This window comes from Gordonia sp. 34D (genome assembly GCF_056682775.1).
The window spans coordinates 746,746-804,416 of record NZ_CM155293.1 but is presented as its reverse complement, the minus strand read 5'-3'; the positions used below and the strand labels follow the sequence as shown (position 1 = coordinate 804,416).

Sequence of the window (57,671 nt, the reverse complement as noted above, 5' to 3'; positions counted from 1 at the left end):
GAGCGCACCGTGGACGTCCTCGTCCGACTCTGCGGGACCAAAAGTGCCGTCGGCAACGTCGGCGGCGAGTTGATCCAATCCCACCTGCATCGCCGCGGCATCGGATTCGGTGAGCAAACCGGCTTTGGCAAGAACTCGGGCATGTGCCTTGGATGCCTGAACGTCGTAGGGTGCCAGCGCCCAGTCGAAGTGCGTCGACTTGCTCAACGCGGCCATCGCCGCAGCGGGACCGTCAGCGAATCGTCCGCCCCACAGTGCGCCCTCATTGGTGCCCTCGTGATCGTTTCCGGTCGCTGGTGCGTTGTTGTTCTCGGCAGTCGCCATGTCGGCACGTGCTCCTCATGAGTTCGCGGGTGGGGTCGGTAAGTTAACGCAGGGCCTGGGTTAGACCAGTCCTTCAATTCTGGCAGCAAGGTCGGCACCGGACAGCGGTCGCCTCGCCAAGACGAAGATGGTGTCGTCGCCTGCGATTGTGCCAACGACCCCGGGCAGTCGTGCCCGATCCAGGGCGCTGGCGAGATATCCGGCGGCCCCGGGCGGGGTGCGCAGAACGGCGACGTCGCCCGAAGAGTCCGTTGATACGAGCAGTTCGGACACGAGGCGTGCGACTCGGTCGGTGCCGCCTGACACGCCAAGCATGGGGCTGCCGTCTTCCGGCACCACGTACACGCCTACCCCACCGTCGGCGGCGCGTAACTTCACGGCACCGAGTTCTTCGAGGTCTCGCGAGATCGTGGCCTGGGTGGCGTCGATACCGATCTGCGCCAGCCGTTGCTGCAGTTCTACCTGGCTCCGAATGGTTTCGGCGGCCAGGATTTCGACGATGCGCGAATGCCTACCCGCACGCGTTGCCGCGAGGCGTTCGGGTTCGCGTTCCGAGTTGGGAGCGGTCACGGTCGGTCCATGAGCCACGCAAGCAGCGCCTTTTGCGCGTGCAACCGGTTTTCCGCTTCGTCAAAGACGACGCTTGCCGGACCATCGATGACCTCATCGGTAATTTCCTCACCCCGGTGGGCGGGGAGGCAGTGCAGCACAATCGCATCGTCGGCAGCGTGGGCGAGGAGTTCGGTGTTGATCTGGTACGGCCGGAACGGTCCGACCCGGTCGAGTCCGTCTTCCTCCTGGCCCATCGACACCCAAGTGTCGGTGACGAGGACGTCAGCGCCCGTCGCGGCAGCGATCGGGTCAGTGATGAGTTCGACGCTGCCACCGGTTTCTGCGGCGCGACGGTTACTTGCCTCGACCACGGCCGGATCCGGTTGGAAGTCGCTGGGACCGCTGACCCGAACGTGCATACCCGCGGTAACGCCACCGAGCATCAGCGAGTGCGCCATATTGTTAGCGGCATCGCCGAAGTACGTCATGGTGAGGCCTGCGGCACTCCCCTTGCGTTCGATGATGGTCTGCAGATCAGCCAGGATCTGGCAGGGGTGGAAGGTGTCCGACAACGCGTTGACCACGGGAACGGTCGCGTATTCGGCGACAGCTTCCAATCGGTCTTGGCCGAATGTGCGCCACACGATGGCATCGACAAACCGCGACAGCACGCGGCCAGTGTCGGCAAACGATTCGTCGCGACCCATCTGAGTGTTGGCACCGTCGACCACGACTGCGTGGCCACCGAGTTGGCTGATGCCGACCTCAAACGAGAAGCGGGTGCGCGTCGAGTTCTTGTCGAAGATGACGCCGACGGCGCGCGGGCCCTCCAGGGGACGGAACGCGAACCGATCACGCTTCATCTCGGCGGCGAGCGCGAGGACCTCGGCCTGCTCGGCGGGGGTCAGGTCATCGTCGCGCAGAAAGTGCCGAACGGTGCCAGCGGTAGGTGCAGTCATGATTCAGGCCTTTCCGGTCTGTTCGTCGGTGGCCGCATCCAGGATGGCGGGCAGGTCGGCGACAAATTGCGCGCCTTGTTCTTCGGTCAGGATCAGCGGCGGCGCAATCCGGAGCACGTTGGGTGCGGGTGCATTAATTAGGTAGCCGGCAGTGCGGGCGGCCTTCTCTGCAGCACCGGAGATGTCGGAGTTCAGCACGATGCCCAGCAGCAGTCCCTCGCCTCGGACCCCTGCGACCTGCGGATGCCCGAGCGCTTCGATACCGTCGGCGATCGTTTTACCCACCTGATCGACGTGTGCCAGCAGATCCTGCTCGTCGATGTACTTCAGGACAGCGAGGGCGGCGGCCGCACACGCGGGGTTGCCGCCGAATGTGGTGCCGTGATCGCCGGGTCCAAACAGGTCTGCGGCCGGACCGGTGGCGATGCACGCCCCGATCGGCATGCCACCGCCGAGTCCCTTGGCGAGGGTCATGACATCAGGCACGATCCCAGCCCGCTGGTGCGCGAACATCCAACCGGTGCGGCCGATACCGGTCTGCACCTCGTCGAGGATCAGTAACGCACCGTGCTCCGCGGTAATTCGACGTGCCTCGGCCAGGTATTCCGGCGGTGGAACGACGACGCCCCGCTCCCCTTGAATGGGTTCGAGGATAACGGCGGCCGTCTGCCCGGTGACGGCGGCCTCGAGGGCAGCGATGTCGCCGAAGGGAACAAAGTCGACTCCGGCGGGCATCGGCTCAAATGGCGCACGCTTGCCCGGTTGCCCAGTCATCGCAAGCGATCCCATGGTGCGACCGTGGAATCCGCCTTCGGTCGCAATGATCTGTGGCCGACCGGTCCGGCGGGCGAGCTTGAACGCCGCCTCGTTGGCTTCGGTGCCCGAGTTGCACAAAAAGACGCGACCGTCGTGCCCGAAGGCGGCGAGAAGACGCTCGGCCAGTTCCACGACGGGCGGCGAAATGTACAGGTTCGAGACATGCCCGAGGGTCGACAACTGCGCCGTGACGGCCTCAACGATGGCCGGGTTGGCGTGGCCGAGAGCATTGACCGCGATCCCCCCGAGCAGGTCTAGGTATTCGCGCCCGTCAGCGTCGTAGACCATTGCGCCGTTACCGCGAACCAGCGCAATTCCGGGGGTTCCATAATTGTTCATGAGTGCAGCGGACCACCGCTGCTGCAAGGGTGCAGTCATGACTGCCTTCCCGATGATTGGTGAACTGAGTGATGAACTTCTGCTTGCTGACCTTCTGCGCCGCCGGGTTCGTCATCGACGACGGTCGTACCGGACGTGGATGCGGTGAGCAGCGCGGCGAGCACCGAGTGTGGGACTCGACCGTCGATCACATGAGCGGCACCGACACCGTCGCGGACCGCGCGCATGCACGCTTCCATCTTCGGCACCATCCCCGCGTCGAGGCTCGGGAGCAGTGCTTCGGTCTCGTTGGCGGTGATGGTTGAAACCAGTGAGCTTCGATCGGGCCAGTCGGTGTAGAGACCTTCGACATCGGTGAGCATCACCAGGTGTTCAGCACCGAGTGCTCCGGCGACAGCGCCGGCCGCAGTGTCGGCATTGATGTTGTGAACTTGGCCCGCCACGTCGGGTGCAATGGTCGAAACGACGGGGATTCGGCCAGCGGCGATGAGATCGTCGATGGCCGAGGTGTTGACCTCGGAAATGTCGCCAACCAGACCGATGTCGGTGGGCTGCCCATCGACGAGGACGGTCCGCCGGGTGGCGGTCAGCAAGTGGGCGTCTTCGCCGGTGATACCGACCGCGTAGGGCCCGTGCGCGTTAATCAGGCCGACGAGTTCTCGTCCCACCTGACCGAACAGCACCATGCGGACCACGTCCATAACTTCGGGCGTGGTCACGCGGAAACCGCCGCGGAACTCCCCCTCCAGGCCCAACTTGCCGAGCATCGCCGAAATCTGGGGTCCGCCCCCATGGACGACCACCGGATGGATGCCACAGGCACGCAGGAGTGCCATGTCGGCGGCGAAGGCCTTCTTGAGTTCGTCGTCGACCATGGCGTTGCCGCCGTACTTGATGACGACTCGTTTGCCGTGCAAAGCCTGCAGGGCGGGCAGCGATTCGGCGATGATTCCCGCTTTTTCCAGCGGATTCAGGTCGGTCATGACGAGTACGCCGAGTTCTCTTCGACGTAGGCGTGCGACAGGTCGGTGGTCCGGATGGTGGCCTGTGCTTCCCCGAGACCAAGGTCGGCAACGACCTCGATGCGATCGCCCGACAGGTCCACGTCGCGCGCCCCGGGGACACCGGTGCCGTTCTTGGCGATCGGCGATCCGTTGAACGACACGGTGATCAAGTCCGGATTGATCCGGACGCGCGAGGCACCGATAGCGGCGAGGACTCGGCCCCAGTTGGGGTCGGATCCGAACAGTGCCGTCTTGACCAGGGAGTCCCGGCCGACGCCCCGCGCGATCTCCAGCGCATCGTCTTCGGTCACCGCCCCGGTAATGGTGATCTCGATTCGCTTGGTGACGCCTTCGGCGTCGCTCTGCAATTGCCCAGCGAGATCGTCACAGACAGCAAACACCGCGGCGTCGAGCTCTTCCTGCGGTACCTCAATCTGGCTGGCACCGGACGACATGAGCAATACGGTGTCGTTAGTTGAGATGGACCCATCGATGTCGAGGCGGTCGAAGGTACGTGCGGTCGCACGACGCAGCGCGGTATCGAGCGCTTCCGCGCTCACTTTGGCGTCGGTGGTGAGCACCACCAGCATCGTCGCGAGCGACGGTGCCATCATGCCTGCACCCTTGGCCATCCCGCCGACGTTCCAGCCGCCCGTATGGTGCAACGCCACCTGCTTGGGGATGGTGTCGGTGGTCATGATCGCGTAGGCCGCGTCGGTGCCACCTTCAATTCCGCCAGCCATCTCGTGGACGATCTCAGTGACGCCGGCCCGCACCTTGTCCATCGGTAGGCGTTCACCAATCAGGCCGGTGGAGCAGACAGCAACCTCGACGGCGCCAGTTTCGGTACCCCAATTCGACAGGTCTGTCGCGACCGCCTCGGCGGTGGCGTGCGAATCCTGGAAGCCTTCCGGACCGGTGCACGCATTCGCGCCGCCCGAATTGAGGATCACCGCGCGCAGGGCCCGACTTTGGATGACCTGTTGCGTCCAAAGGACAGGCGCGGCTTTGACCTGATTGCGGGTGAATACCCCCGCGGCACCCAGGTCGGGGCCTTCGTTGAAGACCAAGGCGAGGTCGGGGTTGCCATTAGCTTTGATACCCGCAGCCAGTCCGGCTGCCCGGAAGCCGAGGGGCGCGGTTACTCCCTGCTTGCGTGTCATGCGCGAACCAATCAGCCGCTCGAGGTCGTCGCCCTGATGGTTGGTGGGAACAGATTCGGTCACGGTTGTCTGGTCCTTTGCGATGAGGTCCGAAGGCTTACTACTGGTTGGGTCGGTACTTGCTGGGTCACGTGTCACGGGGCCACGCCCACCATCGGCAGGCCTTCAAGTTCGCCCCAACCGAGGGCGAGGTTCATCGACTGAACGGCGGCACCGCCGGTGCCCTTGGTGAGGTTGTCGACCACACCCACGGCCACAAAGGTGCCGGAGCGTTCGTCAACCGAAATGCCGATGGACACCATGTTGGTGCCAATCACGGAACCGGTCTCTGGGAACTCTCCCAACGGGAGCAGGTTCACAAAAGGTTCGTTCGCGTAGGCCTTTTCGTACGCCGCCCGAATTTCGTCAATGGACGCGCTGGTCTTGGCCGAGCACGTTGCGAGGATGCCTCGAGTGGTCGGCACCAGGACCGGAGTAAAGGAGACGGTGACCGGCATAGCCGCCGCAGCGGAGAGCGCCTGGGTGATTTCCGGCGTATGCCGATGCATTCCGCCGACGCCGTAGGCCCGAACCGACCCAATCACTTCGGCGGCCAGCAGGTTGACCTTCGGGGAGCGGCCGGCACCGGAAGTGCCGGACATTGCGACCACGTTGACCGACGGTTCGACGAGGCCCGAAGCCAGTGCAGGCAGCAGGGTCAAGATCGAGACCGTTGGGTAGCAGCCGGGTACCGCGATTCGGCTGGCGCCTTCAAGCTTTTCCCGGTTCCCGGGGAGCTCGGGCATTCCGTAGGGCCAGGTACCGGCATGCGTACCTCCGTAGTACGCCGCCCATTCACTGGAGTCTTCGAGCCGGAAGTCAGCACCGCAGTCGACGATCAACGTGCTCGGCGACAGAGTATTCGCGATGGCGGCCGACTGCCCGTGCGGCAACCCGAGGAAGACCACGTCGTGTCCGGCGAGGACTTCCGGTGTCGTCTCCTCAAGGATGCGATCGGCCAGCGGGAACAAATTCTTGTGATGCTCGATGAGTCGAGTGCCCGCGTTGCCGCCCGCGGTCAGTACACCGATCTCCAGCTCACCGGACGTCAGGCGCGGATGACCGCACAGCAGTCGAAGGATCTCGCCGCCCGCGTAACCGCTCGCGCCGGCTACTGCCACCTTAATACTCATACGATTATTATGCACGATCGCGGAATTTAATGCAGCCAAATATTTGCGGGGTTACGGCCGCAGGGTAAGGATCGTGATTTCCGGCGGCGCTAGAACGCGCACCGGTGGCCCCCAGGCCCCGGTCCCCCGGGTCACGTAGATCGGCACGCCATCAACATCGCCCCACCCGGCGGTTACCGGTTCTTCCAGCGCCACGATGTACGTGTTGGGCCACATCTGTCCATCATGGGTGTGCCCGGACAACTGCAGATCAGCACCGTACTTGGCGGCTTCGAATGCCTGGCTCGGCTGGTGCGCCACAAAGATCACCGGACGGTCGGCGACGCGATCGCCCAAGGCCTTCCCGTAGTCCGGAGCATGCGGTTCCGGAGCCGTCTTGTCGTACACGCCAGCCAGATCGATAACCCCTCCGCCGCGGTGCAATTCCACCCGCTGGTTTCGGAGTGTCTTGATCCCGAGCGTCTCCCAAAAATCGAGCCACGACCCACCGTCGACGACGTAATACTCGTGATTGCCGCTCACGGCGTAGACACCCAACGGTGCCCGCAGCTCCTTGAGCGGCAACAAATCGGGCCCCACGTGCGCCACGGTGCCATCGGTGAGGTCGCCGCCAAGGATCACCAGGTCGGGGTTCTGCGCGTTCACCTTGTCGACAACCTGACGCACAAAGTCCGCGCCACGCGCCGGTCCCGCATGCACGTCGGTCACCAGGGCCACCTTCGCGCCGTCGAACCCGGCGGGCAGATTCTTGATTGTTGCGGTCTCCGTGACGATTCGCGGCGACGAGGCCTCGACAAGGCCGTATCCCACAGCGGCAAGAGATCCGACAACCACGACTGCCGTCGCGACCGCCGTCGTGCGGATGCCGACGTCGCGACCCGCGTTCTTCCCACGCAACCGAGCGATACCCCGTGCGATCAATCGCGCCACGGCGATCAGCAGGGTGCCAAGCATCAGGTAATAGATGACGGCCGCCCAGGTGAAGCCAAGGAAGCCAAGCGGCCGAGCCCACGATGGGTCGAGCGGTCCGCCAACCGCGAATGCCGCCACGGTGGTCGCCGTCAGGGCCGCCAATATGACGTCGGCGGCGACCGCCCAACGACCCGTCAGTCCGGGCAGCCGGATTAATCGACGGTGCAGCCACGTAAAAACGAGGACGCCCGCGACCGCGGTAAAGAGAACGCGAATCAACGCAGTCGCGCCCCGACCGCCTCAGCAGCATGAGCCACGGCCGCCATCTTGGCCTCGGAGCCTTCGTCCTCGGTGAGCGTTCGATCGGCTGCGCGGAAGGTCAACGCGAAGGTCAACGATTTGTTTCCTTCGCCAACCTGTTCCCCGCTGAAAACGTCGAATAGCGCGATTGACTCGAGGAGGTCACCTGCGCCAGCCACCAGGGCGTCTTGCACGTCTTGCGCCGCAACAGTTTCCGCGACCACAACGTTCACGTCCTGAAGGACGGCCGGGAACGGCGAGACTCGCGGCGATGCCAGGTTCTCTTGCAACGGCAACGCGTCAATGTTGATCTCGACCGCGCACAGTCGGGCAGGTAGTCCCATCCGTTCAAGCACTGCCGGATGCAGTTCGCCCGCGTAGCCAACCACGGTGCCGTCAACTTCGAGGCGTGCACAGCGGCCCGGATGCCACGGGAGGTGATCGTCGGACACCAGCGAAATCTCCACGTCGGCCGCACGCCCAATTTGGCGGGCCGCCTCGAACGCGTCGTAAGCGTCGGCCGGACGACCGGCACCTAGCGCACCAGCCGGTTCACGTAGGCCCGTCAACAGGACACCGACATGCAGCGGCTGATCCGGCAGCGAGGCATCGAGGGCCGCCTGTTCCTGCTGCGTAGGTCGACGCGTGACATCGAGTGCGGGCACCGTTGGCCCCTGGTTGCCGCCGAGTACCACCTGACCGATGGTGTACAACGCCAGGTCACGACGTCCGCGGGCAATGTTGCGCGCCGCCATCTCCATGATGCCGGGCAGAAGGGTCGTATTGAGCTGCGGGCGGTCGGACTCCAGCGGGTTCAGCACCGACACGGCGTTGCGGCGCGGATCATTTTCCGGCAGCCCCCAGTCATCGAATACGCCAGCGGGCATAAACGGGTACGGGAGTACTTCCACGAATCCGTCCGTCGCCAAGCCGATGCCAATTGCCCGGCGACGTCGCTGCGCGGCCGTGAGGCCGGTGCCGCCGGTCGCGCGCGGCACGATTGCCGGAATGTCCTCCAGGCCCTCCAAGCGGAGCACTTCTTCCACCAGATCAGCGCGCTGACGCAGGTCCGGTCGCCACGACGGCGGCGTCACCCGCAGAGGTGCGTCACCGACAACCGTGCAACCAACTTCCCGCAGTCGCGCGGCAGTGGTTCCCGCCGGGTATTCGACACCTGCGGTCTCGTCCGGAAGGTTGGGAGCGATCTCGATGACGGGCGCGGAATCACCCTCGACGCGCACGTCAGCCAACGGGCCTGCCACCGCTCCGCCCGCAATCTCGGCGATGAGCGCCGCGGCGCGGTCGGAGGCGACGGCGGTGATTTCGAGATCGACCATCCGCTCGAATCGCTTGGCGGCTTCCGACGACAACTTGTGCCGCTTGCCGGTGCGGAAAACCCGAACCTGGTCGAAATTGGCCGACTCGAGCAGCACGTTTGTGGTGGCGTGGGAAACCTCCGTCGATGCGCCACCCATCACGCCCGCCAGCGCGATCGGGCCCGAGTCATCGGCGATGACAATATCTTCGGGATCGAGCTTGCGGGTCACACCGTCGAGGGTCTCCAGAGTCTCCCCCGCCTGCGCCGCACGGACGCGGACGGTGCCCACAACCTTGTCGGCGTCGAAGGCGTGCAACGGTTGACCGAGCTCAATCATCACGTAGTTGGTGATGTCGACAATCGCTGAGATGGGACGGATCCCCGCGACCATGAGTCGTTTAGCCATCCACCACGGAGATGAGGCAGTCGCGTCGACCCCGGTCAGTAGGCGGGCGGTGTAGCGGGTTGCCTTGCTGTCGTCGTCGATGGCGACGGGCCAGGCGTCGCCCGGGGCGGTCGCGTCGAGCGGAGCGCTTGCCAGGCCGGTGTCGACGAACGGGACCTCGAAGGCGCTGGCGAGCTCGCGGCCCAGGCCGCGCATCGAGAAGGCGTAACCGCGGTCGGGCGTCACATTGATGTCGATGGCGGTGTCGGCAAGGCCAAGGACCTCGTGGGCAGACGCGCCGGGCTCTGCGGTTCCCGGCGTCAGGACCAGGATCCCGGAGTGGTCGTTACCGACGCCCAGTTCGCTCACCGAGCAGATCATGCCGTCGGAAGTCCGCCCATAGGTCTTGCGCGTGGCGATTGCGAAGTCTCCCGGGAGCACCGCACCCGGCAGTGCCACCACCACAAGGTCGCCTTCACCGAAGTTGCGGGCGCCGCACACAATGTCGCGCGGCGCTTCTTCGCCGACGTCGACCTGGCAGAAACGAATGGGCTTCTTAAATTCGGTGAGTTCTTCGATTGTGGCCACGCGGCCAATCACCAGTGGCCCGGTGATCTCGGGGAATGGCTCGACATCTTCGATTTCGAACCCGACGCGGACGAATCCCGCGTCGATCTCTTCGGTCGACGCGGACCAGTCCGGAGTGCCTGCGCGCAGGACCTCGGTCAGCCAGGACTGTGGGAGACGCACTTGTTCACCAACTACTTTCGGAAGATTCTTGTGGGGCCGGGCTAGCGTTTAGAGCGCGGGCCCGAAGGGCAGGGTGAAGCGGATATCGCCTTCCACCATGTCGCGCATGTCAGGCAGGTCGTTGCGGAACTGCAGCGTCCGTTCCAATCCCATCCCGAAGGCAAATCCCGTGTAAACCTCGGGGTCAATGCCGCTGGATCGGAGCACATTCGGGTTGACCATGCCGCAGCCACCCCACTCCACCCAGCCCGCGCCACCCTTCTTACCGGGGAACCACACGTCGACCTCTGCCGACGGTTCGGTAAACGGGAAATAGCTGGCCCGCATACGGGTGGTCGTCTCGGGGCCAAACAAGGCCTTCGCGAGCACTTCGAGGGTGCCCCGGAGGTTGGCCATGGTGAGCCCCTTGTCGACAGCCAGGCCCTCGATCTGATGGAAAACCGGGGTGTGCGTGGCATCGAGTTCGTCGGTCCGGAAGGTCCGGCCGGGGCAAGCAACGTAAATCGGAACGTCCCGAGTGAGCATCGACCGCACCTGGACGGGCGAAGTATGGGTGCGGAGCACCTGGCGGGAGCCTTCGGGCGCAATGTAGAACGTGTCTTGCATCGACCGCGCGGGGTGGTCGGGCAAAAAGTTCAGGGCATCGAAGTTGTGGTGTTCGGTTTCGACCTCGGGGCCTTCGGCGATCTCCCAGCCCATCCCCACGAAGACATCGGCAACTTGGTCGCCGATCACCGTGATGGGATGGCGGGCACCGCGTCCACGGCGGCCAGACGGCAACGTGACATCGATGGACTCGGCGACCAGGACTGCGGCATCACGCTCGGCAGTGAGAATTTCGGTGCGTGCATCCAGCGCCGTCTGGACCTTGCCACGGACTTCATTGACGAGCTTGCCCGCGGCCGATCGTTCTTCCTTAGGCAAACTTCCGAGCGCGCGGCGGGCGAGGGCAATCGGCGAACGATCACCAAAGTAGGCGGTTTTCGCTGCGGCCAGCGACTCGAGGTCGGTGGCACCTTCGAAGGCGGCGATCGCGTCAGCGACAGCGGCATCCAATTCGGCGCTCGTCGGGAATTCGTTGGGAGCAGTGTCGTCAGCCACCGGGCTCGCATCTCCTATTTGCCGTGTTGGGCGGTGAAAAGAACTTGCTGTCAGATTAGTCGAATCGCATTGCTTCCCTGAAATTCTCCCCGGCCTCCACCCGGATCGCCGACGGCACACCACCCGGGCACGCGACCAGGTTTGCCGACCCGCGAGGCCGGTGATCGTCGCCTGAGAACACTGAGCCAACGTGTCGTTCGCATAAGTGACGAGCGTCAGAAAATACCTCGCCCAATGCGATAGCGTCATCGACAACATAATCCGACCGTCGTATTAGACGGCCACCCGGGAGGTCTAGGGATGTCTGCAACGCCAGGAAGCCAAATTGCTGGTTATCGAGTGGTAGAACTACTCGGTTCCGGTGGCATGGGCGATGTTTATGTCGTCGAGAACGAGCAGTTGCAAAGACGCGAAGCGATGAAAGTCATTTCGGTAAGCGGGGCGTCGAATCCGGATTTCCAGCAGCGCTTCAGCAATGAGGCCCGCACCGCGGCTTCGCTGGATCATCCGAGCATCATCACCGTGCACAGCTACGGCGTCGCCGACGGTTTGCCCTGGTTCACGATGAGTTACGTGCGCGGACCGGATTTGGCTTCTACCACTCTGTCGCCAGCCGATGCGGTGTTGGTGCTCGGGCAGGTTGCCGATGGCCTTGACTATGCGCACGCACGCACGGTGATTCATCGGGACATCAAACCGGCGAACATTGTCATCACCCGAAACGATGATGGGTCCATTGCGCGCGCCATCATGTTGGATTTTGGGATTGCGAAGTTGGCCGATTCTCCGCAGTTGACCGCCGTGAATTCCGTGGTCGGCACTGCCGCCTATACCGCACCCGAAATCATCAGCGGTCAACATGCGTCGGCGCTTTCGGATCAGTATTCCCTAGCCTGCACAGCGTACGAGTTGTTCGCTGGCGGTGCGCCCTTCAAAGCAGACACCACCACCGCGTTGATGATGGCGCACATCCAAACCCCACCGCCGATGTTGGGTCAGGCACGACCGGACCTTGCGCCTTTGGGGCCGGTTCTGGCCCGTGCGATGGCGAAGGATCCGGCGGCACGGTTCAGTAATTGTCAGGCATTCACCGACGAGTTGAAGCGCGCATTTGCCCAGACCCAACTCGGGACGGCCACTGCGGTGGCGGTACCGAAGCCGTCGTATCAGACTCCCGCCCCGCAGACTCCCGCCCCGCAGCCTTTTCACCCGCAGTCCGCGCCGACGCCGACACCGCCTCCGTATGGGCGGGGCACCATGACTCCGCCGCCTGTCTCGACACCGCCACCGAGCATGCAGCAACCGGCCATGCAGCAATCGAACCCGTCGCATCCGGGAATGGTTCAGCCGGGTTTCTCGCAACCAGGAATGTCCCAGCCGGGAATGGTCCCACCTGTCGGGGCGGGTATGTACGCGCCAGGCGGCGGGCATCCCCAACAGGGCCCGAGCAACTTCAGTGGCGCGGGTTCGCCTCCACCCGTCGCGGGTGTGGCAGGGCCAGCATGGGTCGGGGGCGCGGTGCCGCCGACTAAAAAGAGCAAGAAGGGTCTTTGGGTTGCCCTGTCTCTGGCCGCAATTGTGTTGCTCGCGGTCGCGGCGACAACTCCGCTCTGGTTGTTTAAGGGCGAATCGGCTCCCGCACCCCTCGCGTTTCCGGAATCCCTGCTCGCTGTGGAATCCGGAACCGCGTGTGCCGTGCAGAACGGGGATCTGTTCTGCTGGGGCGACAACGAGTTCAGCCAGATCGGCGACGGCGGTACCGGCACGCACAACACGCCGGTCAAAGTCCCGGGACTCACCAACGTGACTGCCGTTTCGATCGGCAACTACCGGTCCAAGAACGACGGCTATCCGACCACGGCGTGCGCAATTGCGGACGGCGATGTTTATTGCTGGGGGGCCAACCGCTACGGGCAGGTCGGCGATGGGTCCACGGAGGGGCGCCAGGCTCCGGTGAAAGTCCCGGGACTTGGTAAGTCGACGGCGATTCGTACCGCTGCCGGCACAACGTGCGCGGTCAGCGTCGACAAAGAGCTGTTCTGCTGGGGCAGTGGAGAAGCCGGCATGATCGGCACTGGCAATACGGCGGAGGTCGTGGCGACACCGCAAAAGGTAACGGCATTGAAGAACGTGTCGTACGTCGCTGGTGATGGATCGACCATGTGCGCCATCGCTGGCGACGACAACTCCGCATACTGCTGGGGAGGCAACGACGACGGCCAGATCGGCAATGGCACCACGACGCAAACGAGCACCCCGGTCAAAGTCCAGAACCTGAAGAACGTGACATCGATCTCGGTGGGTGGTTCGTACGACCGCGAGAAGGATCTTTACCACCGTTCCTCCTGCGCCGTCGCTGACGGCAAGGTGTACTGCTGGGGCAACGCTGTCGATGGCCCCGGGAATCGGACCGTCCCGGTGGAGGTTTCGGGGATCGAAGACCCCAAACAGGTTTCGGTGGATGTCCAGGGTGCGTGCGTCGTTGATGGTTCCGCAGCACAATGCTGGGGCAACAACACTTTCGGTCAGCTCGGCAACGGCAACACCGAGGACCAGATGAAGCCGACACCCGTTACCGGACTGACCAACGTCAAGGCCATCACAACCGGGCAAAGCTCCACGTGTGCGATGGACGAGAGCAACGAGGTGTACTGCTGGGGCGCATCGAGTCGCGGCAACATCGGCAATTCATCTGCCGACGCCGAGAAGCAGACAACGCCACTGAAAGTGACCTTCTGATAGCCGTAGTACCTCACGCTGCCGAAAAGTCGACACTGAGAAATCGAGGCGAATGCAGTACGCACCGGGAATGACAATCGGCGGGTATCGGATTATCGACTTGCTTGGATCCGGCGGCATGGGTGATGTCTACGTGGTCGAGAACGAGCACCTGCGCCGCCGCGAGGCGATGAAAGTCATCTCGTTTGCTGGCGCGTCGAATCCCGAGTTTCAGCAACGGTTCGCGATCGAGGCACGAACCTTGGCGGCGCTCGATCACCCGAGCATCATCACTATTCACAACAACGGGGTCGACAATGACCGGCCATGGTTCACCATGAACCTTATTGATGGGCCGAGCCTGGCCGCCGCAGTCCTGACTCCCGCCGAGGTGGTGAATGCGATTGGCCAGATCGCTGACGGTCTCGATTACGCCCACCAGCACGACGTTATCCACCGAGACGTTAAAGCGGCGAATATCACGTTGGCCGGGGAGGGATCCGATTTCCGGGCTGTCCTCCTCGACTTCGGACTAGCCAAACTCGCTGACTCTCCGCGCTTGACTGCCATGAACGCGGTTGTCGGCACCTCGGCATTTACCGCGCCCGAGGTCATCAGCGGGCTTCCCGCCACGGCGGCCTCCGACCAGTATTCACTGGCGTGCACCACGTACGAGGTCCTCACCGGGACAGTGCCATTCCCCGCCGACAACCCCGCGTCCATGATGTTGGCGCATGTGCACCAACCAGTGCCGAATCTCGGCTTCCTTCGTCCAGATTTGGCTGCCTTGGGTCCGGTCCTGGCACGGGCGATGGCGAAATACCCGGCGGACCGCTTCCCGAGTTGCCGGGCCTTCACCGACGAGTGTCAGCGCGCTCTCAACCTCGGTGCTGTCGCACCGGCGGCGCCGTCTCCCGGTATTGGTTGGGCACCACCCGGGCAACTTCCCCAGGTTCCAACACCTGCGCCGCCGACGTCGACGGCTACCACGCTGGGTTGGATCATGGTGTGGCTGGCGGTGTCAGTGATGGTGGTCGTCGCGGTGACGGCTCCGCTGTGGTGGCCCTAGCTTTTCAACCCCGGCTTCTCAACGCCAGCATTTTTTGACCGGCCTTGTCCCCCAACGATTTCTCGCGTGCTGCGCACCGGCCACGCCGCAACCAGTTGATTGACTGACTACAGGGCCCAGCCTTTCGCATCTGAAACCGCACGACCGTATTGTGTGATCCGAACATGTGAGCGTGATTGCCAGCGCAGCTGGCCGCAGCATGGTGACTCTGCTGCAATCGACCGAGGAGAAGCGTGGGAATGGCCAAAGCGCCGGGAACGAAGATTGCCGGGTACCGCGTCGTCGAATTGCTCGGGGCTGGCGGCATGGGCGAGGTCTATGTCGTGGAAAACGAGCAACTGCAGCGTCGCGAAGCGGTCAAACTCATTTCCGTGGGTGCCTCTGCCGAGAACCAAGACTTTCAGCAGCGCTTCAACAATGAGGCGCGCACGATGGCCGCCCTCGATCATCCAAGCATTATCACGATTCACAACTACGGCATCGAGGACGGGCAGCCGTGGTTCTCGATGAGCTACCTCGATGGACCTAACCTGGCCACCGCGCGCCTTACTCCATCCGAGGTTGTCACAGCGATCGGGCAGGTGGCCGACGCCCTCGACTACGCACACGCTTCTTCGGTGGTTCATCGCGACATCAAGCCAGCGAACATTGTGGTCACCCGCCATTCCGACGGTCGGCTCCGTCGAGCGGTGCTGCTCGATTTCGGAATCGCGAAGCTGGCTGATTCACCACAGCTGACCGCGGTCAATTCGATCATCAGCACCGTTACGTACACCGCACCCGAAGTGATCCAGGGGATCGCCGCTGGCCCTGCCTCGGACCAGTACTCCCTCGCGTGCACCGTGTTCGAATTGTTGGCCGGACAGACCCCCTTCAAGGCAGAGACGCCGACGTCTCTGATGATGGCGCACATCCAGGAGCAGCCGCCCGCGCTCGGCACGATTCGGCCCGACCTCAATATGTTGGGCCCGGTATTGACCAAGGCGATGGCCAAGGATCCGGCCGCCCGCTATCCCGATTGTCGGGCCTTTGCCGCCGCCCTCGATGTCGCCCTCAATCAACCGGCAGCGCACCAAACGGCGACGCAGCAGCCAGCGATACCGCCATCGGTCTATCCATCGGGTCCCCAGCCGACGCCGCCGCATACTCCGGGAACCGGCGCGCTCACCCAGTTCGGGGCCACGGTCGCCGCACCGTACCCGGCAACGCTCACTCCGGGGACCACGCCACAGCCTGCTCCCCAGATGCAGCTTCCAAATTCGCCCTTCGCGGGCCAGCAGTTTTCCGGTCAGCAGTACTCGGGTCAGCAGTTCGCCGGTCAGCAGTTCTCGGGTCAGCAGTTCGCTCCGGGGCCGCCGTCGTTCCCCGGCCAGCCGTTCGGTTTCACCGGTGGCCAGTTGACCGCCCGGAAGAAGAGCAAAACACCGTGGATCATTGCTGCCGTTGTCGCCGTGCTGGCGATTGCGGTGGCAGGTACCAGTCCCCTGTGGTGGCCGTCTAGTAGCGATACAGCCACCGTCGAAGCATTCTCAACGCCACAGACGGCCGGATCTTCCGGTAGCCAGTGCATGATCGACGAGGGTGAACTCTTTTGCTGGGGTGACAACTCCAACGGTCAACTCGGAATCGGTTCCACCGCCTCGACGAAGACACCGACCAAGGTTCCCGGTCTGACGAACGTCACCGCTGTCGCCATGGGTGCTTTCACCTCGAGTTCGTCGAACTCAGTGTCGGCCACAACCTGCGCGGTCGCCAATGAGGCGCTCTACTGCTGGGGCGAAAACCTGTTCAACCAGGCCGGCGACCCCAGTTCCACCAGCGACAAGACCAGCCCGTTCAAGGTACCCGGATTGGGAAAAGTCACCACGGTCGCAACGTCGTACTCATCGACGTGCGCCGTGTCTGACGGCGACTTGTACTGCTGGGGCTTCTACGCCGGCGCTCTCGGCCAGCCAAACGATTCAGAAAGCCTGTCCGCGCCTACCAAGGTGCCCGGTTTGTCGAACGTGACGGCCGTATCGTCTCGTTCCGGTTCAGTCTGTGCGATCGCTTCAGCTGAACTGTATTGCTGGGGCCGTAACTGGAACGGCCAACTCGGCGATGGCACCACCAACGAACACGCCACGCCGACCAAGGTCTCGTCGTTGAAGAACGTGACCTCGGTGTCGGTTGGTGGCGGAAACATTGACAAGTTGCAGTTCTGGAATACGTGCGCGGTCGCGGACCGTGAGGTCTACTGCTGGGGTAACAACCAGAACAAGCAGGTCAATAGCTCGTCGGACGAATCGATCAGCACACCACTCCGGATTCAGGGTCTCACCGGCGCGTCACAGGTGACGGTCGATATCGGCTCGTTCTGTGCGGTCGTCGACGGTAAGGCCAGTTGCTGGGGCAACAACACTTACGGTCAGCTTGGGCTCGGCAGCACTTCGCGTCAGTACACACCGACCGAGATCACGACGTTGAGCGACGTTCAGCAGATTGAGACGAACTCGAGCGTCACCTGCGCGCTCACCCTCGACGCCCGCTACTGCTGGGGGATCAACAAGCTCGGGCAGGGTGGAGATCCGGCCGTCACCTCAGACAAGTTGAGTGTTCCGCAGCAGATTAAGCTGGCCGATGCGTAAGCGGGTTGTGCTCAGGACCGGCGGCCGCGGCGCCCTATCGGCACCACCATCGGTGTGCCGCTGATCGGGTCCTGCACAATCTGCGACCCGAGCCCAAAGGCCTCCCGGAGCAACGTCGGATTCAGGACTTCCTCCGGGCTGCCCTCGGCGACGATCTGGCCGGACCGCATCACGATCAGCGAATCACTGTATCGCGCAGCCAAATTCAGATCGTGAAGAACCATGACCACGGTCTTGCCGTGCTCAGTCCGCAGTTCATCGACAAGGTCGAGAACGTCAACGGCATGAGCAAGATCCAAGTACGTGGTCGGTTCGTCAAGCAACAGCAGGTCGGTTTCTTGGGCAAGGGTCAACGCGATCCACACGCGCTGGCGCTGCCCTCCCGAAAGCGAGTCCACACGGCGGTTCGCGAGGGAGTCCGTCGCGGTCATCCTCATCGCCCGCACAACGGCAGCGTCGTCCCCCGACGACGCCTGCCGGTACCACGACTGGTGCGGGTGCCTGCCGCGAGAGATCAACTCGGCAACGGTCAAGCCCTCCGGTGCCGTCGGATTCTGCGGCAAAATGCCGAGCGTGCGCGCCACCTTTTTGGGCTTGAGCGTCGCGATGTCCTTACCGTCGAGGATCACCTGCCCAGCTTTCGGGTTCAGCAATCTCGACAGGGTGCGCAACAGGGTGGATTTGCCGCAGCCATTCGGTCCCACGATGGTCGTGACCTGCCCGGTGTGAATTTTGACGTTCAGTCCGTCAATCACGGTGACGCCGTCGTAGCCCACGGTGAGCGATTCGGCTCGGAGCCTCGCCGGTGTGGGCGCAGGGCTACTTGAGGCCACGCCAACCATAGATTCTGTCCGTCGCTGGAGTTGCGTCGAATTTGCCGCCATCACGCTGCCCTTCACCGGGGCCTGCGACCCCACCGGACGATAGTAGCGTTACCTAACCTAACTTAGCGAGACTCGACGTCCGTGACGCCGATCGCATCGTCGGCCGCCAAATACACCCATGCGCGCAAGCCCGAAGCCAGGGTTACCTCCACGCGACGGTAGTCATCAACTTCGTAATCGTCGGCAGCTGCCAGTCCGGCATCGTCGAGTTCCAGCCGCGCACCCGGCACTGCCAAGGCGTCTGGATCCGGTCGAAGAATCAGGTGCGTTTCTATGCCGCTGAGAGCGATCACTTCGGGATCGGTGATCGTGAGCTTGTCGATGCGGAAACCCGGTAACGCGTCAGGCGTGGTCGGCATGGGCCTGCCGAAGACTCCGTCCTGCACGGCCGGATCCATCAGGGTGCCGTAACTGAAAAGCAGATGCGTCCGAGTGACCCGGTTAGCAGCGCTGGGGTTATCAGCGCTGGGGTTATGCGCTCTGGACACGGGCACTGGCATACAGGCAGACGGCGCTAGCTGCGGCGAGGTTCAGACTTTCGGCCCGACCCCGCAAGGGGATACGAATCCGTTCACTGGCATCAGCAATCACCTCGTCCGGTAGGCCATGCGCTTCGTTTCCAAACAGCCACGCATGCGGCGAAGCCAGGACAGCGTCGGCATCGTCGAGGCTGAGGTCACCATTCATCGTGGTAGCAAGCGTGGCGATGCCAGCATTGGCCACCGCGGCAAGTCCCCCGGCGACGTCAACGCTGCGGACCACGGGAACATGGAAGATGCTGCCTGCGCTTGCCCGGACACTCTTTCCGTTGTGCGGGTCCACGGAGTCCCCGAGCAACACCACCGCGTCAGCACCCATCGCGTCGGCACAGCGGACGAGGGTTCCAAGGTTGCCAGGTTCGCGCGGTTCCACCGCGATCACCAGCAGGGTCGGTTTCTTCGCCAACACCGGAGCCAATTCGACGGTTAACAGGTCGCAGACGGCGAAGATGCCGGGCGCAGTCTTGGTCTCCGAGAGCCTGTCGGCTGCGCGATCGGAGAGCCAGTACACCGGAATGTCGGCGTCGATCGCCCGGTCAATCAGATCGGCGTGCCGCTCGGAATCCTTGTCTCGGACCAGCAACTCCGTGGCGCGGCCAGTGTGCAGCGCCGCATCGACAGAATTGGCCCCCTCCGCCAGAAAACGACCTTCACTGCGGCGGACGGGCGCACGATGCAGTTTGGCCAAAGAGACGACCCGCGACGAACGTTCGCTCAGAACATCCGTCGCGGGTCGGGAAAAGCTCACCTGTGATCTCTGGGAGATTAGGCAGCCGGCGCGTTAACGTCGGCGGGCAGCGCCTTGCGCGCGACCTCAACCAGTGCGGTGAACGCAGCCGGGTCGGTGACGGCGATATCGGCGAGCACCTTGCGGTCAACCTCGATCTCCGCGAGCTTAAGGCCCTGGATAAAGCGGTTGTACGTGATGTCGTTCGCACGCGCTGCGGCGTTGATGCGGGTAATCCACAGCTTGCGGAAGTCACCCTTGCGCGCACGACGGTCACGGTACGCGTAGGTCATCGAGTGGAGCTGCTGCTCCTTGGCCTTGCGGTACAGGCGCGAGCGCTGTCCGCGGTAGCCCTTCGAGGCCTCAAGTACGGAGCGGCGCTTCTTCTGGGCGTTTACCGCCCTTTTTACACGTGCCATTAGTCTTTACGTCCTTCTAAAAGTCTTTAAGGGGAATCAGCGGTTCAGCAGGCGCTTGATACGCGGTGCGTCGTTGTCACTGACAACTGCGGTGCCGCTCAGGCGACGGGTGACGCGCGAGGACTTGTGCTCCAGGAGGTGGCGCTTGCCAGCCTTCTCGCGGACGATCTTGCCGCTGCCGGTCACCTTGAATCGCTTCGCGGTGCCCTTGTGCGTCTTGCTCTTCGGCATTGGTTTCCTTAATTCGGGCGAAGCCGTACTCCGCCCGGAAATATCCCGGCGGTGACTTCACGTCTACTTCAGTGTGTCTGGTCCTGCGGTTATTCGCAGACCGTGCGGTCTTAACTAGGAATCTTGCGAATCCTGCTGAGCCTTGGTGCGAGTCTTCGCGCCCTTGTGTGGGGCGAGAACCATCGTCATGTTGCGGCCGTCTTGCTTAGCGGAAGTCTCGACGAAGCCGTACTCGGCGACGTCGTTGCCCAACCGCTGCAACAGGCGGAATCCCAACTCTGGGCGGGACTGCTCGCGACCGCGGAACATAATCGTGACCTTGACCTTGGAGCCCGCTTCGAGGAAGCGAACAACGTGACCCTTTTTGGTCTCGTAGTCGTGGTCGTCGATCTTGGGACGGAGCTTCTGCTCCTTCACGACGGTCATCTGCTGATTACGGCGGGACTCGCGCTGCTTCTGCGCCGCCTCGTACTTGAACTTGCCGTAGTCCATGATCTTGCACACCGGTGGGCGCGCGTCGGGCGCGACCTCTACCAGGTCCAAGTCGGCTTCGTAAGCCAGGCGGAGCGCATCTTCAACACGCACAATGCCCACCTGCTCTCCACCGGGTCCGACAAGACGGACCTCCGGGACGCGGATGCGCTCGTTGATGCGGGTATCAGTGCTGATGTGGCCTCCTCGATCAATGTTTTCCTTGTGGCCGACCATAGGACTGGCAAGCGAGAGGAGGATTCGAGGCCGAAAACACCATTGTGCCCGCCGAGAACCAACTTTCGTTGTTTCATCGACTGGCGATGGTGTGACCGGAACCGTGAAACTACGCGTCTAAGACGGTGTCGCGCGGTGGGACTCGAAAGAATCCTCTTGCTACCCCGGCGTGAGCCAAGGCGGTCATGTTGTGACACTCTATCAGGCGTGAGCCCTAACTCCTATTCCCCAGACCAGTCCGATTCGGATGACAACGTTCACGTTGCCAACCAGCCGGTAGACGATGACAACGTCCGCGACCTCATCGACATTCCCGCGGTCGAGGTCATCACCCGCTCGGCGGTCATGCTGATGAGTTCGGCAGCCGAGAAATTGGCGCTCGCCGAAGGCGCCGATCCCGATTCGGTAGACCTGCCCGAAGCCCGTGCGTTGATCAGCGCCCTCGCCGGCCTGGTTGTCGCTGCACTCGGCGACTTGGGTATGCACCGCAAGCCGCTACAGGACGGTCTCCGCGCCCTGCAACTCGCCTTCCGCGAGGCGTCGGCCTACCCCGATGAGCCCGGCGAAGGGCCAGGCGAGCAGTTCACCGGACCTGTTAAGGGTTAGCTACCGCCGTGACGGAGTCGTACGGGGGTGGCGACAATCGGCTCGGCGACTACCGCCTAGATTCGATCCTTGGCCGCGGCGGGATGGGCGTGGTGTACCGGGCAACCGACACCCGCCGGGGGCGGGTCGTCGCGCTCAAGTTGCTGCCTGCACATCTAGCGAAAGACGCCTCGTATCGGTCCCGGTTCGAGCGCGAGTCACGGATCGCGGCGGCACTCGGCGATCCGCACATTGTTCCAATTCACGATTGGGGCGAGATCGACGGCACATTGTTCCTCGATATGCGACTCGTCGACGGTGAATCGTTGGGTGATCGCTTCCGTGAAGCGCTCAGAATTGGTAGCCCGCCGTCGTTGAACGAGACGGTGGCGGTCATCGAACAAATCGCGAGCGCTCTCGACCACGCGCACGCCGCGGGTCTGGTGCATCGAGATGTAAAGCCCGACAATATTTTGATCGACAGTTCAGGCTTTGCCTACCTGACCGACTTCGGAATCGCTCAGTCCCTGGGTGATCCGCGGCTGACCGCCACTGGCACCACAATTGGTTCTATCGCCTACATGGCACCGGAACGATTCAGCAATGTGCCCATCGACGGTGGCGTCGATGTCTATTCCCTGGCCTGCATCTTGTTCGAGGGAATCACAGGTCGACCACCATTCGGTACTGGCGACTACGCACTGACCATGCGGGGACACTTGTTCGACGCCATCCCAACGACCGCGACATCACTCGACGAAGTGATCTCGCGTGGCCTCGCAAAAGCACCGGGTGACCGCTACTCGACGGCTAGAGCGTTTGCGGCCGCAGCCCGCGCTGCGATTGATGGGCAGGCACCGGAATGGCAACCGACGCAGCAAGCTCCAGCCCACTATCGCGTATCGGAACGACCCCCGAAGTTCCCGCTCGCTCCTCCGCACCAACCGACCATCCCCGCGCCATCGCCGCCACCGCCGCCGATGATGATGAGTTCTGGATCATCTCGATCACGTCGCGGTGGCCGCTTCGGTGCCATCGTGGTCGCGGCGACCATTTTCGTTGTCGCTGCAGTCGCCGGGACGATACTTGCGCTTCGGTCGAGTTACGGCCCAACCGCGGAAGACGCGCCGCTGCCGATCGCGGACGAGTCAACGTCTCCTAATTCGCCAATGGCCTCGTGTAGGTTCACGCCGGCACCGCCGACGGGGAGGTCCGTGCCCGCACCGCAGCCTGATCAGCCGACAACCGATCTCGGATCGTTGACCTTTGTGACCTCTGGCGGCAACTTGCGCGTCCAATTGAACGAGGGCGCCCCGTGCAACGCTGCGGCGCTTACCACCCTCGCAAAATCCGGATTCTTCGATGGTTCAGCTTGCAGTCGCGTCAGTAGCTACATCTTGATGTGCGGGGCTGCCCCAGCAACCCCAGGCAGCACCGACATTCAGTCCAACGTTGGAAGTCCCGGATGGACGTCCCCGGATGAATTCCCAACCGCGTTGTCTCCGGTCCCCGGGAAAGTCGATGGGATCGGTAGGCAACAGGTTGTTTACCCCGTTGGGACGGTCGCCATGGCTAACCCCAACGCTGCCGATTCGTCATCCGGCGACGGCGGTTCGGCGGCGTTCTTTATCACCGTGAAACCAGTGATTAGCGCACCCGTCTACAGCGTCGTCGGCACGATAGACGCGGACGGCCTACGCCTCGCGGAGAGTGTGTCGGACGCAGGCTTCATTCCGACCGCACCGGGTTCGTACTTCGGTCTACCCAAGCGGCTCCTAACGGTTTCACGGGTCAACGTCGGTTAGGGAGCCCAGACCCCCCACTAGGCTGGAGCCATGACCTCCAACAACGTTCCCGATTCGCCCAGCGAAGAGCCGCTCGATGCCGAGATTGTGCCTGCACCGGACTTCACACCGACCGTGCAAGCACCCTCTTTTGAGGACGTCACCGGGTACACCGAGTCGGGCGTCCCGACGTTCGACCACATCCGCGACAAGATCGAAAAGCGTGCCGCCACCGCGATTGGCAGTGAAGAGCTCGCTGCGGCCACGCCAGCGGCTACCCAGATCGATGAAGCGATGGCCAAGCGCGACGAAGCTGCGAAGAAAAAACTCGACGAGATCCGAAAATCAATGCGCGACAAGTAGTTCCGCGAGGAACTTGCCGGTGTGACTACTCGACTCGGACGCCACGTGCTCGGGTGTGCCCTGTGTGACAACGGTGCCGCCGCCGTTGCCACCCTCGGGCCCCATGTCGATAACCCAATCGGCCGTCTTGATGACATCGAGGTTGTGTTCGATAACGATCACGGTGTTGCCCTTGTCGACGAGACCGTTGATGACGAGCAACAGCTTGCGAATGTCCTCGAAATGCAGGCCGGTAGTCGGCTCATCGAGAATATAGACGGTCCGACCAGTCGACCGCTTCTGCAGTTCCGCGGCCAGTTTGACGCGCTGCGCCTCACCACCGGAGAGCGTCGGTGCGGGCTGCCCGAGACGCACGTAACCGAGACCCACGTCAACCAAGGTCTTCAGGTACCGGTGGATTGAAGTAACCGGTTCAAAGAATTCGGCAGCCTCGTCGATCGGCATGTCGAGGACTTCGGAGATCGTCTTGCCCTTGTAGTGCACCTCAAGTGTTTCGCGGTTGTATCGCGCACCGTGGCACACCTCGCAGGGCACGTACACGTCGGGCAAAAAGTTCATCTCGATCTTGATGGTGCCTTCGCCCATGCACGATTCGCAGCGACCACCCTTGACGTTGAACGAGAAACGCCCCGGCTGATAGCCGCGAACCTTGGCTTCGGTAGTCGCGGCAAACAAGGTGCGAATCTTGTCGAACACTCCGGTGTAGGTAGCCGGATTAGAGCGCGGCGTCCGACCGATCGGCGACTGATCGACCTGCACCAATTTGTCGAGATGCTCGAGTCCTTTGACGCGCTTGTGGTGACCCGGAACCTGACGCGCACCGTTGAGTTTGTTCGCCAGGACCGTGGCGAGGATGTCGTTTACGAGCGTCGACTTGCCCGACCCTGACACACCGGTGACAGCAGTCAACACACCTAGCGGGAACGACACGTCGATGTTCTTCAGATTGTTCTCGGTGGCACCGACAACGCTCACCTGTCGCTTCTTGTCAACGGGACGGCGAATCTCCGGGACCGGCAATACCTCGCGACCCGACAGATAAGCGCCGGTAATAGATTCGGAGTTCTCCAGTAGCCCCTCGTAGCTTCCACTGTGCACCACACGACCACCGTGTTCACCGGCTCGAGGGCCAATGTCGACGATCCAGTCGGCCGCCCGAATGGTGTCTTCGTCATGTTCGACGACAATCAGGGTGTTCCCGAGGTCGCGGAGACGGACAAGGGTATCGATCAGGCGGCGATTATCGCGCTGATGCAGGCCGATGGATGGCTCGTCGAGGACGTACAGGACCCCCGCCAGTCCGGCACCGATCTGCGTCGCGAGGCGGATACGTTGAGCCTCACCACCCGACAGCGAACCCGCCGCCCTCGACAGGGACAGGTACTCCAGTCCGACGTCGAGCAGAAACGTGATCCGGGCCTGCACTTCTTTCAACACGCGGCCAGCGATCGCAGCCTCGCGCTCCCCCAGCACCAAGCCGTCGAGATACTCGGCGCATTCGGCAACCGACAGCGACGTGACGTCAGCAATCGACTTGGGTCCGTGGATCGGGTGGTCGAGGGTGACCGACAAAATCTCCGGCCGCAGGCGCGCACCGTTGCACGCCGGGCACGGAACGTCGCGCATGTAGCCCTCGTACCGGTCCTTCATCTGCTCGGATTCGGTCGCATCGGCGCGACGTGACAGGAAGGCCATCACGCCCTCAAACTCGGTGTAGTACGACCGTGTACGGCCGTATCGATTGCGGAACCGGACATGAACTTGGTGTTCGGAACCCGTCAACAATGCCTTGCGGGCTTCGCGGGGGAGGTCTTCCCACGGTGTGTCGACATCGAAGCCCATCTGCTCACCGAGGCCCTCGATCAGCCGCAGGAAGTAGTCGGCGTTGTGGCCGGTCGACCACGGTGCGATGGCACCGTCACGCAGGGTGCGGTCGGGATCCGGAACAACGAGCGTCTCGTCGACTTCCTTTCGTACACCGAGGCCGTCGCACTCCGGGCAAGCACCAAAAGGCGAGTTGAACGAGAACGACCGTGGTTCCAGATCATCGATGGCGATCGGATGATTATTGGGGCAAGACATTTTTTCGGAGAACCGCCGCTGGCGGCCGGGATCGGACTCGTCGACATCAACGAAGTCGAGCACGACGATCCCGTCGGCCAGTCGCAGCGCCGTTTCGATCGAGTCGGTCAGGCGTTGACGCGCCGAAGCCTTCACGACGAGACGGTCGACCACCACGTCGATGTCGTGCTTCTCTTGCTTCTTCAGCTTGGGCGGGTCGGCGAGTTGGTGCACTTCGCCATCGACGCGGGCGCGCGCGAAACCCTGTACTTGCAGGTCGGCGAACAGATCGACGAACTCCCCCTTTCGGCTGCGGACTACGGGTGCCAGCACTTGAAAGCGCACGCCTTCGTCCATCAGGAGGACTTGGTCGACGATCTGTTGCGGGGTCTGTCGTTCGATCTTCTCGCCGCACACCGGGCAGTGAGCGGTACCTGCGCGGGCATAGAGGAGGCGGAGGTAGTCGTAGACCTCGGTGATGGTGCCGACCGTCGACCGCGGGTTCCGATTGGTCGACTTTTGGTCGATCGACACGGCGGGCGACAGTCCCTCAATGAAATCGACGTCGGGCTTGTCCATCTGCCCGAGAAACTGACGCGCGTACGCCGACAGCGACTCCACGTAGCGGCGTTGCCCCTCGGCGAAGATGGTGTCGAACGCCAACGAGGACTTACCCGAACCTGACAGTCCGGTAAAGACAATCAGTGAATCGCGCGGTAGGTCCACATCGACGCCACGCAAATTATGCTCGCGCGCGCCCCGAACGATCAGGCGATCAACCACAGACAATTCCTCACGTTTTCATCACCGAACACATCGCCGAACCATCTCGGCAAACAAATACCCGGCGTATCACAGAAATACCCGGCCATCAGCGTACGCGGACCCTCTGACAAAACCGTCTCGGTGCTGACCCGACAGCTAATCTGGAAGCTATGAGCAACCAGGTAATCCTGACCGACGACTACACCGGTGTCCTCTCGTCCGACCCGGATCATCACGGCGCCAACGCGCAACGCCGCGTGCTCGACAACGCCACCATCATCAAGATGTCCGTCGGCCCGATGGACAACAACGTGTACGTCGTCACTGATTCGGCCACCGGTACGAGCCTACTGATTGACGCGGCCAACGATGCCGAGACAATTCTGGCACTCATCGACCAGCTTCCCGGGACCGTCACCCAGATCCTCACCACCCACGGGCACTTCGACCACTGGCAGGCACTAGAGGAAGTGCACCGCGTGTTGCAGGTACCGACGCTCGTCGGCGCCGCTGACGCCGACGAACTCCCCTTGGACCCCGACCACACCTTGACCGACGGCGACACCGTGGCGGTCGGGGATCTCACGCTCGACGTGATTGGCATCCGCGGACACACCGAAGGTTCGGTGATGCTTGCGCTGACTGAATCGTCCGGACGGGTCCACCTGTTTTCCGGCGACTCCCTCTTTCCCGGCGGAGTTGGCAAAACCTGGCAGCCCGGTGATTTCGAGATCCTTCTCGACGGCGTCACCGCGAAGGTTTTCGACCGCTTCGGCGACGACACCGTGGTCTACCCCGGTCACGGCAAGGACACCGAACTCGGCATCGAGCGACCACATCTGGGCGAATGGCGCGAGCGCGGCTGGTAGCTGGATTCCGCTGGCGGCACAACGTCTCATTCGCCGGTAACATGGAACGACTGTGACCGTGCCAGACCCCGTTTCTTCGTCAGCGACCCCCGATTCCGACGCTCGAATCGTCGAGGAGCAAACCCAACTCGACGCTATCTATGCCCGACTGGATCGCATGCGCGCCAATACCCGGCGCCGTCTCGGCGAGACCTTGCGCGACTACGTCGATACCCCGCAGGCACTATCCGAGCGGGAATCGTACGAGCGGATGTACACCGAGGACCTCGCAAAGTTCGACGCCGCCGAACACAATTTGTACTTCGGCCGACTCGACCTATCCGACGAAGCTTCTAAACAGTTGCCGGATGCCGCCGATGAGGCTCCCCCGACCGACAATGCGATGTGGGACGAAGGTCTGGTTCGTCGAATCGGACGCATTGGAATCTTGAACGACGACGACCGCGACACCACGTTGCTCCTAGACTGGCGTGCACCGCTGGCCCGGCCCTTCTATCTCGCCACGCCCACCGCGCCGGAAGGTGTCGAACGTCGCAGGCATCTCCGCACCCGCTCACGCTCCGTCCGCAGCGTCTCGGACGAATATCTCCAGTCCGGACATGTCGACGGCGGATTTATCGACGGCGATCGCGCCGATATGAACGTGGTTAACGAGTCTGCGCTGGTCGACGCGCTCAACACAGCGCGCACCGGCGAAATGATCGACATCGTCGAAACCATCCAGCGCGAGCAGGACGAGATCATCCGGTCCACCCATCGCGGCGTGCTGGTGGTGCAGGGCGGTCCGGGCACCGGAAAGACGGCGGTGGCTTTGCACCGCGCCGCGTACCTGCTGTACACCCACCGTGAGGTCCTTTCTCGCAGTGGCGTTCTCATCATCGGACCGAACGATGACTTTTTGCGGTACATCGGGCAGGTTCTGCCGTCCCTCGGCGAGACCGGAGTTCTGCTCTCCACCATCGGTGACCTCTTTCCCGACGTCCACGCGGCTGGCACCGATACCCGGGCGGCAGCGGCCATCAAGGGCGATCAGCAGCGGATGCTGAACGTGCTGCGCGCCGCGGTGCGTAACCGACAGTCGCTACCCGGTGCCGAAGTGACCGTGCCGTTCGACGGCTACGAACTGCCCATCACCACCGAAGTGATTAAGGCCGCCCGCGCTGCGGCCCGCTCCACGCGAAAGGCCCACAATCTGGCCCAACGCGCATTTGTGCGGGCCGGGATCGATGAACTGGCCATCGCCCACGCTCGACACATCGGATCCAGCGACCTCGACGGTTCCCAATTGTTGACCCAAGCCGACATGGAAGACATCCGTCACGAGCTCGAAATCGACGACGCCGTAGTCCAGAGCATCAGCGCCTATTGGCCTCAGTTGACGCCGCAGCAGGTACTGCGCGACCTCTACAGCGATGCCACTTACCTGCGGAAGTCGACGCGCGGCTGGACGGATGCCGACCGCGCCGAACTCTATCGGCCAGCCAACCCCCTCCCCGACGATGCCGACTTGTCCCCCGCCGACGTGCCGTTGCTCGACGAACTCGCCGAACTACTTGGCTATCGCACCGACGAAGCAGATCGTGCCGAACGGGCTCGGTGGCGGCAGCAACTTTCGGAAGCGCAGGATGCTCTCGACATTCTGACCGGGTCGGCACCGCAAGATCTAGAAGACGATCTGGACCCGGAAATCTTGATGGCTTACGACCTCATCGACGCCGAGCAATTGGCCCAACGCCAGGAGCACACCCAGTACCGCACCACCGCTGAACGCGCCTACACCGACCGGACATGGACCTTCGGTCATGTGATTGTCGATGAGGCGCAAGAGCTTTCGTCGATGGCGTGGCGAATGGTGATGCGCCGCATCCCGAATCGGTGGATGACGATCATCGGTGACACTGCCCAGACCGGAGATGCGGCAGGCAGCACGTCGTGGGCCGATGTATTTACCCCGTACGTAGCGAATCGTTGGCGCCTAGCCGAACTGACGGTTAACTATCGGACGCCGTCGGAAATTACCGCCTACGCGAACCGACTCTTGGAGCACATTAGTCCCGACCAACAGGCCCCGACCTCGTTGCGCAGCAACGGAATCGAGCCGTATGCGGTTCGAGCAGAGGAGGGTGAGGGAGCGGCAGTGGCGGCCCGCTTAGCGCATGCCGCCGACTGGGCAGGCCTCACTACGATCATCGTTGCGGATGCGAACGCTGCGTCCGCAGCGCAAGCGGCGTCCGACGTCGATCCGCTGCTGTCCGTGCACGCGGTTACCGCGTCGAAAGGCTTAGAGTTCGACAACGTGATCGTCTTGGAACCAGCCGACCTCATCGACGGATCACCGCGGGGACTGTCGGACCTGTACGTGGCGATGACTCGCGCGACTCAGCGTGTGGTGGTCGTGCACGAAAAAGACCTGCCGGCTGATCTCGACGATCTTCCGGCAGGTCCGTGACGCGTAGCTGTCTACGTGGTGTGCACGATCAGGACGTCCGACGCAGCGCGGCGGGCGACATCGGCCGGAACCGAACCGAGAAGTCGACCGGCAATGGAGTTGAGTCCCCGGTTGCCAACGACCAGCAGGTCAGCCTGAACGTCGACGACGAGCTGCAGGAGTGCATCCACGGGAGCCCCCTGCACTGCACGGAGAACGACCTTCGTCGCACCGGCAGCCATCGCACGTTCCTTACCCTGACGCAGAATTTCTTCGGTCGGCGAGGAACCCATCACCTGGTATGCCTCGTCGCGGAGGGCATCCGATGCTGCGCTGGCCGACTTGCCGTCGTTCGGGAAGTAGGCGCAAGCGATCACGACCGTGCCGTCATTGGCGATTGCCCCGGCACGCTCGACTGCCTTCATCGACGACTCCGAGCCGTCCGTACCGACCACAACTGTGGTGTAAGCGCTCATGCCTGTGTTTCCTCCAGAGGTCAAATTGGTCTTTCTCGGGAATTACTTCCGTCTGATCATGTCCTAATCGAGCCCGAAAGTAAGCCCCCGTCCGAAAAGAACATACCTTGACACCGCGCGGGGCGACGCTACTTGATACCTGCGGCGTCCATCCCTCGCAATTCCTTCTTCAGATCGGCGATCTCGTCGCGTAGTCGACCGGCGAGTTCAAACTGCAGATCACGGGCCGCATTCATCATCTGGTCGGTCAACCGTTGAACGAGGTCAGCCAATTCGGCACGGGGCATGCCCGATGTGTCGCGGTTCTCGATAACCCCCGATGATGCGACCTTTGACACTTCGCCCTGCGCACGACGTCCGCGACTGGCATTGCGGCCCGACCCGCCAATCTCGACAGTGTCATCGGCTTCGGCATAGACCTGGTCGAGAATGTCGGCGATCTTTTTCCGCAGCGGCTGTGGATCGACGCCCATCTTCTCGTTGTAGGCGATCTGTTTGGCGCGTCGTCGATCGGTTTCCTCAATTGCATTGGCCATCGAGTCAGTGATCTTGTCGGCATACATGTGCACTTCACCGGAAACGTTTCGGGCGGCGCGCCCAATTGTCTGGATCAACGAGGTGGTGCTTCGGAGGAAGCCTTCCTTGTCGGCGTCAAGAATGGCGACCAACGAAACTTCCGGCAGGTCGAGTCCTTCGCGCAGCAGGTTGATGCCCACGAGGACGTCGTATTCGCCCGACCGCAATTGCCGCAGCAGTTCTACGCGGCGGAGGGTGTCGACTTCCGAATGCAGGTACCGCACCCGGATCCCCAATTCGAGCAGATAGTCGGTGAGATCTTCGGACATCTTCTTCGTCAACGTCGTCACGAGGACGCGCTCGTCTCGTTCGGTGCGTTCCCGGATTTCGTGAATGAGATCGTCAATCTGCCCTTTGGTAGGTTTGACGACAATCTTCGGGTCCAGGAGACCTGTCGGTCGGATGACCTGCTCGACAAATTCGCCGCCGGATTGACCGAGCTCGTACTTACCCGGCGTCGCCGATAGGTAGATGGTCTGGCCGACGCGGTCGACGAACTCGTCCCAGGTCAGGGGGCGGTTATCGACGGCGGACGGTAGTCGGAACCCGAACTCGACGAGGTTACGCTTGCGCGACATGTCGCCTTCGTACATGGCACCAATTTGCGGGACAGTGACATGCGATTCGTCGATGACGAGGAGGAAGTCGTCCGGGAAATAGTCGAGCAGGGTGGCCGGCGCGGTACCGGGGCCACGACCGTCGATGTGTCGCGAGTAGTTCTCGATGCCGGAACAGAAGCCAACCTGCCGCATCATTTCAAGGTCGTACGAGGTGCGCATCCGCAGGCGCTGCGCTTCGAGGAGCTTTCCTTTGGCTTCCAGATCGGCGAGGCGTTCTTCGAGTTCTTTCTCGATCCCTTCCATCGCTTTGGCCATGCGTTCGGGCCCTGCCACGTAGTGGGTGGCCGGGAAGATACGCAGGGTGTCGACCTTGCGGACCACGTCGCCGGTCAATGGATGCAGGTAATAGAGTGCGTCAACTTCGTCGCCGAAGAACTCGATGCGGACGGCGAGTTCTTCGTACGACGGGATGATCTCGACGGTGTCCCCTCGGACGCGGAAGCTCCCGCGGGTGAAGGCCATGTCGTTGCGGGTGTATTGCACGTCGACAAGCAGTCGCAGCAGCGCGTCACGGTCGATGGTTTCCCCGACGGACAGTTCAACGGACCGGTCCATGTACGACTGCGGCGTACCCAGACCGTAGATGCACGAAACCGAAGCCACCACCACGACGTCGCGGCGCGAGAGGAGGCTTGAGGTCGCCGAGTGCCGCAGTCGTTCAACGTCGTCGTTGACGGAGCTGTCTTTCTCGATGTAGGTATCGGTCTGCGCGATGTACGCCTCGGGTTGGTAGTAGTCGTAGTACGACACGAAGTATTCGACGGCGTTGTGCGGCAGCATTTCCCGAAGTTCGTTGGCGAGCTGCGCCGCGAGAGTTTTGTTGGGTGCCATCACGAGGGTGGGGCGCTGGACCTTTTCGATCAGCCACGCGGTCGTTGCCGACTTGCCGGTACCCGTGGCACCGAGGAGCACGATGTCGCGTTCGCCGCGGCCGAGTCGCTTCTCAAGATCGGCGATCGCTGTCGGTTGGTCGCCGGCAGGGGTGTATTCGCTGACGACCTCGAACTTGGCCTCGGTGCGTTCGATCTCTCCGATCGGCCGGAACTCCGAGTGCGCGATCACCGGTTTCTCCGCTGGAAATGCCATGCCCCCAGGGTAGCTGCGGGGTACGACAGTCGCGGTTAGCCTTTATCCATGACCGACCATCTTCCCATCACCGCGATCACTCTCGGGGTCCGCGACGTCGCCGCTTCTACTGATTTCTATGCCAATGGCCTGGGTTTTCGTGTGATCAGTTCGGTGGCAGACGAGATCACCTTCGTTCAGGCTGGGCACGGACTCATGCTGGCACTGTGGAATGTCGTTTCCATGCCTAGCGAGTACGGGGCCGTCGGCCACGGCGAGCTGGCACCACCGATGTCGCTGGGCCACAACGTTGCCGACCCTGAAACGGTGTCGCGCATGTTCGAGGAAGCACTTGCCGCCGGTGCGACCGCAGTTAATCCGCCAACCAAACAGGTCTGGGGTGGCACCAGTGCCTGTATTGCCGACCCCGACGGGTTCCGGTGGGATTTCGTGTTCAATCCGGCATTTCAGGTCGACGCCGCCGGAACCATCTTAGGGGTCTGACGCACAAGGCGTTCTACGGTCATGATGGAGATTCAACCCCGACCCAAGCGGCACCACCGCTTGCCTGACTCCCCCGAAGGGCTACGCGCATGACTTCCCACTCTGAAATTGCTGCATCGTCGGCATCGAAATCGGCCAAGCCGGTCTCCCGCCGCACATTTGTCGCTGGCGCGGGCGTCGTCGTCGGCGCGGCGGTCGTGGGTGCCACCGCGACCGCGTGTGGCACCACCGCACCGCCCGCACCTGCGCTTTCGCCACCGTCGAATGCACCGAAGGGAGCGCTCGCAGCGACCGCCGATATTCCTGTCGGCGGCGGCGGGATTGCCGACGGTGTGGTCATCACGCAGCCGGTCGCGGGCACATTCGAGGGCTTTACCGCAACGTGCACACATGCCGGGTGTGCCCTGTCGGGCGTTCGCAACGGGCTCATCGAATGCCCATGCCACGGAAGCAAGTTCCGTCTCAACGGAACGGTCGAGGCCGGGCCCGCCGAAAAGCCTCTGAAAAAAGTGCCCGTTCGGGTCGACGGCGACTCGATCGTGCGCGGCTAGCCCGGCGTTGCCGCGCTCGGTTACGGACCCACACATTGTGCTCGGAGCACAGCGGCGGTCGGGAAGTCTGGTTCCGCGGGCCGTAGCCGCCCGCTGAAGCCCCTCCTAGTGTTGTAACTCACAGCCACTAGGAAAGGTGATTCAGTGCCCACTAACCCGTCGTACTTCCCATGGGATAACGCCGACCGAGGGAATGCGCCCTGTATCCGCGACGACGCGAGTTCTTACTCGTATGCCGAGTTCGCGGTCCGGGTAGAGGCTTGCGCTGAGCAATTGGCTGCGGCGGGGATTGCACCGGGCAATGTCGTCGCAACATTCTTGCCCAACCGCGCGGAACTCATTCTGGTGATGGCAGCGGCTTGGCGACTCGGCGCCATCGCGACACCGGTGAACCCCGCATTCACCGACGACGAGGCTGGCTACCAGTTCGCCGATGCAGAAGCACGGGTCATTGTGGCCGACCGCCAACTCGGCACCGATCACCTACCATCCGGTCACACCGTGATCGATGTATCTGAACTTGCTGCTGAACCTTCTGAAACGTGGGCCGGGGCAACCGGTCCCGCAGGCGCCGACGTCGCATTGTTGGTCTATACGTCCGGATCCACCGGTCGCCCCAAAGGCGTCCAACTGACCCACGACGACCTGCGGTTCATGGCCTCGTCGATGGTCGAGGCGTTGGAACTCACACCGGACGATCATGCCCTTCTCATCCTGCCGCTATTCCACGTCAATGCGATCTGCATCAGTGTGCTGGCACCGTTCATCGCGGGCGGTCAGGTCAGCGTCACCGGCAAGTTCTCGGTGAGTCGCTTCTTCGACGACGTCGCAAACCTCCATCCGACCTATTTCTCGGGCGTCCCCACGATCTACGCCCTCTTGGTCTCCTCGCCCCTCGCCGAAGGCGCCGACCTCTCGTCGCTACGAGCGGCCATTTGCGGTGCCGCACCCATCTCGCGCGAGCTGCTGACGCTCGCCCAGCAGCGCTTCCCGTTTCCTATTCTCGAGGGCTACGGCCTCACCGAGGGCACCTGCGCCTCGGCGTGCAATCCCCTGCGTGGCGAACGAAAGATCGGGACGGTCGGACCAGCCCTCCCCGGCCAAACCATCACCATCGTCGGCGCTGACGGTCGAGAACTTCCACCCGGCGAACCCGGCGAAGTCGTTATCGGTGGCCCCACCGTAATGCTCGGTTACCTGGGGCGGGACGACGAAACCACGAAAACCATCGTCGACGGTCAACTCCACACCGGCGACGTGGGACAACTCGACGCTGACGGTTACCTCACGCTCGTCGACCGCATCAAGGACATGATCATCCGCGGTGGCGAGAATATTTACCCCAAGGAAATCGAGAGCGCACTCGCCAGCCATCCCGCCGTCCTCGAGTGTGCAGTCGTCGGAGCCCCCGACGAACTCTACGGTGAGGTGCCCGTCGCCTATGTGGTCCGGCACCCCGGTGCCACTGCCGACGAAACCGAACTCACCGAACACCTCCGGACTCGACTCGCCAAAGTGAAACTGCCGCAGGCCGTCCACATCCTTGACGGTCTCCCCCGCAACCCCGTCGGAAAAATTGACAAACCCGCCCTCCGTCGCGGTCGTGTAACCGGCTAACCGGCCGATTCGTCAACGCTGAAACCCACCGCACAACGCGACCTATCTGTGTGGGTACCCCCATCCCAAAAACAGGCACGGCCTCCAGGCACTGCCACCCAAAGATCGGACTCTCATCATGGGACTGACACAACCGGACTTTCCGCCGGTCGACCCAGCAACCTTCACTCAACAACCCTTCTTGGACCGCATGCGCGTCCTCGGCGCGCACTGGGCCGAGTACGGCTTTGGCACGCAGAAGATGGTGCACATCATCTACCTGCTCAAAGTGCTGGTCTTGTACATCGGTGTGGGGGTCACCATCGCCACCCTGACCACCGGTTACGGCGTCTTCGACGTCTCCGCGTGGTGGAACCAGCCGGTGATCTATCAAAAGCTGGTCCTCTGGACCCTCCTCATTGAGATCGTCGGCGTCGGCGGTTCGTGGGGCCCACTCGCCGGCCACTTCAAGCCGATGACCGGCGGTGCCCTCTTCTGGCTCCGACCGAAGACCATTCGCCTGCCACCGTGGCCCGATCAAGTGCCGTTCACCAGGGGCGATTCCCGCACCCTGTTCGACGTCGGCCTGTACGCCGCGGTGCTCATCAACCTCGTCGTCGCACTGTTTGCGCCGACGGTTCACACCGCGTCCCTGGACGCCTTGGTCCCCAACAACCACGGCCTGGTAAACCCCGCGGTGCTGTACTCATTCCTGGCGCTGATGCTGGTCCTAGGCTTACGCGACAAAGTCCCGTTCCTAGCAGCCCGCTCGGAACAGTATCTCCCAGCCATCGTCTTCTTCACGTTCCTGCCGTTCCTCGACATGATCCTGGCATTGAAGCTCATGATCGTCATCGTGTGGGTTGGTGCTGGTATCTCCAAGCTCGGCAGGCACTTCACAATGGTGATCGCGCCAATGATCTCGAATACTCCGTGGCTGGCATCCAAATGGGCCAAACGACTCAACTACCGGTCGTTCCCGAACGACATGCGCCCATCAAAGACCGCTAGCTTCCTCGGCCATGCACTCGGCACCCTCGTTGAGGTCGTGACACCGCTAATCCTGTTGTTCTCGACCAACAAAACGCTGACGGTACTGGCCGTGATCTTGATGGTGTGCTTCCACCTGTTCATCTTCTCGACCTTCCCCCTCGCCGTGCCGTTGGAGTGGAATATCCTGTTCGCCTACGCCGCAGTGTTCCTATTCCTCGGTTTCCCCGCCTGGGACGGATATGCCGTCACCGACACGACTCATCCGTGGTTGATGGTGCTGATCGTCGCCGCATTGCTGTTCTTTCCAGTTCTCGGCAATCTGCGACCCGATCTGGTCTCATTCCTGCCGTCGATGCGTCAGTATGCGGGCAACTGGGCGTCTGCCACTTGGGCCTTTGCTCCCGGTGCCGAGGAGAAGCTCAACCAGCATGTGGTTCGCGCTTCGCTGAACACGAAGACTCAGCTGATGGCGAACTTCCCCGAAGAGGTCGCGAACGTCGTCATGCATCAGATGCTGGCATGGCGGTCCATGCACAGTCAGGGACGCGGCTTGTTCTCGGTGATGCAGCGTCACCTTGGTGACGACCGGTTGAACTCCTACACGCTGCGCGAGGCCGAGTTCTCCTGTAACTCACTCATCGCGTTTAACTTCGGTGATGGCCACCTCCACAACCCGAAGATGATCGCTGCACTGCAGCGTCGCTGCAATTTTGCGCCGGGCGAGTTCACCGTCGTATGGGTCGAGTCGCAGCCCATCCACAAGGCCACACAAGAGTATCTGGTTCTCGATGCCGCACTCGGCGTGGTGGAACGCGGCACGTGGCGGGTGTTCGACGCGGTGGAAGAGCAGCCGTGGCTACCGAACGGACCGATTCCAGTCCATGTGACGTGGCGTCGCGAATTCGGTGGCTCCGAGACGGGCATTGACGCCTACACCTCGGTGGACCAGGCTGGCCCTGTGAGCAATTCCCGTGCAGCCCAGCCGAAGAAGCGTATCTCCACCGATCCCCAGGAGTCAGTCGGGAGCGCCGGATGACGACGGCCGTCATCGTCGGTGGCGGGCCCAACGGGCTCGCCGCTGGCCTCCATCTCGCCCGCAACGGTGTTGATGTTCAGGTTCTGGAAGCCGCCGACGTCGTCGGTGGCGGGGCCCGTTCCGCCGAACTGTTAGTTCCGGGTGTGGTGCACGACTTGTGCTCGGCATTCCATCCGATGGGCGTCGGTTCACCGTTCTGGAGCGACGTCGACCTAGCACAGTACGGGTTGACCTGGCGCTGGCCGGAGATCGACTGCGCTCATCCGCTCGACTCCGGTGAAACCGCACTGTTGTACCAGTCGATTGATGAGACGGTCGCCGGTTTGGGAGTCGACGGTCGTCGCTGGCGCGCGGCATTCGGCGACATTGCCCGCAACTTCGACGACTTGGGCCACGACCTTTTGCGCCCCATCGTCAATTTGCCGGCGCACCCGATAAAGCTCGCAGCCTTCGGACCCCGCGCATTGCTGCCGGTCAGCTTGATGGCCAAGGCTTTTCGCACTGACGCTGGCCGCGCCCTATACGGCGGAATCGCGGCGCACGTGTACACATCATTCGATAAGCCGCTCACCGCGTCGCTCGGACTAATGATCGCCGCAAGCGGTCACCGATACGGGTGGCCGGTTGCCGAAGGCGGTTCCGGAGCCATCACCGGCGCTGTTGCCACCGCACTGATTGCCCACGGCGGGCGCATCGAGACGGGCGTCCCGATCACCTCACGCAGTCAGATCCCCGATGCCGACATCGTCATGCTCGATCTGTCTCCCGCTCAAGCCGAGCACCTCTACGGCGACCTCATGCCGTCACGCATCCGTCGCGCATACCAGAAGTACCGAGTGGGATCGGCGGCATTTAAGGTCGACTTCGCCATTCGCGGCGATATCCCGTGGCGTGATCCGGACTGCGCGAAGGCTGGCACCGTACATTTGGGCGGCACCTTCGACGAGATCCGGCATACCGAGAATCTCCGCGCTCGCGGGGTAATGGCGGACAAACCGTTCGTCCTGGTCGGCCAGCAGTACGTCGCTGACCCGTCACGCAGTTCCGGTGGAATCAATCCGATCTGGTCGTATGCCCATGTCCCGGCCGGGTATACAGGAGACGCGACCGAAGCGGTGATCGCGCAGATTGAACGGTTTGCACCAGGCTTCCGCGACACCATCGTCGAAATGAAGACGACCACGGTGCCGCAGATGGCCGAGTACAACCTGAACTATGCTGCGGGCGACATCATGGGCGGCGCCAACGACGGCCTGCAGTTGCTCTTTCGCCCTCGTACCGCAATCGATCCGTATGCCACCGGGGTCAACGGCGTGTACCTTTGCTCGCAGTCCGCACCGCCGGGGCCCGGCATCCACGGACTGTGCGGATTCAATGCGGCGCAGTCGGCGTTGAGGCGGGACCGCCGATGACCGATGCCCTGTCGGAGCGGGTGGCAACGGTCGGACGCCAGTTGCGAACCACGCAACAGCAGTTGTCCGACGATGTCACCGCGGCACTAATGCGCGGTATTGAGCCGCTCGACAGCGACCCTGTGCTGGTCGCGATGTTGGAGGCGAGCGTGAACGCCAATGTGACGAATATCGTCGACGTGCTCGCCAACGACATCCCGCTCGCACATCTGCAGCCGCCGACTGCGGCGGTCGAATATGCACTGCGCCTGGCGCAGCGCGGAATCCCATCGAATGCGCTTGTCAGGGCCTATCACATGGGTCAGAACGTGGCACTTCGACGCTGCTACGAGATCATCGGCGAGCAGGGTCTCGCGACACCCGAGACCGTCGCACTCACCGCCGAGGTTTCGGCGGTCCTCTACCGGTATATCGATTCGGTGACCGCAGAAGTGTTTGCCGCATACGAGGAGGAACGCGCTCGATGGATCGGCGCGCAGGGGTCAGCACTGTCGTCGACGGTCCACAATTTGCTGGCGGCACCCTCTTCCAGTGCACACCGATTTGAGCGGGAGACCGGCTACCAACTCGATCGCGATCACCGGGCGATGATCTTGTGGCTCACTGATGACACTCGGGCGAGCCTGGCCGATCTTGATCGGATTGCCCGGGATGCGGTGAACCGTACCGGTGCTGCCGGTCCGCCGCTGATCGCGCCCATGGACGGTTCTTCACTGTGGGTGTGGATTCCGTCGGCCCGTCATCCGCGCGGTTCCACACCGGCCGACGTCATGCGTGAGGTATCGCTACCCGGAGGCGTACGGGTGGCCTTTGGTCTCGTGGGTTCCGGGGTTGAGGGCTTCTGCCGCAGCCACGAGCAGGCCCGGGCAGCATTCGCTGTCGCAAGCATCCCCGCTAGCCCAACCGCGTCGGTGGTCAGCTACGACGACCGCGGGATCGCCGTGGCGTCGATGCTGGCGAAAGATGTTGACGTCACCCGAGTTTGGGTTCACGAGGTGCTCCGGGAACTCGCCGTCGACACACCCGGCGCCAGCCCGCTCCGCGAAACCCTGAACCGGTACTTCGCCACGGGCGAAAGTCATTTGCGGACCGCGGAACAGCTCCAACTGCATCGAAACACGGTCAAGTATCGGATCGACAAAGCCCTGGCAGCGGTCCGCCCCGACACTGACCGACTAGATCTGGCTCTGGCACTGACCGCCTGCGAGTTTCTCGGACCACTGGTTTTGAGTACCCAGCGAACGTAGGGAGTGCGCCTGCGCTGTGGCATAGTGCCTTCGGTGGTGGGCCCTATGCCGTCAAGGGTCCAGGTATATGACTTCTTTCTCGACCCGCCAAGCGACGCCCAATCCGTGTGACAAGCTTGCGGTATGGCCGCCGATCTTCACCCGCCCAAGCGGGAAATCTTTGACGTCCCCGCGATGACGAACACCGACAACAAGGGCTTTGTGCGGCCTGTTCTTGAGTATCGCGTCACCGAATACGGGTTGTACATGTCGCGGACCGCCGATCATCCCCGCTTCAATCATTTGGAGACGTGGTTGTTGCCTGCACTCGGGTTGCGCGCCAACATCTTCCATTTCGTCGATGGCTATCGCGATGGCCAACGGCTGTACGTCGATGTCGGCGAGTTCTCCGGCCCCGACGCCGACGGCCGGTGGCATGCCGTCGATTGGTACCTGGATCTCGTCGACCGTCCGGGTGAAGCGTTGGAACTCATCGACATTGATGAACTGTTCCTCGCGCACGCTGCCGGTTTCCTCAGCCTCGCCGATGCCGAAGATGCGGTCCGGATCGCTACGACCACCATGATTTGTGCCGCAAGCAGTGGAAACATCCAACGCTGGCTCAACGGACAGGTCGGTGAACCACTCACCTGGTTAGACGACAGCTAGCCGAAGCACCTGACACTCAACGAAGCAGAAACATACTGTCGGACCCGCTGGTCAATTGGCCGCGACGCGTGTGTCAGGATTCCTGAGAGTTTTCCTTACTGCGACCTCAGGAAGGTCCCCCCCTGTGACCACGCCCCCGCCGAATCATTCCGGCAATGTTCCACCGAACCCACCGTTCCAGCCCGATCCGTTCCAGCCCGGTGCGGGTCAGCCGAACCCCGCCGCGGGGCCTTACCCAAACTACGGTCAGCAGCCGCCCGCTGGCCCGTTTGGGCAGATCCCGAGTGGCTACCCGGCACCGGGCGGCCCGCTCCCCGGCAGCCCGATGGCCAGCCAACTCCCTCCTGGACCGCCGCCGAAGTCCGGGATGGGCAAGGGCGCTCGCATTGCCATCATCATCGGGGTAGTCCTGGCTATCCTCGTCGCTGCCACGCTTTTCACGATGGTGACTCGCAACAAGAACAGCGGTACGTCGGTCGAAACGAGCCCCGTCGGCTCGTGCATCACGATCTCGGAATCGGAGAAGTCGGTGCTCAACGTCGAGACCGCGGCCATCGATTGTTCGGACACCACCAAACTTTCGTTCATTGTCGGAGCCAAACTGTCGAGCGAAGACGCATGCAAGGGCGCCGATTACGAGTACTGGTACACCGAGACTGGAACGGGCGCGAGCGATCGGGCCCTCTGTCTGATTCCGAACCTGCAGGTTGGCGAGTGCTACTCCGAGTCGAGTCTTGCGCTGAGTGTGAACTTGAAGACCGTCGCCTGCACTGAAACCTCCGGCTTTTCGACGATCGCCTTTAAGGTCACCGAGCGCGTCGATTCCAAGGACGTCCCGAACTGCACCGACCCCGACAAGCAGAAGGTCCTCGCTTACGACATCGAAAAGGGGAACGCCGAGATCGGCTTCTGCGCCGAAATCCTCGGCAACTACACCTGGAAGTAGCTCCTCCCTGCAACAACTGCAACGCTGGCCGCGTTCTCGCATGATGCGTTGATTCCCGCACTATGTCTGACATAGTGCGGGAATCAACGCATCATGCGAGAACGGACACCGGGGCCTGCGACGCAGGAGTCGGGACTGCTCGTGTCGCGTAAGTTCTGTGCCCCGATCAGGCTGCGCCGCAAGGTCTGACACACTGGATGTCGTGATCAGAGTGGGCCTGACCGGCGGCATTGGAGCCGGTAAATCGACCGTCGCGAAAACCTTCATTGAGCGGGGCGCTTATCACGTCGATGCCGATAAAATTGCGCGGGAAGTCGTCGAACCGGGGACACCTGGTCTAGCCCAACTTGTGGAAGCATTCGGACCAGAGATCCTCGACGAAGCGGGCGCTCTTGACCGCCCGTCGTTAGCAGCGCGGGCCTTCGCTGACGACGACAGTCGCAAGCTGTTGAACTCGATAACTCATCCCCTGATCGGTGCTCGCACCCAAGAACTGACCGACGCCGCCCCAACGGGATCAATCATCTTGCACGACGTTCCGTTGCTGGTGGAAGGCCATATGGCGCCGTTCTATCACCTGGTGGCCGTGGTTCATACCGACGCCGACGTGCGACTCGATCGCCTGGTCAATCTACGCGGCATGGACGTAGACGACGCGCGATCGCGCATCGCCGCGCAGGCAACAGACGAGCAGCGCCGCGCCGTTGCCGATCTGTGGCTTGAAAACTCGGGGGCGCCGGAAGCGTTGGCGGCACAGGCCGTCGCGGCTTGGGACGAGCGCCTGATCCCGTTCCGCGACAACGTTGCTTCCGGGACCGCGGCGCCAATGCCGACAGACGTCGTCTCCTACGACCCCGAGTGGGCCGCTTTGGGGCAGCGCGTCGTGAACCGCATTTGGGCACTGGTCGGCGGAAATGCGTCGGCGGTGGTCCATGAGGGACCGACTTCGGTGGTGGGACAAGCCGCGGCGCCCGTCGTCGACATTGCCGTTACGGTCTCCGACTTCAGCGTTGCCGATTCGTTGGCCGAGGCGCTCGCGAAGGGCGGTTTCCCACTGGTGTCGTCGACGCACGACGAACGCCTTCACGCCAGCGCCGACCCCGGTCGCCACGTGCGAGTGCACGTGCGCGCTTAGGTTTCCGGCCCCATCACCTGACGCAATAGGCTGCAGGTCCACAACGAGAAATGCGCTGAGACTCGTAGAGTCCCAGCGCATTTCTCTTGAGATAACTGGTCGCTATGCGACTTCCTCGCCGTCGCGCTCGGCAACGAGGTTGAGGGCGATGTCGACAATCATGTCTTCCTGGCCACCAACCAGGCGACGCTCGCCGCACTCGGTCAGGATGTCGCGGACGTCGAGGTCGTAGCGCTTAGCTGCGGTCTCGGCGTGACGCAAGAACGACGAGTACACACCGGCGTAGCCCAGGGTGAGGGTCTCACGGTCCACGCGGACCGGACGGTCCTGCAGCGGGCGCACGATGTCGTCAGCGGCATCTTCCAGCTTGTTGAGGTCGCAGCGGTGCTCGAAGCCCGACAGGTTCGCGACCGCAACGAAGGGCTCGATCGGGCAGTTGCCTGCACCGGCACCGTGACCGGCGAGCGAAGCATCGACGCGGTACACGCCGTTCTCCACGGCGACCACCGAGTTCGCAACCGACAGCGACAGGTTCTCGTGAGCGTGGATACCGATCTCGGTTTCCGGCTTCAGCGCACCGCGGTACGCCTTCACCCGGGCCACGACGTCGTTCATCGTCAGGCGGCCGCCCGAGTCGGTGATGTAGACGCAGTTGGCGCCGTACGATTCCATCAGCTTGGCCTGCTCGGCCAGCTTCTCCGGGGTCGACATGTGCGACAGCATCAGGAAGCCCGACACGTCCATGCCAATTTCGCGTGCAGCGGCGATGTGCTGTGCGGAGACGTCAGCCTCGGTGCAGTGCGTGGCGATGCGGACCGAGCGGACACCGAGGTCCCAAGCGTGCTTCAGCTCTTCGACGGTGCCGACGCCCGGCAGAAGCAGCGTGGTGAGGCGAGCGTTCTTCAGCACGCTAGCCGCAGCTTCGATCCACTCCCAGTCGGTGTTGGAACCGGGACCGTAGTTGACCGAACCGCCTGCCAGTCCGTCACCGTGTGCGACCTCAATGGCGTCAACACCAGCTTCGTCGAGCGCCGAAACGATGCGCTTCACATCGTCGGTGCTGATCTGGTGGCGGAGGGCGTGCATGCCGTCACGCAGGGTGACGTCCTGAACGAAGATCTTGTGGCTCATGCCGTTGCTCCTTCTTCTGCGCTGTTGGCCTTCAGCGCCGCGATCCGCTCGGCGTACTGCAGGCCCGCGGAGGTCATGATGTCGAGGTTGCCTGCGTAGGCGGGCAGGTAGTGGGCAGCGCCCTCCACTTCGAGGAACACCGAAACCTGGTGCGTCGGAGCCGATTCCGGCTCTTCGGTCATCAGGGTGCCGACGGTGGCGTCGGGCGCGATCTCGTTGATCTGCACCTTCTGCTTCAGGCGGTAGCCGGGGACGTACGCCGACACATCGGCAACCATCTTCTCGACCGAATTGCGGATCTGATCCTGGGTGTCCAGGTCGGGGGCGTCGACCAGCGCATACACGGTGTCGCGCATGATCAGCGGCGGCTCGGCCGGGTTCAGGATGATGATGGCCTTGCCGTTGCGGGCACCGCCAACCTGCTTGATGGCTTCCGAGGTGGTCTCGGTGAACTCGTCGATGTTGGCGCGGGTGCCGGGACCCGCCGACTTGGAGGCGATCGACGCGACAATCTCGGCGTAAGCGACCGGTGCCACGCGGGAAACAGCGGCGACGATCGGGATGGTGGCCTGGCCACCGCAGGTCACCATGTTCACGTTCTGGGCGTCGAGGTGATCGTCAATGTTGACGGCGGGCACCACGTAGGGGCCGATCGCGGCGGGCGTCAGGTCAACCATGCGCTTGCCGAGCGGTTCCAGGATCGACGCATTGTGCTTGTGCGCGCCAGCCGAAGTCGCGTCGAAAACGATCTCGATCTCGTCGAAGTTCGGCAGCTTGACGAGGCCCTCGACACCCTCGTGGGTGGTCGGGACGCCGAGACGCTTGGCACGGGCCAAGCCGTCGGAGTCAGCGTCGATGCCGACCATCGCACCCATTTCCAGGTACTTGGACGTGCGGATCACCTTAATCATCAGATCGGTACCGATGTTGCCCGAACCGATGATGGCGACCTTGGTCTTATTTGAGTCGGTAGAACTCATTGGGGGTTCCCTTCACTAAAACGAGCATTCACCGATCCGAGGCCCGAGATCTCAACGACAACCTCGTCACCGGATTCGATAGGACGCATGGGGCCGAGCGCACCGGACAGGATGACCTGGCCTGCGCGCAGGGGTTCGCCGAAGTCGCGGGCGGCCTTCGCCAACCACGCCACAGCGTTGAGCGGATCACCGAGGCAGGCCGCACCGTTTCCGGTCGACACTTCCTCGCCGTTGATCAGCATGGACATGCCGGTCTCGACCGGGTTGAACTCGTCGAGAGTTTTGTGGACGGTGCCGAGAACGTACACGCCGGACGACGCATTGTCGGCGACCGTGTCAGCAAATGCGATATCCCAGTTCTTGATCCGGCTGTCGCACACCTCGATGGCCGGGACACCGTAGTCGATGGCATCGCGGATCTGCGCGACGTCGAGTGGTCCGTCAGCGAGATCGGCCTTCAAGACAAAGGCGATCTCAGCTTCGGCTTTCGGCTGTAGCAAACGGTCCATCGGAACCAATTCACCGTTGTCGTAGGCCATATCGTCGAACAGCACACCGAAGTCGGGTTGGTCGACACCCATCTGCTCCTGAACGGCCTCGGACGTCAGGCCAATCTTGCGCCCGATGATCGTGGCACCCCCGGCGACGCGGCCGGCGGTGAGTCGTTCCTGGACGCGGTAGGCGGCCGGAAGGTCAGTGGGTCCGATGAATTCACGAACCGGGGCGCAGGCCTCGCGGGTCTGCAGCGCGGTCAGTAGCCGCTGGGCCGCCTGCGCTTCGGCGGCATCGCGATCAGAGTTGTCGGTCATGTTCACTATGCTCACCGCTCAACTCTCAAGTGAGAAGCCTGGCGTCTCACTGAGCGAGACGAACCCACGTAAACTTGCCCCATGTCCCGCGCCACGCCTCCACGACCGCCGTTGACCTCGGATTCTGCGATCGTCGACCTGGATACGGTCGTCGGCAAAGTTGTGACAATTCTGCGCGCATTCACCGTTGACGACGCTGAACTCACGCTCGCCGAATTGGTCCGTCGAACCGGACTCCACAAGGCGACGCTGCATCGTCTCGCCGGTGAGCTTGTCGGCGTTCGACTGCTCGATCGCACCGACGGCGGCTACCGACTGTCCGGCGGCCTTTTTGAGCTCGGCATGTTGGCGTCGGTGGAGCGGAGCCTGCTTGAGATCGCCATGCCTTTCCTTCAAGATCTCTACGCCCGCACCCATGAGACCGTCCACCTTGGCGTTATCGATGGCCACGAGGTGGTGTACGTCGCGAAAATCGGTGGTCATCGACAGGCGTCGGCTCCGTCACGCACCGGCGGTCGTATGCCGCTGCACTGCACGGGAATCGGGAAAGCCCTTCTGGCCCACAGTGATCCGAGCTTGCAGGCCGAGGTTCTCGCGGGCCCCCTCGAGCGCCGGACACCGCGCACCATCGTCGCCCCAGGCATCCTGTCTCGACAGTTGCATGCGATCAGGGAGAAGGGTGTCGCCTTCGAATACGAGGAGTCGGCACCCGGAATCGCCTGCGTCGCAGCGCCCATCCTCGACGTCGGTGACAACTCCGTCGTCGCCGCGATCAGTGTGACCGGGCCACTAGCTCGCTACCGGCCCGAAGCACACGCTGACGCCGTCCGAGCTGCAGCCACCGGCATCGGGTCAACACTCGACCGACGTCGCGCCCTGCGTTAAGCCCGTCCACGACCAGAACGATTGTTAATGTTGCGGATATGTCCGCAACCGAGGCCGCCTCCGACAGCGCGGAAAGCTATCCGCAACTCCCCGCCACCAGCTGGGCTGTCCTCGGCATGCTCACCCTGGGCGAAGGGCTCACCGGTTACGACTTGAAGAAGTGGGCCGACTGGAGCATCGGCTACTTCTACTGGAGCCCCTCGGTGAGCCAGATCTATGCCGAGTTGAAGAAGCTCGAGAAGGCCGGCTTCGTCACGTCGGAGGTCGTTTCTGAGCCTGGCGAACGTGGTCGGCGCGTATACCAAATCACCGAAGCCGGAACACGTGCGGCGCGCAACTGGTCTCGCGATGCACCGGTCGAACAGCCCGTCCTCAAGCACGGTCTCATGCTGCGACTGTGGATGGGCCATCTCAACGACCCCGAGCACCTCAAGCAACTCGTTCGTACGCACATCGCCAATTTGGAAGACCTGCGCGATCAGACTGTTCGGCGCGGAAAGTTGGCCAGTAACGAGCCAGCCTGGGCGTACACCGTGATGAGCCTGGAATGGTCGCAAAAGTACTTCCAGAACGAGATCGACCTCGCCCACGACCTTCTCACTCAGATCGACCGCGCCACCGAAATCTATGCCGAAGCCGATCCCGTCGACCGGTTCGGCAATCCCGTTCTGCGTGAGCAAGGGGTCTGGCGCAGCGGCGACATCTAGACCCCAATTCATTGGCCTCGAAGCTTAGGCCTCGAATCTGGCAATCACCGTTCCGAGTCCGTCAACGGTGCAGTTGGCAGTGCGGTCGACGATCGCCGATTGAGCGCCAACGTCGGCGACGAGGACAATCATGTCAGCGGCGAGATCGATTCCATGACTGCGGCATCGATCAAGGACCCCAATGAGTTCTCGGGACCGCATCCCCAACTCCCCATCTTCCGCAGGTACCCACTCACCGATGGCGAATCCAGCTAGCGACGCATTATCGGCGATCGCGTCGGCGTTGGTCGCGAACCGTGAGCCGTACCGCGAGTCCGTGACGATCAGGGCCACCGCGACTGCGGAAACTTCGTCGATCGAGGATGCGGTCGTGGTCGAAAGCCGGTACGCCACTGCAGGTTCCACCTGCGGACTGATGAATCTGGAGAGCGAAGCCACTGCCCCACCGTCGTCAATCGCCATCGCGTCCGTGACTCGACCAACCATCCCCGCACGCCCGACGACGCCCACCACGCGTTCCCCCCGCATGGCGCGGCGGTTCACCAGCGCCTCTTGAACGCGGTAGGCGGCAGCGTCGTCGAATACCGCACGCACCCGATCGTCGGAGGCGATACTCGGCGTCTCGGCGCATCCGCGTTGGGCCGCATCCAGCACGATGGCCAGGGCCCGAATCTCGTGTTCGTTGAGGGAAGTCATTGCCCCCACTGTGATACCTGCCACTCAATTGTTCAAATCGCCGGGTAAGGAGCAACCGCCCCAGGCCGAGGCCGCGGTTCTGCAAGCAACACGGCACCATCCCTGGAACGATAGGCAAACACGCGCGGGCTTTAAGTGGCGGGGTTTGCGCCCCAGGGACTGTGCCCGTCGAGATTGTGCCCGTCGAGGTTGTTGCGCTTTCGATTTAAGGAGCCGTGAAATGTTCAACAAGATTCTGGTCGCCAACCGCGGAGAGATCGCTATCCGCGCCCTGCGCGCAGCAGTTGAACTCGGTATCGCCACCGTCGCCGTCTACCCTCACGAAGACCGCAACTCCGCGCATCGCTTCAAGGCTGACGAGGCCTACCAGATCGGTGAGCCCGGTCATCCCGTGCGCGCCTACCTCGATGTCGACGAGATTCTCCGGGTTGCCCGCGAATCTGGCGCCGACGCCATCTATCCCGGCTACGGCTTCCTGTCGGAGAACCCCGATCTCGCTCGCGCCTGCGAGGAAGCCGGCATTACCTTCGTCGGACCGTCCGCCGAGGTACTTCAGCTGACCGGTAACAAGTCTCGGGCCATAGCCGAGGCCAAGGCAGCCGGGTTGCCGGTACTGGCATCGACCGAACCCTCCACCGACCCCGCTGCCCTGCTGGCCGCCGGCCTGGAAATGACATTCCCGGTGTTCGTAAAGGCCGTCTCCGGCGGAGGTGGTCGCGGTATGCGTCGCGTCGACGATCCGCGCCAATTGGGCTCTGCGCTGCAGGAAGCTTCCCGCGAGGCCGAATCGGCGTTCGGCGACGGTGCCGTGTACATCGAACAGGCGGTGACCGCGCCACGCCACATCGAGGTACAGGTATTCGGCGATGCCTCCGGTGAGGTGGTCCACCTCTACGAGCGCGACTGTTCCGTTCAGCGACGCCACCAGAAGGTCATCGAGCAAGCGCCCGCCCCCGATCTCCCGGCAGACTTGCGTGACCGCATGTGCGCCGACGCCATCACTTACGCGCGCCATATTGGCTACACCCTCGCCGGAACCGTCGAATTCCTCCTCGATCGCCGCGGCGAGTACGTATTCATCGAGATGAACCCGCGCATCCAGGTGGAGCACACCGTGACCGAAGAAGTCACCGATGTTGATCTGGTTCAGACCCAGTTGCAGGTGGCTGCGGGTGCCAAGCTGGCCGACCTAGGCCTCACGCAGGACACCATTTCCATCCACGGATTCGCGATGCAGTACCGCATCACGACCGAGGATCCGGCCAATGGGTTCCGCCCCGACACCGGACTGGTCACCGCGTACCGGTCGCCGGGTGGTGCCGGAATTAGGCTCGACGGCGGCACTACCGTCGGTGCCGAGGTGGGGGCCTACTTCGACTCCATGCTGGTCAAGCTCACGTGCCGAGGCTCCAATCGGGAAATGGCGTTGGCCCGGGCCCGTCGTGCGTTGAAAGAGTTCCGCATTCGCGGCGTCACCACAAACATTCCGTTCCTGAAGGCGGTGCTCGACAATCCGACGTTCCGCGCGGGTGCCGTCGATACGGGGTTCCTTGCTGAGCATCCGGAGTTGCTCAATGCTCACGCGTCCGCCGACCGCGGCACCCGACTCCTGAGCTATCTGGCTGATGTCACGGTGAATGCCCCGCATGGTCGGGCACCGAGCGGTGTCGATCCGATCACCAAGCTGCCCCCACTCAGCAAGGAGCCGGTGTCGAGCGGCTCTCGGCAGCGCCTGTTGGAATTGGGTCCGCAAGCATTTGCCGCAGATTTGCGCGCGCAGTCGGCCCTCGCGATCACCGACACCACATTCCGCGATGCCCACCAGTCACTGCTCGCCACGCGCGTTCGTACCAAGGATCTCACGGCTGTCGCTGGCCACGTGGCAAGCAGCCTGCCCAACCTGTTTTCGATTGAGGCCTGGGGCGGTGCCACCTACGACGTCGCCCTTCGCTTCTTACATGAGGATCCGTGGGATCGGCTCGCGAAGCTCCGCGAGGCAGTGCCTAATATCTGCTTGCAGATGCTGCTGCGCGGCCGCAATACGGTGGGCTACACCCCGTATCCGACGGAAGTCACGGATGCCTTCGTTGCGGAGGCTGCCGCGTCGGGTATCGACATCTTCCGAATTTTCGATGCCCTCAACGACGTCGAGCAGATGCGTCCGGCCATCGAAGCCGTCCGCGAGACGGGGAGCGCCGTCGCTGAAGTAGCCCTTTGCTATACCGGGGACCTGTCGAATCCCGCAGAGAATCTGTACACGCTCGACTATTACTTGCGGCTCGCGGATCAGGCTGTCGAAGCGGGTGCCCACATCCTGGCAATTAAGGACATGGCTGGCTTGATGCGCGCTCCGGCGGCAACCACGCTGGTCACTGCCTTGCGTTCACGGTTCGATCTGCCCGTTCACGTGCACACGCACGACACCGCTGGCGGCCAACTCTCGACCTATCTGGCCGCATGGGCGGCCGGTGCGGATGCCGTCGACGTCGCGGCAGGCCCGATGTCGGGCGGCACCAGCCAGCCGTCGATGGCCGCCGTCGTTGCTGCGACCGCGCACACTGATCGCGACACCGGAATCAGCCTCGACGCTGTCTGCGACCTGGAGCCGTACTGGGAGTCGATGCGCGGTTTGTATCACCCGTTTGAGGCGGGGATTCCGGCACCGACGGGCCGCGTGTACACGCACGAAATCCCCGGTGGCCAACTGTCGAATTTGCGCGCCCAAGCCAAGGCGCTGGGGCTCGCCGATCGGTTCGAGGACATCGAAGACGCTTACGCTGGTGTCGACCACGCGCTGGGCAGGCTCATCAAGGTGACGCCGTCGTCGAAGGTCGTTGGCGATCTGGCACTAGCGTTGGTTGGCTCGGGAATTTCCGCCGAGCAGTTCGCGGCCGATCCACGCGTCGTCGACCTTCCGGCATCGGTCACCGGATTCTTCCGCGGCGAACTCGGAACCCCTGCCGGTGGTTGGCCGGAACCGCTGCGCACCAAGGCACTCGGCGGGGCACCCGCGGTAGTCCCCCCGTTGACGCCACTGTCGGAGGATGACCACGCTGGTCTCGCCGGCGAGCCGGAGACCCGCCGAAACACGTTGTCCCGGTTGTTGTTTCCTGGTCCCACCCGCGACTTCAATGACCACTGCAGGCTATTTGGCGATACGTCGGTGATCGGTACTCGCGAGTTCCTGTACGGACTGGTCCACGGCACCGAGCACAACGTGCAGTTTTCGCCCGGCGTCACCATGCTGTTGGTGCTGGAATCAATTTCGGAGGCCGACGAGCGCGGTATGCGCACCGTGATGTTCTGGATGAATGGACAACTTCGCCCGGTCCGCGTTCGCGACCGGTCGATCGAGGACGCGCGCCCGCGCGCCGAGAAGGCCGATCCGAATGTGCCCGGCCAGGTGCCTGCACCGTTTGCTGGCGTCGTGACGCTGACCGTGGCCGAAGGCGATGAGGTTGCTGCGGGCGACGCCATCGCCCATATCGAGGCCATGAAGATGGAAGCTGCCATCACCACGCCGGTCGGCGGCACCGTCTCCCGCGTCGCTGTGCCGGAAGTCGCGCAAGTGGAGAACGGCGACCTGCTGATCGCTATCACGCCAAGCAGGTAGGTTCGGGTTCGCTCTCACCCGCATCCTCAGCACCATCCGCCAGGCGGCAATGGAGGTAACCGAAGCGGCGGCGATTGCGCCCGCAGCATCCGGTGACAGTGTCCTCCGAGTTCGGAGTCGGGGCACTACCACGAGCTGACTAGAAATCGACTAGATGAGGGGGCTCTGAAAATGGGCGAGGACGTCTCACGCCACTACTTCACACGCCAAGATCGATCGCGCTTTCGGGAGCGGGTGAATCGCTGTCTGGAAGCGCTCGCCCAGATGCTGGCACAAGATGAATTTGATGTCGCCGAGCCCAAGATCGGCATCGAAGTCGAGCTGAACCTTGTCGATTCTGATGCCGAGCCGGCGATGGCGAACTCGCAAGTGCTGGAGGCAGTCGATGACGACACATTCCAATCCGAGCTCGGGCAGTTCAATATTGAGATCAACATGCCCCCGCACCCGCTGCGCGGCCAGCACCTACTTAAGTTCGAATCGAGCCTGCGCGGCGTGTTGAATTCGGCGTCCGGCCACGCCCGGACGTCGGGACATGAATTGGCGATGATTGGCATCCTTCCGACGCTGCGCGAGGAACACCTGACACGCAAGGCGATTTCCGACGACCCCCGCTACGGGCTGCTCAACGAGCAGATGGTCAACGCCCGCGGAGAGGGTATCGAACTGCACATCACCGGCATGCCACTTTCAAATTGGAGCGCGCCAGAGCAGCTGGATACCAGCTTCGAGACCATCGCGCCCGAGGCCGCCTGCACGTCACTGCAGTTGCACCTACAGGTACCACCCGACCAGTTCGCCGCCCATTGGAATGCCGCGCAGGCGATCAGCGCGGTGCAAGTTGCCGTCGGTGCCAACTCCCCCTTCCTATTCGGCCGCGCCCTCTGGCATGAGACGCGTATGCCCCTGTTCGAGCAGTCCACCGACATTCGTCCGCCAGAGCTTGTCAACCAGGGAGTGCGGCCGCGAGTCTGGTTCGGGGAACGGTGGATCACCTCGGTCTTCGATCTATTCGAGGAGAACTCGCGCTACTTCACGGCATTGTTGCCCGTGTGCAGCGACGAAAACCCGCTAGAGGTCCTCGCTGCGGGTGGAACTCCACGCTTGGCCGAACTCCAGATGCACAACGGCACCATCTACCGATGGAACCGCCCCGTCTACGACACCGCCGACGGTGGACACCATCTGCGCCTAGAGAATCGAGTGTTACCGGCGTGCCCGTCTGTGGTCGATACCCTCGCCGACGCGGCGTTTTACTACGGGCTGGTGCGTGGGCTAGTCGACTCGGATCGGCCGCTGTGGTCGCAGATGGACTTCGACATGGCGAGCGAGAACCTCACCGCGGCTGCGCGCGGCGGATTCGACGCACGGCTGCATTGGCCGGGCGTGGGCTCTGTGGGGCCTAGCGCTCTGGTGCTGCATCGGCTGCTGCCGATCGCGCACGCCGGCCTCGCCTCCTTTGGCGTGGATAGCCCAGTGCGCGAACGATATCTCGGCATCATCGAGCAACGGTGTGCCGCAGAGAGAAACGGTGCGCGATGGCAGCGGGACGCGGTGCGTGCACGGGAAGACGCGGGCGCATCTCGAAAACAGGCGCTCACCGAGATGCTCCATGACTACCTCACCCTGATGGGAGAGGGCGAGCCCGTGCACACCTGGCCAACATAGGCCGCGTCAACGGCCGGATCGCCGCGCCTCAGTCGTTCTTCCTGTCGTGCTCCCGGCCGATGTGGAGCTTGTCCTTCACCCGCGCAAGGCCCTCGGACGCGAGTGCCTTCGCCGAGTCCCGGATGACATCCAACTCCTCCGGGTCGCCCTTAAGCAGCGCCTCACCGGTGTTCTTCGCGAACTCGAAGGCGATGTGCGGCGGGAGCGGCGGCACGTTCTTGCTGGTGTACGCGTCGATGACGGTGACACCACGGGTGGCGAACGCGGTGTCCCATGCTGCGGCCACATCGTCGTCGTGCTCGACGCGAATTCCGGTGAAGCCGAGCAGTTCTGCCCACCCGGCGTAATCGACGGATTCGACGTCCTGCGCAGTGGACCACACCGGGTTGGCGTCCTGCGTGCGCATCTCCCACGACACTTGGGTGAGGTCGTTGTTGTGCAGCACCATGATGATCAGCTGCGGATTGTCCCACTCCGTCATGTACTTCTTGATGGTGATGAGCTCGTTCAGGCCGAGCATCTGGAACGCTCCATCACCAATCGTGCAGATGACCGACCGGTCTGAGTACGCGAACTTCGCCGCGACCGCGTACGGCATGGCTGCGAGCATGCTCGCGAGCCGCCCAGACAGATCGCCCATCATGCCGCGGCGAAACCGGATGTGGTGGCCGTACCAGTCCGCGGTCGTTCCGGCGTCGGCGGTGACGATGGCGCGCGGCGGAAGCCGCTTGTTGAGTTCATGGTAGACCCGCCGCGGGTTAACGCCGTCCGGATAGGTCAGCATTGCCTGGGCCTCCATCTCGTTCTCCCATTCGACCATCTCGTCTGCGACCGTGCTCTGCCACGACAGGTCGGTCTTCTGTTCGAGATGCGGGATCAGGGCGGCCAGGGTCGCCTTCACATCACCCCAGAGGTTGAGCTCGGTGGGATAGCGCAAGCCCATCTGCTCCGGCTTGAGGTCCACTTGGATGGCCCGCGCCTGTCCGCTGGCCGGCAGGAATTGGCTGTAGGGGTAGTTGGTACCCAGGAACACGAGAGTGTCGCAGCCGCTCATCTGATGCAGACTCGGCCTGGAACCGAGCAGCCCCAGCTGCTGGGAGTGGTACGGCACGTCGGAGGGCACGACCTGCTTGGCGCGCAGCGCGGTGATGACGCCGGCACCGCACAGCTCGGCGGCCTTCACCACCTCGTCGGTCGCGCCGTTCGCGCCGTGGCCGACGATGAAAGTGACCTTGCTGCCAGCGTTGATGATGGCGGCGGCCTTCAGGATCTCGACCTGCGGCGGGATGATCGAGATGGACGGCGCAACGGCACTTGAGCGCGAGACCCAGTTCGTCGGGATCAGCTCAGGCATTTTCATCCCCTGCACGTCGTGGGGAATGATGACCACCGTCGGCCCGAGCCGCACGCGTGCCGTCCGGAACGCCGTGTCCACGACGGCCTGCGCCTGTTCCGGAGAGACGATAGTCTGCGCATACAGCGCGACGTCCGCCACGACGCGTTCTATGTTGCTTACCTGCTGCGTGAACGTGCCCAGCGCGTTCACCCCCTGCTGCCCGACGATGGCCACCACCGGTTGGTTGTCCATCTGCGCGTCGTACAACCCGTTGAGTAGGTGGAATACGCCTGGGCTCGAGGTGGCAATGCACACGCCGATCTCGCCGGTGAACTTGGCGTGCGCTGTCGCCATGAGCGAGCAGATCTCCTCATGCGTCGGGCGCACATATTTCAATCCTTCACCCGCGCGCCCGGCCTTCTCGAGTGCGCCGTCGAACTCGCCAATGCCATCTCCTGGATAGGCGAAAACCCGACTGACGCCCCATTCTCTCACCCTTTGGATCACAAAATCGCTGACAGTTGCCATCGGATTCACCCTTCGTAGGACACCTGCGCCAGTCGGCTGGCCCCTCTACTTACTACTTTTGTTCGGCTCGCACCAGCGCCTCTACCTTGGTGCCAAGTTCGGCATCGACGTGCTTCCAGTAGTCGAACGCGCGCGCCAGCACCGGCTCTGTCACCCCGGCCAACAGATGCCCGGCGATGTTGTCCGCGAGTCGCTGCCGGCCAGCGTCGTCGAGCACGTCACGGACCAGCGTCCCCGCCTGGCCCCAATCGTCGTCCTGCTCATGCAGCGAGTACGCCTCCCGCACCATCTCGCCGCCGGACTGCCAGCCTGCCGGTTCACCAGCGACGGCGGGATCCGCGTGCGGCCCGCCTTTGGAGTTGGGCACGTAGACCGGGTCACCCGGATTTTGGTGGCGCATCGCGCCATCCTTGGAGTATGACCGCACCGTTGTCGCGCGCGGAGTGTTGACCGGCAACTCCTTGTAGTTGGCGCCGATGCGATGGCGATGGGAGTCCGGATAGGCGAATAGCCGCCCGAGCAGCATCTTGTCCGGGCTCGGGCCCGTGCCCGGCACCATGCTGCTGGGCTCGAAAGCCGCCTGCTCAATCTGCGTGTGATAGTCGTCCGGATTGCGATCGAGAGTCATCTTGCCGACCTCGATCAGCGGGTAGTCCGCATGCGGCCAGACCTTTGTCAGGTCGAACGGGTTAAACCGATATTCCGCCGCGTCCTCGAAAGGCATAATCTGCATCTTCAGCGTCCAGCTCGGCGCGTCCCCGTGCTCGATCGCCTGCCAGAGGTCGCGCACGTGGTAGTCGCCGTCCTCGGAGGCCAAACGGTCTGCCTCTTCTTGGGTAAGGCACTCGACACCCTGGTCGGTCTTGAAGTGGTACTTGACCCAGAACCGTTCCCCGCCTGCGTTCACCCACATGTAGGTGTGACTGGAATACCCGTTCATATGTCGCCAGGAGCGCGGTATCCCGCGATCACCCATCAGCCACGTGACCTGGTGGGCGGACTCCGGGGACAGGGTCCAGAAGTCCCACTGCATATCGTGATCGCGAAGGTTGTTGTCCGCTCGGCGTTTCTGCGAGCGGATGAAGTCTTGGAACTTCATCGGGTCTCGCATGAAGAAGACCGGCGTGTTGTTGCCGACCATGTCGAAGTTGCCTTGCTCGGTGTAAAACTTGACGGCAAAGCCACGGGGGTCGCGCCAGGTGTCGGGGCTGCCACGCTCGCCCGCGACAGTGCTGAATCGAACCAGTGTCTCGGTCACCTTCCCTGGCTGGAACAAGTCTGCCTTGGTATAGGCGCTGACATCGTTGGTGACCTCGAACCGGCCGAATGCGCCGCCGCCCTTCGCATGCGGTTGACGCTCAGGCACCCGCTCTCGGTTGAACTGCGCCATCTTCTCGATCAGGTAGTGATCCTGCAGCAAGATTGGGCCGTCCCTACCGACCGTCAAGGAAAGTTCGTCGCTGTACACCGGGACTCCGGCATCGTCTGTCGTGAAGTTGTTGTCAGTCATCGTTCTCCTCGGTTGTCTGCCATCCGGATAGCCGTTGGTCGACGTGCCACGCCAGCGCGTGATGGACCAACAGGTCACTCCTTGAAGGTGCCAGCAGCGGCCGCGTGCTCCATATGCCACACACCCAAACTCTGGTTACCCGTCTCGTCGGTTTTCAAACACTTCGACAATTGGTCCGCCCGGCTACAGGTCATCCCATGCAAGGTCTGCGAGCTCAGCGGGTCATTTCGAGGTCCAGACTGCTTGTACCGCAACGCCTTTCAGTTGACGTTCGAAGCAACCTCCGCGCCCGCAAATACAAAAGTGCCCCGAGAGCCGGAGCTCTCGGGGCACTTTTGTTAGCTAGCTAGCAGATCAGGCGTTGCCACCCGACAGCTTCTCGCGCAGAGCAGCGAGCTGCTCATCGCTGGCCAGCGAGCCACCGGTCTGAGCCGGTCCGCTGGTCGACGACGAAGACGAGCTCGAGGTCGATGCGGCCGCAGGGGCCTCGCTCGACGACGAGTAGTCGGTCGGAGCGTTCTCTGCCTCGGCAGCAGCCGCGGCGAACTTCTCCATCTGCGTGGTGTGCAGCTTGTGGCGACGCTCAGCCTCTGCGTAGCGGGCTTCCCACTCTTCACGCTGCTTGTCGTAGCCTTCGAGCCACTCGTTGGTGTCGGCGTCGAAGCCCTCGGGGAAGATGTAGTTCCCCTGGTCGTCGTAGCTGTCTGCCATGCCGTACTTCGAGGGATCGAATTCCTCGGTGTAGTCCTCGTTGGCCTGCTTCAGCGACAGCGAGATGCGACGACGATCGAGATCGATGTCGATGACCTTCACCAGCGCGTCGTCGCCGACAGCAACAACCTGGTCCGGGACCTCGACGTGGCGCTCGGCCAGCTCCGAGATGTGGACCAAGCCCTCGATGCCCTCTTCGACGCGCACGAATGCACCGAACGGAACCAGCTTGGTGACCTTGCCCGGCACGATCTGACCGATCGCGTGGGTGCGGGCGAACTGACGCCACGGGTCTTCCTGCGTTGCCTTGAGCGACAGCGAAACGCGCTCGCGGTCCATGTCGACGTCGAGAACCTCGACGGTGACCTCGTCGCCAACGGTGACAACCTCGGACGGGTGATCGATGTGCTTCCAAGAGAG

General features: G+C 62.9%; 47 protein-coding genes (2 of these 47 only partly in view). 21 read left to right on the top strand and 26 right to left on the bottom strand.

The genetic code is table 11. From position 1 onward, the window contains the following. From argH to pheS, 10 genes are all read right to left on the bottom strand, one after another. Positions 1-324 carry the beginning of an argininosuccinate lyase gene (gene argH, locus AC1L34_RS03700; protein ID WP_424296897.1) on the bottom strand. 1,134 nt of this gene lie to the left of the window's left edge, so only the first 324 of its 1,458 coding nucleotides appear in the window; it begins with the start codon at positions 322-324; its stop codon lies off the left edge, out of view. A gap of 60 nt (positions 325-384) precedes the next feature. Next, positions 385-894, bottom strand: coding sequence for an arginine repressor (locus tag AC1L34_RS03695; RefSeq protein ID WP_424321793.1), 510 nt, complete (start codon positions 892-894; stop codon positions 385-387). After that, positions 891-1,835 carry an ornithine carbamoyltransferase gene (gene argF / locus AC1L34_RS03690; RefSeq protein WP_424296894.1) on the bottom strand — a complete coding sequence of 315 codons (945 nt, stop codon included), beginning with the start codon at positions 1,833-1,835 and terminating at the stop codon, positions 891-893. The genes AC1L34_RS03695 and argF overlap by 4 nt, the downstream gene beginning before the upstream one ends. A gap of 3 nt (positions 1,836-1,838) precedes the next feature. After that, complete coding sequence (locus AC1L34_RS03685; protein ID WP_424296892.1) at positions 1,839-3,029, bottom strand: acetylornithine transaminase; 1,191 nt, start codon at positions 3,027-3,029, stop codon at positions 1,839-1,841. Next, complete coding sequence (gene argB / locus AC1L34_RS03680; protein WP_424296890.1) at positions 3,026-3,973, bottom strand: acetylglutamate kinase; 948 nt, start codon at positions 3,971-3,973, stop codon at positions 3,026-3,028. Before argB ends, AC1L34_RS03685 begins: the two co-directional genes overlap by 4 nt. Then, positions 3,970-5,172: a bifunctional glutamate N-acetyltransferase/amino-acid acetyltransferase ArgJ gene (gene argJ / locus AC1L34_RS03675; protein WP_424296907.1), complete on the bottom strand. Its 1,203-nt coding sequence runs from the start codon at positions 5,170-5,172 to the stop codon at positions 3,970-3,972. Before argJ ends, argB begins: the two co-directional genes overlap by 4 nt. A gap of 119 nt (positions 5,173-5,291) precedes the next feature. Further along, on the bottom strand, positions 5,292-6,329 hold the full coding sequence (gene argC, locus AC1L34_RS03670; RefSeq protein WP_424296888.1) for an N-acetyl-gamma-glutamyl-phosphate reductase: 1,038 nt from the start codon (positions 6,327-6,329) through the stop codon (positions 5,292-5,294). A 51-nt stretch (positions 6,330-6,380) separates the two neighbouring features. Further along, positions 6,381-7,520 (bottom strand): metallophosphoesterase, encoded by a 1,140-nt coding sequence (locus AC1L34_RS03665; RefSeq protein WP_424296886.1) that lies wholly within the window; start codon positions 7,518-7,520, stop codon positions 6,381-6,383. Beyond that, positions 7,517-9,994, bottom strand: coding sequence for a phenylalanine--tRNA ligase subunit beta (pheT, locus tag AC1L34_RS03660; RefSeq protein ID WP_424296884.1), 2,478 nt, complete (start codon positions 9,992-9,994; stop codon positions 7,517-7,519). Before pheT ends, AC1L34_RS03665 begins: the two co-directional genes overlap by 4 nt. Positions 9,995-10,042: 48 nt before the next feature. Next, positions 10,043-11,095, bottom strand: a complete 1,053-nt coding sequence (gene pheS, locus AC1L34_RS03655; RefSeq protein ID WP_424296882.1) for a phenylalanine--tRNA ligase subunit alpha — start codon at positions 11,093-11,095, stop codon at positions 10,043-10,045. A 300-nt stretch (positions 11,096-11,395) separates the two neighbouring features. Between pheS and AC1L34_RS03650 the strand changes: the two genes are divergently transcribed. The 3 genes from AC1L34_RS03650 (at position 11,396) to AC1L34_RS03640 (ending at position 17,509) form a co-directional block, all read left to right on the top strand. Continuing rightward, positions 11,396-13,834 carry a protein kinase domain-containing protein gene (locus AC1L34_RS03650; RefSeq protein WP_424321797.1) on the top strand — a complete coding sequence of 813 codons (2,439 nt, stop codon included), beginning with the start codon at positions 11,396-11,398 and terminating at the stop codon, positions 13,832-13,834. A 70-nt stretch (positions 13,835-13,904) separates the two neighbouring features. Continuing rightward, a complete protein-coding gene (locus AC1L34_RS03645; RefSeq protein WP_424296878.1) occupies positions 13,905-14,882 on the top strand; it encodes a serine/threonine-protein kinase in 978 nt (325 codons plus the stop codon). A 239-nt stretch (positions 14,883-15,121) separates the two neighbouring features. Next, complete coding sequence (locus AC1L34_RS03640) at positions 15,122-17,509, top strand: protein kinase domain-containing protein (RefSeq protein WP_424321798.1); 2,388 nt, start codon at positions 15,122-15,124, stop codon at positions 17,507-17,509. 11 nt (positions 17,510-17,520) lie between these two features. Here AC1L34_RS03640 and AC1L34_RS03635 read toward each other — a convergent pair whose 3' ends face one another. The 6 genes from AC1L34_RS03635 to infC all read right to left on the bottom strand — a co-directional run bounded on the left by AC1L34_RS03635 (position 17,521) and on the right by infC (position 21,017). Beyond that, complete coding sequence (locus tag AC1L34_RS03635; protein ID WP_424296906.1) at positions 17,521-18,351, bottom strand: ABC transporter ATP-binding protein; 831 nt, start codon at positions 18,349-18,351, stop codon at positions 17,521-17,523. Positions 18,352-18,455: 104 nt separating this feature from the next. After that, complete coding sequence (locus tag AC1L34_RS03630; RefSeq protein ID WP_480035301.1) at positions 18,456-18,791, bottom strand: gamma-glutamylcyclotransferase; 336 nt, start codon at positions 18,789-18,791, stop codon at positions 18,456-18,458. A 73-nt stretch (positions 18,792-18,864) separates the two neighbouring features. Next, positions 18,865-19,680, bottom strand: a complete 816-nt coding sequence (locus AC1L34_RS03625; protein ID WP_424321800.1) for a TrmH family RNA methyltransferase — start codon at positions 19,678-19,680, stop codon at positions 18,865-18,867. A gap of 17 nt (positions 19,681-19,697) precedes the next feature. After that, positions 19,698-20,078, bottom strand: coding sequence for a 50S ribosomal protein L20 (gene rplT, locus AC1L34_RS03620; RefSeq protein ID WP_424295202.1), 381 nt, complete (start codon positions 20,076-20,078; stop codon positions 19,698-19,700). A gap of 36 nt (positions 20,079-20,114) precedes the next feature. After that, entirely contained in the window at positions 20,115-20,309 is a 195-nt protein-coding gene (rpmI, locus tag AC1L34_RS03615; RefSeq protein ID WP_424295204.1) for a 50S ribosomal protein L35, read from the bottom strand. 114 nt (positions 20,310-20,423) lie between these two features. After that, positions 20,424-21,017 (bottom strand): translation initiation factor IF-3, encoded by a 594-nt coding sequence (gene infC / locus AC1L34_RS03610; RefSeq protein WP_424321801.1) that lies wholly within the window; start codon positions 21,015-21,017, stop codon positions 20,424-20,426. Positions 21,018-21,224: 207 nt separating this feature from the next. On the opposite strand from infC, the gene AC1L34_RS03605 reads away from it, so the two are divergent. The 3 genes from AC1L34_RS03605 to AC1L34_RS03595 are packed head-to-tail and all read left to right on the top strand — an operon-like array spanning position 21,225 to position 23,749. After that, the gene (locus AC1L34_RS03605) at positions 21,225-21,623 is read left to right on the top strand and encodes a DUF1844 domain-containing protein (protein ID WP_424295206.1); all 399 of its coding nucleotides are present in this window, start codon (positions 21,225-21,227) and stop codon (positions 21,621-21,623) included. Positions 21,624-21,631: 8 nt separating this feature from the next. After that, positions 21,632-23,407 (top strand): protein kinase domain-containing protein, encoded by a 1,776-nt coding sequence (locus tag AC1L34_RS03600; RefSeq protein WP_424324469.1) that lies wholly within the window; start codon positions 21,632-21,634, stop codon positions 23,405-23,407. A gap of 30 nt (positions 23,408-23,437) precedes the next feature. Continuing rightward, a complete protein-coding gene (locus AC1L34_RS03595; RefSeq protein ID WP_424323959.1) occupies positions 23,438-23,749 on the top strand; it encodes a hypothetical protein in 312 nt (103 codons plus the stop codon). On the opposite strand, the gene uvrA is transcribed toward AC1L34_RS03595, so the two are convergent. After that, positions 23,732-26,593 (bottom strand): excinuclease ABC subunit UvrA, encoded by a 2,862-nt coding sequence (gene uvrA / locus AC1L34_RS03590; protein ID WP_424323960.1) that lies wholly within the window; start codon positions 26,591-26,593, stop codon positions 23,732-23,734. The genes AC1L34_RS03595 and uvrA overlap by 18 nt on opposite strands. Before the next feature lie 152 nt (positions 26,594-26,745). Here uvrA and AC1L34_RS03585 point away from each other — a divergent pair, with 152 nt between their 5' ends. Then, a complete protein-coding gene (locus tag AC1L34_RS03585; RefSeq protein ID WP_424295214.1) occupies positions 26,746-27,444 on the top strand; it encodes an MBL fold metallo-hydrolase in 699 nt (232 codons plus the stop codon). 52 nt (positions 27,445-27,496) lie between these two features. Next, the gene (locus AC1L34_RS03580; protein WP_424295216.1) at positions 27,497-29,893 is read left to right on the top strand and encodes a HelD family protein; all 2,397 of its coding nucleotides are present in this window, start codon (positions 27,497-27,499) and stop codon (positions 29,891-29,893) included. An 11-nt stretch (positions 29,894-29,904) separates the two neighbouring features. On the opposite strand, the gene AC1L34_RS03575 is transcribed toward AC1L34_RS03580, so the two are convergent. Beyond that, a complete protein-coding gene (locus AC1L34_RS03575) occupies positions 29,905-30,348 on the bottom strand; it encodes a universal stress protein (protein WP_424295218.1) in 444 nt (147 codons plus the stop codon). 128 nt (positions 30,349-30,476) lie between these two features. Further along, on the bottom strand, positions 30,477-32,630 hold the full coding sequence (gene uvrB, locus AC1L34_RS03570; RefSeq protein ID WP_424295220.1) for an excinuclease ABC subunit UvrB: 2,154 nt from the start codon (positions 32,628-32,630) through the stop codon (positions 30,477-30,479). Between the two features lie 48 nt (positions 32,631-32,678). Here uvrB and AC1L34_RS03565 point away from each other — a divergent pair, with 48 nt between their 5' ends. The 9 genes from AC1L34_RS03565 (at position 32,679) to coaE (ending at position 42,677) form a co-directional block, all read left to right on the top strand. After that, positions 32,679-33,113 (top strand): VOC family protein, encoded by a 435-nt coding sequence (locus tag AC1L34_RS03565; protein ID WP_424295221.1) that lies wholly within the window; start codon positions 32,679-32,681, stop codon positions 33,111-33,113. An 89-nt stretch (positions 33,114-33,202) separates the two neighbouring features. Continuing rightward, entirely contained in the window at positions 33,203-33,664 is a 462-nt protein-coding gene (locus AC1L34_RS03560) for a QcrA and Rieske domain-containing protein (protein WP_424295222.1), read from the top strand. A 144-nt stretch (positions 33,665-33,808) separates the two neighbouring features. Next, a complete protein-coding gene (locus AC1L34_RS03555) occupies positions 33,809-35,281 on the top strand; it encodes a class I adenylate-forming enzyme family protein (RefSeq protein ID WP_424325797.1) in 1,473 nt (490 codons plus the stop codon). 118 nt (positions 35,282-35,399) lie between these two features. After that, a complete protein-coding gene (locus tag AC1L34_RS03550) occupies positions 35,400-37,289 on the top strand; it encodes a DUF3556 domain-containing protein (RefSeq protein WP_424295225.1) in 1,890 nt (629 codons plus the stop codon). Further along, the gene (locus AC1L34_RS03545; protein WP_424295227.1) at positions 37,286-38,701 is read left to right on the top strand and encodes a phytoene desaturase family protein; all 1,416 of its coding nucleotides are present in this window, start codon (positions 37,286-37,288) and stop codon (positions 38,699-38,701) included. The genes AC1L34_RS03550 and AC1L34_RS03545 overlap by 4 nt, the downstream gene beginning before the upstream one ends. Further along, complete coding sequence (locus AC1L34_RS03540; protein WP_424295229.1) at positions 38,698-39,948, top strand: PucR family transcriptional regulator; 1,251 nt, start codon at positions 38,698-38,700, stop codon at positions 39,946-39,948. Before AC1L34_RS03545 ends, AC1L34_RS03540 begins: the two co-directional genes overlap by 4 nt. Before the next feature lie 123 nt (positions 39,949-40,071). Continuing rightward, positions 40,072-40,596 carry a ribonuclease FAU-1 family protein gene (locus tag AC1L34_RS03535; RefSeq protein ID WP_424324473.1) on the top strand — a complete coding sequence of 175 codons (525 nt, stop codon included), beginning with the start codon at positions 40,072-40,074 and terminating at the stop codon, positions 40,594-40,596. Positions 40,597-40,720: 124 nt separating this feature from the next. Next, positions 40,721-41,542, top strand: a complete 822-nt coding sequence (locus AC1L34_RS03530; protein ID WP_424295231.1) for an LppU/SCO3897 family protein — start codon at positions 40,721-40,723, stop codon at positions 41,540-41,542. 202 nt (positions 41,543-41,744) lie between these two features. After that, positions 41,745-42,677, top strand: coding sequence for a dephospho-CoA kinase (coaE, locus tag AC1L34_RS03525; protein WP_424322311.1), 933 nt, complete (start codon positions 41,745-41,747; stop codon positions 42,675-42,677). A gap of 102 nt (positions 42,678-42,779) precedes the next feature. On the opposite strand, the gene dmpG is transcribed toward coaE, so the two are convergent. Genes dmpG through AC1L34_RS03510 form a run of 3 tightly spaced genes read right to left on the bottom strand, consistent with a single transcriptional unit; the run spans position 42,780 to position 45,597 of the window. Continuing rightward, the gene (dmpG, locus tag AC1L34_RS03520) at positions 42,780-43,808 is read right to left on the bottom strand and encodes a 4-hydroxy-2-oxovalerate aldolase (RefSeq protein ID WP_424294250.1); all 1,029 of its coding nucleotides are present in this window, start codon (positions 43,806-43,808) and stop codon (positions 42,780-42,782) included. Further along, on the bottom strand, positions 43,805-44,788 hold the full coding sequence (locus AC1L34_RS03515; protein WP_480035104.1) for an acetaldehyde dehydrogenase (acetylating): 984 nt from the start codon (positions 44,786-44,788) through the stop codon (positions 43,805-43,807). Before AC1L34_RS03515 ends, dmpG begins: the two co-directional genes overlap by 4 nt. Then, a complete protein-coding gene (locus AC1L34_RS03510) occupies positions 44,785-45,597 on the bottom strand; it encodes a 2-keto-4-pentenoate hydratase (protein WP_424294248.1) in 813 nt (270 codons plus the stop codon). Before AC1L34_RS03510 ends, AC1L34_RS03515 begins: the two co-directional genes overlap by 4 nt. Before the next feature lie 81 nt (positions 45,598-45,678). Here AC1L34_RS03510 and AC1L34_RS03505 point away from each other — a divergent pair, with 81 nt between their 5' ends. Together AC1L34_RS03505 and AC1L34_RS03500 are read left to right on the top strand one after the other, a co-directional pair. After that, positions 45,679-46,482: an IclR family transcriptional regulator gene (locus tag AC1L34_RS03505; protein WP_424294247.1), complete on the top strand. Its 804-nt coding sequence runs from the start codon at positions 45,679-45,681 to the stop codon at positions 46,480-46,482. Positions 46,483-46,520: 38 nt separating this feature from the next. Further along, positions 46,521-47,189, top strand: a complete 669-nt coding sequence (locus tag AC1L34_RS03500; RefSeq protein ID WP_424322313.1) for a PadR family transcriptional regulator — start codon at positions 46,521-46,523, stop codon at positions 47,187-47,189. Between the two features lie 24 nt (positions 47,190-47,213). On the opposite strand, the gene AC1L34_RS03495 is transcribed toward AC1L34_RS03500, so the two are convergent. Then, positions 47,214-47,885, bottom strand: coding sequence for a 4-oxalocrotonate decarboxylase (locus tag AC1L34_RS03495; RefSeq protein WP_424322314.1), 672 nt, complete (start codon positions 47,883-47,885; stop codon positions 47,214-47,216). A 220-nt stretch (positions 47,886-48,105) separates the two neighbouring features. Here AC1L34_RS03495 and AC1L34_RS03490 point away from each other — a divergent pair, with 220 nt between their 5' ends. Both AC1L34_RS03490 and AC1L34_RS03485 read left to right on the top strand, forming a co-directional pair. Next, positions 48,106-51,498, top strand: coding sequence for a pyruvate carboxylase (locus AC1L34_RS03490; RefSeq protein WP_424322315.1), 3,393 nt, complete (start codon positions 48,106-48,108; stop codon positions 51,496-51,498). 171 nt (positions 51,499-51,669) lie between these two features. Continuing rightward, positions 51,670-53,166 carry a glutamate-cysteine ligase family protein gene (locus AC1L34_RS03485; RefSeq protein WP_424322316.1) on the top strand — a complete coding sequence of 499 codons (1,497 nt, stop codon included), beginning with the start codon at positions 51,670-51,672 and terminating at the stop codon, positions 53,164-53,166. Between the two features lie 28 nt (positions 53,167-53,194). Here the strand turns inward: AC1L34_RS03485 and AC1L34_RS03480 are convergent, their stop codons facing one another. The 3 genes from AC1L34_RS03480 to rpsA all read right to left on the bottom strand — a co-directional run. After that, positions 53,195-55,030, bottom strand: a complete 1,836-nt coding sequence (locus AC1L34_RS03480; RefSeq protein WP_424294242.1) for a thiamine pyrophosphate-requiring protein — start codon at positions 55,028-55,030, stop codon at positions 53,195-53,197. A 52-nt stretch (positions 55,031-55,082) separates the two neighbouring features. Further along, positions 55,083-56,540 (bottom strand): catalase, encoded by a 1,458-nt coding sequence (locus AC1L34_RS03475; RefSeq protein WP_424294241.1) that lies wholly within the window; start codon positions 56,538-56,540, stop codon positions 55,083-55,085. A 354-nt stretch (positions 56,541-56,894) separates the two neighbouring features. Next, a protein-coding gene (rpsA, locus tag AC1L34_RS03470) for a 30S ribosomal protein S1 (RefSeq protein WP_424322317.1) crosses the window boundary here: on the bottom strand, positions 56,895-57,671 show its 3' portion. 717 nt of this gene lie beyond the right edge of the window; 777 of the gene's 1,494 nt are visible here — the last part of the coding sequence; its start codon lies off the right edge, out of view — the gene reads right to left on this strand; its stop codon occupies positions 56,895-56,897.

Excerpts from the sequence above, each read along its gene's own strand:
- argF (WP_424296894.1), bottom strand. The coding sequence starts at position 1,835 with ATGACTGCACCTACCGCTGGCACCGTTCGGCACTTTCTGCGCGACGAT.
- AC1L34_RS03685 (WP_424296892.1), bottom strand. The coding sequence starts at position 3,029 with ATGACTGCACCCTTGCAGCAGCGGTGGTCCGCTGCACTCATGAACAAT.
- argB (WP_424296890.1), bottom strand. The coding sequence starts at position 3,973 with ATGACCGACCTGAATCCGCTGGAAAAAGCGGGAATCATCGCCGAATCG.
- argC (WP_424296888.1), bottom strand. The coding sequence starts at position 6,329 with ATGAGTATTAAGGTGGCAGTAGCCGGCGCGAGCGGTTACGCGGGCGGC.
- AC1L34_RS03650 (WP_424321797.1), top strand. The coding sequence starts at position 11,396 with ATGTCTGCAACGCCAGGAAGCCAAATTGCTGGTTATCGAGTGGTAGAA.
- AC1L34_RS03645 (WP_424296878.1), top strand. The coding sequence starts at position 13,905 with ATGACAATCGGCGGGTATCGGATTATCGACTTGCTTGGATCCGGCGGC.
- AC1L34_RS03640 (WP_424321798.1), top strand. The coding sequence starts at position 15,122 with ATGGCCAAAGCGCCGGGAACGAAGATTGCCGGGTACCGCGTCGTCGAA.
- AC1L34_RS03635 (WP_424296906.1), bottom strand. The coding sequence starts at position 18,351 with ATGGTTGGCGTGGCCTCAAGTAGCCCTGCGCCCACACCGGCGAGGCTC.
- AC1L34_RS03630 (WP_480035301.1), bottom strand. The coding sequence starts at position 18,791 with ATGGATCCGGCCGTGCAGGACGGAGTCTTCGGCAGGCCCATGCCGACC.
- rplT (WP_424295202.1), bottom strand. The coding sequence starts at position 20,078 with ATGGCACGTGTAAAAAGGGCGGTAAACGCCCAGAAGAAGCGCCGCTCC.
- rpmI (WP_424295204.1), bottom strand. The coding sequence starts at position 20,309 with ATGCCGAAGAGCAAGACGCACAAGGGCACCGCGAAGCGATTCAAGGTG.
- infC (WP_424321801.1), bottom strand. The coding sequence starts at position 21,017 with ATGGTCGGCCACAAGGAAAACATTGATCGAGGAGGCCACATCAGCACT.
- AC1L34_RS03595 (WP_424323959.1), top strand. The coding sequence starts at position 23,438 with ATGACCTCCAACAACGTTCCCGATTCGCCCAGCGAAGAGCCGCTCGAT.
- AC1L34_RS03585 (WP_424295214.1), top strand. The coding sequence starts at position 26,746 with ATGAGCAACCAGGTAATCCTGACCGACGACTACACCGGTGTCCTCTCG.
- AC1L34_RS03575 (WP_424295218.1), bottom strand. The coding sequence starts at position 30,348 with ATGAGCGCTTACACCACAGTTGTGGTCGGTACGGACGGCTCGGAGTCG.
- uvrB (WP_424295220.1), bottom strand. The coding sequence starts at position 32,630 with ATGGCATTTCCAGCGGAGAAACCGGTGATCGCGCACTCGGAGTTCCGG.
- AC1L34_RS03565 (WP_424295221.1), top strand. The coding sequence starts at position 32,679 with ATGACCGACCATCTTCCCATCACCGCGATCACTCTCGGGGTCCGCGAC.
- AC1L34_RS03560 (WP_424295222.1), top strand. The coding sequence starts at position 33,203 with ATGACTTCCCACTCTGAAATTGCTGCATCGTCGGCATCGAAATCGGCC.
- AC1L34_RS03550 (WP_424295225.1), top strand. The coding sequence starts at position 35,400 with ATGGGACTGACACAACCGGACTTTCCGCCGGTCGACCCAGCAACCTTC.
- AC1L34_RS03545 (WP_424295227.1), top strand. The coding sequence starts at position 37,286 with ATGACGACGGCCGTCATCGTCGGTGGCGGGCCCAACGGGCTCGCCGCT.
- AC1L34_RS03540 (WP_424295229.1), top strand. The coding sequence starts at position 38,698 with ATGACCGATGCCCTGTCGGAGCGGGTGGCAACGGTCGGACGCCAGTTG.
- AC1L34_RS03535 (WP_424324473.1), top strand. The coding sequence starts at position 40,072 with ATGGCCGCCGATCTTCACCCGCCCAAGCGGGAAATCTTTGACGTCCCC.
- dmpG (WP_424294250.1), bottom strand. The coding sequence starts at position 43,808 with ATGAGCCACAAGATCTTCGTTCAGGACGTCACCCTGCGTGACGGCATG.
- AC1L34_RS03515 (WP_480035104.1), bottom strand. The coding sequence starts at position 44,788 with ATGAGTTCTACCGACTCAAATAAGACCAAGGTCGCCATCATCGGTTCG.
- AC1L34_RS03510 (WP_424294248.1), bottom strand. The coding sequence starts at position 45,597 with ATGACCGACAACTCTGATCGCGATGCCGCCGAAGCGCAGGCGGCCCAG.
- AC1L34_RS03505 (WP_424294247.1), top strand. The coding sequence starts at position 45,679 with ATGTCCCGCGCCACGCCTCCACGACCGCCGTTGACCTCGGATTCTGCG.
- AC1L34_RS03500 (WP_424322313.1), top strand. The coding sequence starts at position 46,521 with ATGTCCGCAACCGAGGCCGCCTCCGACAGCGCGGAAAGCTATCCGCAA.
- AC1L34_RS03495 (WP_424322314.1), bottom strand. The coding sequence starts at position 47,885 with ATGACTTCCCTCAACGAACACGAGATTCGGGCCCTGGCCATCGTGCTG.
- AC1L34_RS03490 (WP_424322315.1), top strand. The coding sequence starts at position 48,106 with ATGTTCAACAAGATTCTGGTCGCCAACCGCGGAGAGATCGCTATCCGC.
- AC1L34_RS03485 (WP_424322316.1), top strand. The coding sequence starts at position 51,670 with ATGGGCGAGGACGTCTCACGCCACTACTTCACACGCCAAGATCGATCG.
- AC1L34_RS03480 (WP_424294242.1), bottom strand. The coding sequence starts at position 55,030 with ATGGCAACTGTCAGCGATTTTGTGATCCAAAGGGTGAGAGAATGGGGC.
- AC1L34_RS03475 (WP_424294241.1), bottom strand. The coding sequence starts at position 56,540 with ATGACTGACAACAACTTCACGACAGACGATGCCGGAGTCCCGGTGTAC.